Origin of the sequence: Nonomuraea diastatica, assembly GCF_004349015.1 — a bacterium.
Taxonomy (GTDB): Bacteria; Actinomycetota; Actinomycetes; order Streptosporangiales; family Streptosporangiaceae; genus Nonomuraea; species Nonomuraea diastatica.
In genome coordinates, this window is sequence record NZ_SMKP01000006.1 from 54957 (window position 1) to 111219 (window position 56263).

Below are 56263 nucleotides of genomic sequence, written 5' to 3' on the forward strand. Positions count from 1 at the left end.
CGGCGACCGCATCGCCGGCATCACGGTCCTGGCCGACCAGGCGCGGCTGGCGACGATGAGCCTGCCTGATCCGGCGTGAGTCGCTGCCGGGGGCTTAAATGGCGCATCTTCCGAGCGCACCGGGCGAGGCGGTCGTAGTGATCAGCATCATCGTCACATAGAGTAACGATCAATCACATTCAGCGACTGCCCGTGGAGGCATTGTGAAGTCCACCGCCCGTATGACCGCCATCCTGGCCACCGGCGCCATGCTGACCCTCGTGCTCGCCGCTCCCGCCGCTGCCGCCGCTGCCCCGTCAGAAGACCTGCTCGGCTCACTGCTCGCCACCGTGAGCAAGATCCTCGAAGGAATCCTGGGCGGAGGGGCGCTCGGCGCCGTCCTTCCCGGTCTCCTCGGCGGCTGAGCAACCCTTCCAGCCCGGTCCGTGGGGTGGCGTCAGGCCGCAGGCGGCTCCCCGTCGTCCATCACGTGTCTTCGGCCGGACCGGCTCCGGGCCTCAGGTGGGCGGCGAGAAGTTCGGCCAGGTGCAGCGGGCGGCGTTCAGGCGCGGTGTGGTTGATCTGGGTACGACAGCTGAAGCCGTCGGCCAGGATCACCGTGTCCGCTCCCGCGGCGCGGATGGCGGGCAGCAGCTCGTGCTCGGCGCAGGCCAGTGACACCTCCATGTGCCCGGCGGTGAAACCGAAGTCGCCCGCCAGGCCGCAGCAGCCTCCCACGGTGCTCAGCCGGGCCCCGGCGCGGGCCAGCAGGTCCTGGTCGGCCTGGTGGCCGAGGACGGCGTGCTGGTGGCAGTGCGGCTGGCCGAGGACGTCACGGTCGATGGCGGGCGGCTGCCAGCCGTCGGTGCGCGTGAGCAGTTCGGCCAGCGTCGTGGTCTGCTCGGCCAATCGTGCGGCGTCGCGATCGTGCGCCAGCAGGGCAGGGGCGTCGTCGCGGAAGACCGCCGTGCAGCTGGGCTCAAGGCCGACGACGGGGATGCCCTGCCGCAGCAGCGGCGCGAGCGTGCGCAGTGTGCGGCGCAACATCCGTTCGGCGATGCCCAGCTGGCCGGTGGAGATCCAGGTGATCCCGCAGCACAGGGTGCGCGGCGGGATGAGCACCCGGTAGCCGGCGGCTTCGAGCACCGTGACCGCGGCGGCGGCGATGCGCGGCGCGAGGTTGTCGGTGAAGGTGTCGGGCCACAACAACACGCTGCCGCGTTCACCGGTGCCGCGCGGGCCGCGCCGCCGGTAGGCGTCGCTGAAGCGGGTACGCGCGAAGGTCGGCAGCGATCGGCGGGGTTCGATGCCGCCCAGCCGTTTGACCAGCCCGGCCAGGCCGGGAGCGTGGGTCAGCGCGTTGACCGCGCCCGGCGCGAAGGCGGCCAGGCGGGCCCACAGCGGCAGCCAGCCCATGCTGTAGTGGGCCACGGGGCGCAGCCGGTGCGCGTAGTGGTGGGCGAGGAACTCGGCCTTGTAGGTCGCCATGTCCACGTTCATCGGGCAGTCGTGCTTGCACCCTTTGCAGGCCAGGCAGAGGTCGAGCGCGTCACGTACCGCATCGGAGCGCCAGCCGCCGGCGACGGGGGTGTCGGCGTGGCCGTTGAGCATCTCGAACAGCAGCCGGGCCCGGCCGCGGGTGGAGTGCTCCTCCTCGCCGGTGGCGCGGTAGGAGGGGCACATGACACCGCCGGTGTGGCTGCGGCACTGGCCGACGCCGACGCAGCGCATCACGGCCCACTGGAAGCTGCCCTCGTCGTGGGGGTAACCGAATTCCACGGCGGGTTCAGCGGGCGTCCACGCGCTGCCGAGGCGCAGGTCGTCCGTCGCCGCGTTCGGGGGCCCGTGCGGGGCGACGATCTTGCCGGGGTTCATCTGGTTCTCGGGGTCGAAGAGGGCCTTGACCTCGCCGAAGGCGGTCATGACGTCAGGGCCGAACATGACGGGGAGCAGCTCGGCCTTGGACTGGCCGTCGCCGTGCTCGCCGGACAGGGAGCCGCCGTAGGAGACGACCAGGTCGGCGGCGCGGCGCAGGAAGGCGTGGAAGGCGGTGACGCCGTCGGCGGTCACCAGGTCGAAGGGAATGCGGGTGTGCACGCAGCCCTGCCCGAAGTGCCCGTAGAGCGCGGCGTCGCCGTAGCCGAACTCGGCGAACAGGCGGCGCAGGTCACGCAGGTAGTCGCCGAGCCGCTCCGGCGGTACGGCGGAGTCCTCCCATCCTTCCCAGGTCACCCGCATGTCCGGGACGCGGGCGGTGGCGCCGAGCCCGCCTTCGCGCAGGGCCCACAGCTGCTGTTCAACCTCTTCGTCGTCGAAGGAGGACACGTGCGGCTGGTGCGGGCTGCAGCGCAGGTCGTCGATGAGGGCCTGGGCGCGCCGGTCGGCCTCCTGCCGGGTGCGTCCGGCGAAGGACACCATGAGCCAGCCGCCGCCTTCGGGCAGCCTGGCCAGCGCCTCCGCGTTCATGTGCCGGCGGCGTTCGTCGCTGATGAGCTTGTCGTCCAGCCCTTCCAGCTGCAGCGGATGGTGGTCGGCGACGCGCGGCACGGCCTCTGCGGCGGCGACGACGTCGGGATAGCCGAGCAGGACCAGCGTCTCGTTCCCCGGCACCGGCACGAGCTTCAGCTCCGCCCGCAGCACGGTCACCAGCGTGCCCTCCGAGCCGACCAGCGCCCGGGCGAGGTCGAAGGGCCCGCCGGGCAGCAGCTGGTCGAGGTTGTAGCCGGACACGCGGCGCGGGATGTCGGGGAAGCGGGCCACGATCTCGCCGGCGTGCGCGCCGGCGATCTCGCGCAGCCGCCGGTAGAGGTCGGCGCGGCGGCCGCCTGCCGCGAGGATTCGTGCGTACTCCTGCTCGCTGGTGGGACCGACCCACATGCGCGTCCCGTCGTAGGTGAGGACTTCCAGGCGGATGACGTTCTCGGAGGTCTTGCCGTAGGCCTGGGCGGTCGAGCCGCATGAGTTGTTGCCGATCATGCCGCCGATCGTGCAGTGGGAGTGGGTGGACGGGCGCGGCCCGAACATCAGGCGCGTGTCCGCGAGCCGCCGGTTGAGCTCGTCGAGCACGATGCCGGGCTCGACCACGCACGTCGCGGCCTGCTCGTCGACGGAGACCAGGCGGTCGCAGTACTTGGACCAGTCGATGATCACGGCGACGTTGCAGGCCTGCCCCGCCAGGCTGGTGCCGCCGCCGCGTGAGGTGATCGGCGCGCGGTGCTCGCGGCAGACGGCCACGGCCTCGGCGGCCGCCTCCACGGTGCGGGGCACGACCACGCCGAGCGGGACCATCCGGTAGTTGGAGGCGTCGGTCGAGTAGGCGCCGCGGCTGCCGGGATCGAAGCGTACCTCTCCGTCCACGCGGGACCTCAGGTCCCGCTCGAGGTCCCGCACGCGCACGTACGGCCGGCCGTCGCGGCGGCGTACGGGGGTGGGAAGGTGCTCGGTCCTGGCCATGGCCATCACTTCCCCCAGGTGGTACGACGTGTCATCGGAGTGCCGTCTGCCCGCTTGCGCAGGCCTGAATCCCGACCTCTCGGAAGATCACTTCTTTACGCCGGACGATGTCCGCCGGCCCGCCGCGGGGGCGTCATCCAGCGGTTCGACGTGCTGCGCGCCTGCCCGGCTCGCCTATCCTGCGTCAGCAGGGAGGACGACATCGCGGCCCGGGGATGCGACGGCGAGAAGAGTCGTGCGAGAAGTTCCGGCGGGGATGTCAAGGCGACGGCGGCGGCTCCGACCAACCGGTCGAAAGGCCCAGCCGGGGCCCGCGCGACACGAGGAGTACGACATGAAGTTCCTGATCAGCATGCACATCAACCCGGCCGTGCTGGACGCGCTGACCGACGAGGAGAAGGCGGCGATCGGCGACGGCCACGCCAGGTTCATCGAGGCGCTGAAGGAGTCCGGCGAGCTGATCAACACGCAGGCGCTGGTCGACCCTTCCCAGGCGGCGGTGGTGTCCGTGCGCCACGGCCAGCCCGTGGTGACCGACGGGCCTTTCCTGGAGTCGAAGGAATACCTGGGCGGCTTCTACCTGATCGACTGCGAGGACAAGGAGCGGGCGATCGAGCTGGCGGCGCAGATCCCTGACGCCGCGATCGAGGGGCTGGGGATCGAGGTGCGGCAGGTCATGTTCGCTGACGGGCCGTCGGAGGCATGACGGCGCCGGCCGTCGAGGACCTGCTGCGTGAGCTCACGCCGCAGGTCCTCGGCACGCTGGTGCGCCGGCACGGCCAGTTCGAGGGGTGCGAGGACGCCGTGCAGGAGGCCGTGCTCGCCGCGACCGTGCAGTGGCCGGCCGAGGGGGTGCCGGGCAACCCGCGCGGCTGGCTGGTGACCGTCGCGTCCCGGCGGCTCATCGACCAGATGCGCAGCGACCACGCACGCCGCGAGCGGGAGTCGGCGACGGCCGCCGAGGTGGCGCCGGAGGACGTGCCGGACACCGACGACACGCTCCTCCTGCTGTTCCTGTGCTGCCATCCGGCGCTGACCGCAGCCTCCCAGACCGCCCTGACGCTGCGGGCGGTCGGGGGCCTCACCACTGCCGAGATCGCCCGCGCGTTCCTGGTGCCGGAGGCCACGATGGCGGCCAGGATCAGCCGGGCCAAGCAGCGCATCAAGGCCGCGGGAAGCTCGTTCAGCCTGCCGGAGGGCGCGGAGCGGGAGGAGCGGCTGCGGGTCGTCCTGCACGTGCTCTACCTGATCTTCAACGAGGGGTACACCGCCTCGTCGGGCGGCGAGCTGCACCGCGTCGACCTCGCGCACGAGGCGATCCGGCTGGCCAGGATGGTCCACGCGCAGCTGCCCGACGACGGCGAGGTGACCGGGCTGCTCGCGCTGATGGTGCTGACCGACGCCCGCAGGGAGGCGCGTACGACGGCGGCGGGCGACCTGGTGCCGCTGGCCGAGCAGGACCGCACGACGTGGGACCGCGCCCTGATCGACGAGGGCATCGAGCTGGTCAAGGCGTCGCTGGCCACCCCGGCGCTGGGGCCGTACCAGGTGCAGGCCGCCATCGCCGCGACGCACGCCGATGCGGCGACGGCCGAGGAGACCAACTGGCCGCAGGTGCACGCGCTCTACCTGATCCTGGAACGGATCGCGCCCAACCCGATGGTCACGCTGAACCGGGCGATCGCGCTGGCCGAGACCGAGGGCCCGGCCGCCGGACTGGCCCTGCTGTCCACCTTGGACGGTGACGAGCGGATGGCCGGGCATCACCGGCTGCTGTCCGTACGGGCCCACCTGCTGGAGCAGACCGGCGACACGGCCGGCGCGTACGAGCATTACCGGCGCGCCGCGAAGGCCACCGCGAGCATCGCCGAGCAACGCTATCTGGAGTCCCGGGCCGGCCGGGTGCGACCCTAGCCCCGGTTGACCGTCCGGAACCACGCGTTGCTGTCCGGCGGCACCGATCCACGCCATCAGGACTAACGCACCGCAGCTCGTGCGTCTTGTGGGCGGGCTGCTCTGGCGGCTCGGACGGCTCGGGCCGCGGCGTGGCGCGGTCGTCGGGTGGAGGCGGTTCGTGGCCGGACGGCGTGGGCTCGTGCTCGCTCGTCATGGTCGCGCAGTCTTCCACAGGGCTCTCGGGACCGGTACCGAACTGCGGTCCGCGCCGTTTCAGAGCGCTTTCAGCGACGCTTCACAACGTTTCCTGACGATGGTCGCCAGGTGTTGTGCGATCGAGTGAACGGGGGATTCGCATGCCCCATGAGAGAGCCGCCGTCCCGGCGGGCGTGGCGCCCGGCGGAGCAGCCAGGGCGGCGACCCCGTGATCGGGGCCCTGGCTTCCCCCTCGGCCGGGACGTGCCCTGAGCACCTGCAGCTCGGCGGGCTGCGCCTGGTGAACGGATCAGAGGTCCTGGCCCCGGAGCCCTGCGCGGACGAGGACGCGTACCTGCTGGTCGTCTCGTTGTGGCGGGAGGGCGGCGCGTTGTTCCTGTACGGCCCCGCGCGCGGGATCCGTCCATGGGCGTCCGGGGGCGCCTGCGTGCTCATTCCGAAGTCCCTCGTGCAGCCGCAGGCCGAGCTCCTGGACGAGCTGCCGTGCCGGGCGGTTCCCGCCATGAGCGGAATCGCCCGGCTGCTGGCCGATTTCGTCACCGACGTGTGGAACGACCGGGAGAGTTTGCGGCCCGCCGACGGCCCGCGGGTGGGGATGGCGCTCCTGGGGCTGATCTCCGCGCTGCTCCACAACCTGATGGAGGACGGCCACGGCGGCATGCGGCAACGATCCGGCCGGGACGCGCTCGACCAGCGCATCCGGACCTTCATCCAGCGGCATCTTCGCGATCCCGCTCTGACGCCCGGCAGGGTGGCCGCCGCCCATCGCATCTCGCTCAGCCACCTGCACGAGATCTTCGCCGAGCAGGGCCTCACGGTCAGCGCCTGGATCAGGCGGCAACGGCTGGAACGCGCGCGCCGTGACCTGGCCGATCCCGCGCTGCGGGAAGTCCCCATCCAGGACGTCTCCGCGACCTGGGTCTTCTCCCATCCGGCTGACTTCAGCCGGGCTTTCCGCCGCGCGTTCGGCGTCTCGCCCAGCGGCTTCAGGCGCCGGGCGCTGGCGGAGCCGGAGTGAGGTCCGGCGTCCGGACGCCCTCGGGGTGGAGCGGCCCCTTCTGACCGGCAGGGCGTGGGTTCACGCGGTGAGGTGCGGCGACCCGATGCTAACGCGGCTTGCTGGCAATTGCGGCATATGTGCAAAATGAGGTCGTTCGTCGCATCACCATCGCTCGACCTCTCACCTCCGGAGACTCATCACATGAGCCGCACCCCAGCCATGCCGATCACTCGCGCCAGCGCGCCGCTGAAGGTGGTCGCCGGGTCATGAGAAGGTTGCTCGTCCTGGTGGCGGCCCTCACGCTCACCGCCTGCGGGCAGGCGCCCGCCACGCAGGAGACCGATTCCGCCGAGGCGCCGCAGCCCGGGTTCCCCGTCACGGTCGAGAACTGCGGGCGTACCCTCACCTTCGACCGGCCGCCCGCCAAGGTCGTGACCGGCTATCACCCGTCCCTGGAGACGCTGCTCGCCCTCGGCCTGGGCGACCGGATCGCCGGTCGTACGAACTTCTCCGAGAGCGCGTTCCTGCCCGGCCAGAAGGAGCCGTACGACAAGATCCCCGAGATCTCACCGACGATCATGCTCCCCCAGAAGGAGGTCATGCTCGCCCAGGGCGCCGACTTCGTCCTGGACAACGCGATGAACAGCTTCGACGCGGGCGGCGGCTACGCCACCGTGGAGGAGCTGGACGCCGCGGGCTCCCCGGTGTACATCCTGGGCGGCTGGTGCAGCCCGCAGGAGATGCTCGAGTTCACCCTCGAGGACACGTTCACCGATTTGCACAACCTCGGCAAGATCTTCGGCGTCCCCGACCGCGCCGGCAAACTGGTCGCCGAGCTGCGCGGCCGGCTCGACGACGTGCGCAAGCGCGTCGCCGGCCGGACGCCGGTCAAGGTGCTGGCCACCGACGGCGGCAGGGGCCCCGTCAACGCCTACGGCGGCGCCGGCATCACCCACCAGATGATCGCCGCCGCAGGCGGGGTGAACGTGCTGGCCGACGTCAAGGGCGACTACACCGAGGTCAGCGTGGAGCAGATCAGCGCCGCGCAGCCCGACGCCATCCTGGTCAGCGAGTACGCCACCCTGCGGGGCGAGACGACGCCGACCGTGCAGGCCAAGACCGCCGACGCCCTCGCCATCGCCAGGAACAGCCCGGCGGCCAAGGCCAAGCGGGTGCTCCCTGTGCCGGTCTCGGCCCAGCATCCGGGTTACCGCAACCTCCTGGCCATCACCGACATCGCCCGCTTCCTGCACCCCGACGCGTTCACCTCATGACCAGCGAAACAAGGCAGGAGCAGGCCCCGGCCGGGGTTGCGAGCGCCGGAAGTCCTCGCCGGCGCGGCCGCCGGTTCGCGGCGCTCGTCGTCGCGCTGGCCGTGGCCGTGGTCGCCGCGACGTGGCTGGCGGTGAGCATCGGCGCCGTGCACGTCGCACTGCCGCAGGCGTGGGGCATCGTCGCCGACCGGCTGGTGCCCGGCCTCGTCCCGCGTACGTGGACGCCGGTGCAGGCGCAGATCGTGTGGGAGTTCCGGCTGCCGCGCGCGCTGCTGGCGCTCCTGGTCGGGGCGGGGCTGGCGGTGGTCGGAGCGGTGCTGCAGGCGCTGGTGCGCAACCCGCTGGCCGACCCCTTCCTGCTCGGCGTCTCGTCCGGCGCGTCCTTCGGCGCGGTGCTCGTGCTCATTCTGGGCGCCTCCACGCTGGGCGGGCTGACGCTGTCGGGCGCCGCCTTCGCAGGCTCGCTCCTCGCCCTGGGCCTGGTGTACACGCTGGCCCAGCGCTCGGGCCGGCTCACCCCGTCGCGGCTGGTGCTGGCCGGGGTCGCGCTGGCGTACCTCTTCCAGGCCCTCTACAGCTTCGTGCTGCAGCAGGCGCAGAGCGGACGGGCGGCGCAGCAGGTGCTGTTCTGGCTCATGGGCAGCCTGGGCGGGGCCCGCTGGCACATGCTGCCGCTGCCGGCCGTCGTCCTGGTCGGGGGCCTGGTCTACCTGCTGCTGCAGCACCGCCGGCTCAACGCGCTCGCCGCCGGCGAGGAGACGGCCGTCTCCCTCGGCGTGAACGTGCACGGCCTGCGGATCACGCTCTTCGTCCTCACCTCCCTGCTGGTCGGCGTCCTGGTGGCCACCAGCGGCGCGATCGCGTTCGTCGGGCTGATCGTGCCGCACGCGGCCCGCCTGCTCGTCGGCGCCGACCACCGCAGGGTGCTCCCGGTCACGGCGCTGCTCGGCGCGGCGTTCCTGCAGCTCGTGGACGTCGCCGCGCGGACCGTCAACGCGCCGCAGGAGCTGGCGCTCAGCATCGTCACCGCGCTGTTCGGGGTGCCGTTCTTCCTGTGGTTGCTGCGCCGGCGCTCGGTCGACCGGGCGGTGACCGTCGCATGATGCTCGACCTGCGCGGCGTCTCCGTACGCCTCGACAGCCGCCCGATCGTGCACGAGGCCGACCTCCTGGTCGACGCCGGCGAGTTCGTCGCCCTCGTCGGTCCGAACGGATGCGGCAAGTCCACCCTGCTGCGGACGATCTACCGGGCTCTGCGTCCCTCGGCCGGGCTCATCAGCGTGGACGGCGACGACGTGCACGGCCTGTCCTGGCCCGAGTCCGCCCGGCGAACCGCCGTGGTGGCCCAGGAGACGCCCTCCGAGCTGGACTTCACCGTCGGCGAGGTCGTGCTGATGGGGCGCACGCCGTACGAACGTGTCCCCGCCGCCGACGAGGAGCGGTGCGCGCGGGCCCTCGACCGTGTCGGGCTCGCGGGCGCGGAGGAACGTGTCTACGCCACCCTGTCCGGCGGCGAGAAACAGCGCGCGCTCATCGCCCGCGCCCTGGTCCAGGAGACCCGCCTGTTCCTGCTCGACGAACCCACCTCCCACCTGGACATCCGCCACCAGCTGGAGATCCTGCACCTGGTGCGTGAGCTGGGCGTCGCCACGCTGGCCGTGCTGCACGACCTCAACCAGGCCGCCGCGTTCTGCGACCGCCTGTACGTCATGAGCGCCGGCCGCATCCTCGCCGGCGGCCCGCCCGGCCAGGTACTCACCCCCGGCCTGATCTCCGAGGTGTACGGCGTGCGCGCCGTCCAGCGCACCCAGCTCGTCTTCGAACGGCTCAAGGGGGAACCGTGATGCCACCGCCTACGGAAGATTTTTCGCGGGGGCTGTCACAAGCCCGAGGGTCCGCATTGTCTTAGCTGGCGACCGGTCGGCACAGACGCCCCGGCGAACCAGAAAGGACTGCGCCATGAAGATCGTTGTCATCGGCGGAACCGGCCTGATCGGCTCGAAGCTCGTGACGAAGCTGGGCGAGCACGGTCACGAAGCCGTGGCGGCCTCGCCGAACACCGGCGTCAACACCCTCACCGGCGAAGGGCTGGCCGAGGTGCTGGAGGGCGCGCAGGTGGTGATCGACGTGTCGAACTCGCCGTCGTTCGAGCCCGCCGCCGTGCTGAACTTCTTCGAGACCTCCACCGGCAACCTGCTCGCCGCCGAGGTGGCGGCCGGCGTCGGTCACCACGTCGCGCTGTCGATCGTGGGAACGGAGCGGATGCCCGAAAACGGCTATTTCCGGGCGAAGATCGCCCAGGAGCAGCTGATCGAGAAGTCGGGCATCCCGTTCTCCCTCGTGCACGCGACCCAGTTCTACGAGTTCGTCCGCGGCATCGCCGACGAGGCCACGGACGGCGACACGGTACGGATCGCTCCCGTGCTCTTCCAGCCCATGGCGGGCGACGACGTCGCGGCGGCGGTCGGCAGGGTCGCGACGGTGACGCCCCTGAACGGCAGGATCGAGGTCGCCGGGCCCGAGCAGTCCCGGATGGACGAGTTCTTCCGCCAGGCGCTGGCCGCCTGGGGCGATCCGCGCGAGGTGGTCACCGACCCGCACGCGCGCTATTTCGGCAGCGAGCTGGAAGAGCGCTCACTGGTCCCCCTCGACGGCGCGACCCTCGGCGAGATCCGCTACCGCGACTGGGCTGCCCAGCACGCTTCCGGTAGGTAGCCGGGCCGGCACGGCGTGCTCGCGGCGTCAGGTTGTGCCGCCGAGCAGCGTGACGCGGATCCGCCTGCGGAATGAACGTCCTTTTGGGACTTCGGTCCCAAGGATCAGGCGTTCTCGTGGAAAAGTCTCCACAGGAGGTTCAGCGATACCGTTGACGGCATGGCTACTGGCATCCAGGACATCGCCCATGCCGTCGAGGCCGCCGCCATCATGAGGCTGCTCCCGGCCCGCCCGCGGCTGCTCGCCCTGGGTGAGCCCACCCACGGCGAGGACATCCTGCTCCACCAGCGGAACGACCTCTTCCGGCAGTTCGTCGAGCAGGAGGGCCACCGCTCGATCGCGATCGAGAGCGACTGCGTGAGGGGCCTGGTGGTGGACGACTACGTCACCTCGGGCAGGGGCACCCTCGACGAGGTCATGGAGCGCGGGTTCAGCCACGGGTTCGGCGCGTCCGCGGCCAACCGCGAGCTCGTACGCTGGATGCGCGCGTACAACGACGGCCGGCCCGCGTCCGAGCGGCTGCGCTTCGCCGGTTTCGACGGCCCGCTGGAGATGACCGGCGCCGCGAGCCCCCGGCAGGCCCTCACCGCGCTCCACGGCTACCTCGCGGCCCGGGTGGAGGCGGATCTGCTGCCCTGCTCCGCGGAAACGCTCGACCGCCTGCTCGGGGCCGACGACCGGTGGACCGACCCCGCCGCGATCATGGACCCGTCCCGGTCCGCAGGGCGGTCGGCCGAGGCCAGGGAGCTGCGGCTGCTCGCCGACGACCTGGTGGCGTTGCTCGACGCGGAGACGCCGCACCTGATCGCGGCGTCCTCGCGCGACGACTGGGACCGGGCGCGCCTGTACGGGCGCACCGCCACCGGCCTGCTGCGTTACCACTTCTGGATGGCCGGCACGTCACCGGGCCGCGTGGTGCGGCTGCTGGGCGTGCGGGACTCGATGATGGCCGCCAACCTCCTCGCGGTCGCCGAGCGGGGCCCGGCGCTGGTCCACGCCCACAACGCCCATCTCCAGCGGGAGAAGAGCACGATGCGGCTGGGCGACCTGCAGCCGGAATGGTGGGGCGCCGGCGCGCTCGTGAGCGCCCGCCTGGGCGAGGGGTACGCCTTCCTGGCCACGGCCATCGGCACGATCCGGCACCAGGGAGTGCACACTCCTCCCCCGGACACTCTCGAAGGGCTCCTCTACACGATCCCGCACGACCACTACGTCGTCGACGCCCGCCGGCTGGCCGCCGCGCTCAGCGACACGCCGCCCGCTCCCCGCGTGTCCCCCTGGTACGGCTACTTCCCGCTGAACCCGGCCCACCTGGCCGCGAACGACGGGATCGTGTTCGTCAAGGACGTCCCGCGCATCCCCTGATCACGCCTTCGGCGCCTGCGCGATGCGCACCATGGTGCCCGAAGGGTCGCGGAACGCGCAGTCGCGCGTGCCCCAAGGCTGGTCGATGGGCTCCTGCAGCACCTCGGCGCCGGATTCGCGGATCTTGTCGAAGGTCGCGTCGAGATCGTCGGCGCGGAAGACGACCATCGGCAGCACGCCCTTGGTGAGCAGGTCCTGGAGGGCGTCGCCGTCGGCCTTCGACCGGCCGGAATGCGGTGTGGAGAGCACGTATTCGGGGGCCGGCAGGCCGGGGCCGCCGAGGGTGACCCAGCGGCCCTCACCGGAGGGGACGTCGTTGCGTACTTCAAGGCCGAGCGCGTCGCGGTAGAAGGCGAGCGCTTCGTCGACGTCGTGGACGGTGATGTGGCAGTTCTGGAGTGAGATGGTCATGCGGACAACGCTAGGTGACCGCCTCGCGGTCCGCTTCTTCGATCCTGCTCGGCGCGTCTTTGGTCGGCCGGGTGTGCACCTTCGCCACGCACGGGGGCATCGCCGTCACCGCGCGGTGCTCCCGGGCGCGGTAGGCGCTCGGTGTCTCCCCCAGAAGCTGGGTGAACCGGGAGCTGAACGAGCCGAGCGAGGTGCAGCCGACCGCCATGCACGCGTCGGTCACGCTGACCCCCGCGCGCAGCAGCGCCATCGCGCGTTCGATGCGGCGGGTCATGAGGTAGTTGTACGGCGTCTCACCGTAGGCCGCCCGGAACTGCCGTGCGAAGTGCGCCGGCGACATGAGCGCGTGGCGGGCCAGCGTCGGCACGTCGAGCGGGCGGGTGTATTCGCGGTCGATCAGATCCCGAGCCCGCCTCAGGTGCACGAGGGTGGCGAGGTCGTGCGGGGTCATGGGGGAAGGGTATACCCGCTCCACCGGGAGCACCACTGACCTGCGGGAATGGCACCGAATCCCGTCGTGACGCCGAGATCGTCATCGTCGGGGCTCCCAGCGGAAGATCCGGGACGCCAGCGCGACGGCGACGGTGACCCAGCTCAGCGTGGGCGCCAGGAGAAGCAGGGAGGTGGGGAGGGGAACGCCGCCGTTCCAGGCGTTGACCACGAGTTCGGTGGCCGAGCCACCGGGGAGCAGCCGCTTGAGCAGGGCGAGATCCTCGGTGCCGGTGATCCCCACCCAGCTGGCCACGACGATGGTGCCGATGCTGATGGGCAGCGTGGTCACCTGGGCGTGCTCGGCGGAGTTCGTCAGCCCCGCCGTGGCGAGTCCCAGGCCGAGCATCATGATCACCATCGAGAGCACGGCCGCCGCCAGCAGGAGAACGTTGTCGGGCGCGCCCGTGACCACGGCCAGCACGGTCATGATCACGGCCACCTGGAGCAGCGAGATGACGGTGATCGGGAGGAGCAGCCCGGTGAGGATGCCGGTGTCGCCCGCCCCGGTGGAGCGCAGGCGCTTGAGGAAGAGGTTCTGGCGGCGGGATGCCAGAGTGGTCACCGTGGTGGCGTAGAGCCCGAAAGCCCCCACGGTGAACATCACCACCGCCGCGATGTATCCGAGGCTGCCCAGAGCCGCGAAGACGTCGTGCCGGTAGATGAAGAACGAGCTGACCGCCGCGGGCATGACGAGACTGGTGACCAGAACCAGCCGGTTCCGGAAGATCTGGACCAGCTCGCTGAGAGCGATCGAGAGCATGGCGAAGGTCCTTTTCTCGATGAGGGGAGTGGTCTAGTCGCTGCCGAGGGCGCGGAAGACGTCGTCGAGCCTGGTCGGTCCGGCTTCGAGTCCCTCCAGTTCCACGGCGTGGTCCTGCGCCCAGCGGAGCAAGGTGAACAGGTCCTTCTGCAGGCCGAAGGTCTCGATGCGGAACGTCCCGTCGTTCTCGCGCGTGGCCTGCAGCGGCAGCGCGGGTGCGCGGGCGGGCAGGAAGAAGCGGATGGTGGCGGGCAGGGTCCGCGTCAGCTCGGAGACGGTCCCTTCCCTGTGGAAGGTGCCCCGGTGCATGAGCCCGATGCGGTCGGCGCGTTGCTGAGCCTCTTCCAGGTAGTGCGTGGTGAGGACGATGGTGGATCCGTCGTCGCGCAACCTGTCCACGGCGTCCCACAGGTCGTCCCGGGACTGGATGTCCAACCCGGTGGTGGGCTCGTCGAGGAAGATCAGCTCAGGCGTTCCGTAGACGGCGGTGGCGAAGTCCAGACGCCGCTTCTCGCCGCCGGAGAGCTGCGAGACCTTGGTGCCGGCCTTGCGGGTGAGGTCGACGACGCCGAGCACACGTTCAACCCTGTCGGTGCGCTGGGAGAGCTTGCCGAACAACCGTACGGACTCCCTCACCGTCAGGTCGGGAGAGAACCCGCTTTCCTGCAGCATGATGCCCATCCTGGGCCGCACCGCCCGCCGGTCGCGCGGGCTCTGCCCGAAGACCCGCACGGTGCCCGAGGTGGCCGTACGGTGGCCTTCGACGACCTCCAGGGTCGAGGTCTTCCCCGCACCGTTCGTGCCGAGCAGGGCGTAGAACTCCCCCGGCCGCACCTGGAAGGACAGATCCTTGACGGCGTGGAAGTCGCCGTACTTGAGGTTCAGACGTTCGACGTCGATGACGGGTGTGGAGGCCATGCACCTGATCTCAGCCGTCGCCACGCTCATCTGCCAGTGGGACCGCGTCATGACCGCACCATGACGTTTCTTCCGCGATCACATGACGCGGTGTCACTGGCGGGCCGGATGGAACCGGCAGAATACTGGCGAAGGACCCCTGCTGTTCGACCCTGGAGCCACACATGGTGAGCCCGTCCGTGCGAAAGGACGACCGATGACCACCGTGGTGCTCGCCGATGACGAGGCCCTCCTCCGCAAGGCGCTGGCGTCGCTGCTCCCCCTCGAAGGCGAGATCACCGTGCTCGCCGAAGCCGAAGGGGGCGAGCAGGCCGTACAGGCCACGCTGTGGCACCGGCCCGATGTGCTCGTCATCGACCTGGAGATGCCCGGCATGGACGGGCTCGACGCGGTCGCGGAGATCCGCAAGGAGCGTCCTGACCAGGTGATCCTCATGGTGACCCGCCATGCCAGGCCCGGCGTGCTGCGCAAGGCGCTGAAGCTCGGGGTGCAGGGCTTCGTCAGCAAGTCCGCGGAACCGGCGCACATCGCCTCGGTCATCACGACGCTGCACGAGGGCAGACGCTGGATCGATCCGGACGTCTCCGCACTCGCCGTCGTCGACGACTGCCCGCTCACCGACCGGGAGAGCGATGTGCTGCGGGTGACCGGCGAGGGCTACTCGGTCGCCGACATCGCCGCCCGGCTCCACCTGGCAGAGGGCACGGTGCGCAACTACCTCTCCAACGCGATGCAGAAGACCCAGACCAGGACCCGGCACGAAGCGGCGCGCTACGCGCGCGAACACGACTGGTTGTGAGCACGACGGCGCGAGCCCCTGCCTGAATGCGGGGGCCGCGGGGATCGCCCGGCCCCCGGGCGGCGGGCGGTTTCGCGGGACGATGATCCGCATGATCGTGCACGCCCTCATCGCCGGATCGGTCGTGACCGCGCTGACGCTCGCCCGGCGCAAGCCGGTGACGCGGGAACGGCACGGGAGCCGTCCGTCCTGGTGGCGCTCCCCCGAGGCCGCGCTGGCCGGGGTGACGGGCCTGAGTTCACGGTGTACGTCCTGAGCGTGCGGGGCGGCGACGTGTCGTTCATCGCCCGCCACCTGCCGGACGGGTGGTTCTCGCTCGCGAGCGGCCCCGCGACGCAGGCACTGGCGGCGAGCTTCCCGCTGCCCGGGTTGCTGGCTGCAGCTGTGCTCGGAGCGCTCGTCCTCGTCGTGTACGACACCGCGCTGCTCTACAACCTCGGGCACCTGGGCGCCCAGGTGATCCCCGGGGCGGTCGTGCTGATCGCCGTCCGCTACGGGGCCCGCTCGTTCCCCTGACTCCCGCCGGGGCGGCGCGTCCACGCGGTCGGCCGCTCCTTCGGCTGGTTCCTGGTGGTGTTCTTCGTTCCCGCGCTGCCGATCCGGTACGGCCTCTCGCTCGGCGCCCTGTACGCCGCCGCCGGTGGCGCCGTGCCCCTCGTGCTCGTCGCCCTGGTGTACGGCCTGCGCGACGTGCTCGCGCAGGCCCCGGGGCGGCCGGTGGTCTGGCTCTCGCAGCTCGCGGTGGCGTGCCGCCGCCGGAGTGGGCGGCGTGGCCGTCACAGCCACGCTGCCCGCCGAAGAGCGGACGTAGACCGGCCCCGAGGCCGCGGATGTCACGAGATGCTGCGTCCTTCCACCGCGTCGAGTCGCAGCGGGCCGGCCCCCGCGTCGCCGCGCACGCCGAATCCGTACCGGTATCCTGCCCGCACCTCCGGGTCCGACAGGGCGGGCAGGTGCTCCAGCGTGGCGGCGGTGACGAGGTCCCAGCCTGACCCGGTGTCGGCGTAGATGGCGGCGCGGTCGCCCACCAGCGACAGCGCGAACCGGCCGCCGTCGGGGATGCTCACGCCCTGCTTGACGCCGAAGACCGCGAGCCCTCCCGGCACCTGGGGTCCGCGCACCTCGAAGCCGACCGACTTCTGGGTGTTCACGTAGAACGCCACCACGTCCGTCCTGCCGTCCTTGACCAGGCCCGTGTAGACGGTGTCCATGTCGGTGGAGTCGCCCTGGAACTTCCTGATGGTGATCGCCGTGCTGAAGGCCGGGTTACGCGGGGACACGCTCGACGACATCAGCCCGAACCAGTCCTCCGACGGGTGGGCGGCCGACAGCGCGCCGTCCGCGTACGTCACTTGCGGCAGCTCCTTGTTCTCCGGCTCCGCCCGGTGCACCTGGTAGTCGCCGGCGTTGTCGAAGGTGTCGTCGAGCTCCAGGTTGGCGAAGGCGTCAGGGGCGGGCGGCACGGACCCGGCCCCCGGCGGCAACCGGAACGTCACCCGGTGCTCCTGGCCCGAGTAGGACGCGCACACGACCGGATACTCCCGGTCCGCCGGCTCGTACGCGGTCAGCTTCGTCTCGAACGTGCGGCTCGCGCCGGTGCGCAGGCCGGTCACGCCCATCGCGTCCGGGTCGACGGTCACGCCGTCGCAGGAGGTGAGCCGGACCTTGCCCGCCATAGGCAGCACGTCCCGGTTCGTCACGGTGAAGGTGACCGTGGAGCCGACCTGGCCGCGCTCGCCGGTGGCGGCCGTCACGTCGATGTTGCGCCGGTCCGGGCGAGGCAGCGCGGCGGCGGCCAGGCTGAGCCGGTCGATCTCGTACGAGCCCGCCCAGTCGGAGCCGACCGAGCCGCGCACCCACACCTTGACCCTGGAGATCGCCTCGCGCGGGGCCCAGCGGGACAGGTCGAGCGTGAGCCGGTTCCAGCCGAGCGCGGGGTCGATCGTGCCCACGCCCTCCGCCACCGCGCCGTCACGCCCGTACACGCGGATCTTGGCGGAGAAGACGTTGCCCGGCTTGAAGCCGTCGTCGGCGTTCTCCGGCACCCTGATCGAGACCGAGAGACGCGACGTGCGCGTGGCGTCGAGCGGCTCGCCGAACAGCACGTCGGCGCCCTTGTACGACTTGGCGTACTGCGACCAGCCGGGCAGGTCGCGGTCGAAGCGGACGCGCAGCGCGTGCCCGTCGCCGGCGGCCACCCGCTCCACGGCGGCGGCGTTGTCCGAGGGCCGCCAGCCGCCGGTGTCCGTCTCGAAGCCGGAGATCACCCGCTCGGCCACTGGCTTGGCGTCGAGCTGCACCCCGACCGTGGCGGGCGGCTTCCTGACGGCGAGCTTGGCCGGGTCGAAGCCGGGGATGACGTCCTTCCAGTCGGAGATCCCGATGATCTCCTTCGCGAACTCGGTCACCTCCAGCGACCGTTCGGTGTCGATCCCGGCGAACACCTCGTGCACCGGCTTGCGCTCGCCGGCGTTGGACGCGGCCGCGTGCTCCTCGTCCCACGTCCACAGGCCGAGCCGGAGCCCGCCCTCCTGCTTGTGGTCGACGTGCCGGTGCAGGATGAAGGAGTCGATGCCGTCGGCGAAGGCCACCTTGTAGTAGGCGTACGCGTAGGCCGCGGCCTGGAGCCTGAGCTCCTCGTCGGAGTAGTCCTGGGAGTTCAGCCCCTGCTCGGAGAGGATCACCCGCCGCCGCTCACCGCCGTACGTCAGGTGGTCCTGGGCGAGGTAGCGCGGCAGCAGCTCGATGTTCTTGAACGTGATCCGCATCGTGTCGAAGCCGTCCGTGGCGGTCTTGTCGTTCCAGAACGCGGGGTTGAACAGGTTCTCCGGGTACGGGTGGTAGGCGATGTCCCAGTCGAAGTCGCCCTGGCGTTTGGTGAGCGCGTTGAGCCCGTCGACCACGTCGCGGCCCTTGTAGGTGTATTTCGGATCGTCGTTGGCCGCGCCGGTCCAGAAGTGCGTCAGCGAGGTGTAGACGCGCGCGGCGGCGTCGGCCTTGCGCACGGCCTGCCAGGTCAGCCGCATCGCCCGGGTGTACTGCTCCAGGAAGACGTCCCGCTCCTGCGGGCCCATGTTGTACCAGAACTGCTGGGCGTCGATCTCGTTGCCGACGATCCAGCCCCATGCCCGGCCGTACCGGCCGTCGGCCCGGCTGTAGCGCTGGGCGAAGAACTCCATCGCGGCCGTGAAGTGCGCCTCGCCCTCGGCCGTCTTGGTGTTGAACGCGTAGACCGTGCCCTTGCCCAGCTCGGCCTCTGGGTGGATGAGGGTGCGGGCGGCGGAGTTGGGAGCGGTGCTGTTGTAGACGAGGACGATCAGGTTGACCAGCATCCCGTTGTCCGACAGCGGCTTGACCTGGGCGTCCAGCCCGGCGACGGCGCCGCGGTCGAAGTAGTAGGTCTTTCCCTGGGAGACGAACTCGATGGTGTTGCCGGGATCGCCGGGCCCGGCCATCATGACCGAGTCGAGGGCGAGGTTGATGCCGGCGTGCTGGACGCCGATCTCCTCGGCGTCGTCGGACATCTGCACTTGCAGACCTTTTTTGCCCGACATTTCGGGGTATGGCGCTTGGCTGGTGGACGCGAAGCTCAGCCGGTCGGCGTAGTGCACCTCGCCCAGCGGCCCCGCCGTGCCCACCGCGACGAACTTGTCGTAGAGCCGGTCCTGGTCCCCGTCCATGCGCGGCACCTCGACACGGAACTCGCCCGCCTCGACGGTCGCGACAGGCGTCTCCCCGGTGTGCGTGTCCTGCCACGTGTCCAGCGCGTACAGCTCGGCCGGGCCGGACGCGGCGCCGGTGACCGTCACCGTGCTCTCGCCGACCTCCACACCGGTCACCCCGCCGGTCATCTCGTCTGATGCCGCCGCGTGCGCGGGCAGGCTCACCAACATCGCCGGTACGGCCAGCGCCAGGGCGATCAATAACCTCATGGTCAACTACCTCCTACTTGGCCCAGTCCTCGTCGCCCCAGGCGTTCTTCCTGATGCCGGCCTCGATGCCGCGATCCCACCACTTCGCCAGGTCGGCCAGCTCCTCCTCCAGCGAGCGCTCGTCCAGCAGGTAGCCGTCGAACACATCGCGGAACGAGGTGCCCTCGGGGCCGCCGGGCAGCGCCGTCACCCGGAACGGCCTGCCCCACTCGCCCTCCATGAGCCCCGCGGTCTCGGCCGAGGGCTCGACGCCCTCGACGGCGGGCAGCCCGCCGGTCGCGTCCAGCCACGGCTTGATCGCCGGCGAGCTCATGTACTGCAGGAACTTGATCGCCGCCGCGTACTTCCCGTCCTTGACCGTCGACGGGATCATGTAGCTGGTGCCGCCGATCGACGCGCCGTAACGGGCAGGGGCGTCCGTCGACAACGACGTGGTGGCCTTGGTGATCGTCGGGAACGGCATCGTGCCGAGCGGGAACTTCGCGTCCGCCTTCAGCGCCTCGACGGCGAAGTCGGTGCCCCACGACATGGCGGCCTTGCCGGAGACGAAGTCGCGGTAGCCGACCGTCGCGCCGCCGTCGGCCACGCCCGTCCAGTTGGGGGTGCCGCAGTCGAAGAACTCCTTGTAGATCTTGAGCGACTCGGCCACCTCGGGCGTCCTGGTGGTGAGCGTGCCCTCCTTGATCACCTTGCTCATCGACTTCTCGGTCACGGTCGGCGCCCTGCCGGGCCTGCCGGTGGCGTCGAACTGGTTCCACTCGTCGTAGTACTTGTCGATGAGCTGGGTGCTGACCGCCTCCCAGGTCCAGCCCGCGGCCAGACCGCCCTTGTCGAGCGCGACCGGGTCGAAGCCGGCGTCCTTCAGCTTCGCGCAGGCGGACCTGAAGTCCTCCCAGGTGGCCGGCGGCTGCTCGATGCCCGCCTTGGCGAAGGCGTCCTTGTTGTAGAACAGGCCGATCGCGACCAGGTTGAACGGGATGTACTCCAGCTTGCCGCTCTCCTTGCTGAGCGCCTTGGAGACGCCGGGTCCGTAGTACTCCTTCTTGAACACGTCGATCCAGCGCTGGTTGCCCGGCACGTACGGGTTGGGCTTCTGCAGCTCGGCGTCGAGCGCGTGCACCTCGTGCGCCTTGTGCGGGGGCTGGTTGAAGACCAGCTCGGGCGCGGTGCCGGCGGCGAGCTGGGTGGTGATCGTCTGGGAGAAGCCGTCGAGGGGCAGCACCTGGGTCTTGACCTCGATGCCGGGCTCTCGCTTCTCGAAGGAGTCGACGAGCGCCTCCCAGGCCGGGCCGAAGCTGCTGCCGCTGGCGTTCCACTGGTTGGGGCCTGCCAGGGTGATCGTGACCTTGCCGTCGGCGCCGGTCGCCGACGTGTCGCCGGTGCCCAGCAGGCCGCAGCCGGTCAGCGCGAGCAGCAGGGCCGAGGCCGCCAGCCCGCTCTTGGGGGGTGTTCTCATGGGGAGCCGGTTCCTTTCTTGGTTGATACGTTTCAACGAACGGCGACCCTCACCTGCCGGAGACGATGCCGCCCTGGATGCCGGCCAGGAACCACTTGGACAGGAAGGTGAACAACACCACCAGCGGAAGGCTGGCCAGAACGTAGCCCGCGAACAGCGGGCCCCACTGCTGCGCGTTCTGGTTGGCGAAGAACGCCAGACCGGCGGGGATCGTCCGGTACGCATCGGTCTGCACCGTGAGCAGCGGCCAGAAATAGTCGTTCCACACCCCCAGCACCGTCATCAGCGCCACGGTGCCGATGACGGGCCGGGACAACGGCACCATGAAGGCCAGGAACAACCGGGTCCCGCCCGCGCCATCGACCCGGGCCGCCTCGAAGATCTCCTCAGGGATCTGCGCCATGTAGGTGCGCATGACGACGATCCCGAACACCGTGTTCGCGGTGACGTGCGGGACGATCAGCACCAGCCGGCTGTCCAGGATGCCCAGGTCCCGCATCAGCACGAAGAGCGGGACCAGGCTGGTGATCGAGGGCACCATGAGCAGCGCCGCGATCAGCCCGAACAACGCGCCGCGACCGGGGAAGCGGAAGCGGGCGAAGACGAACGCCGCGGCCGGGGCCAGCACCAGCGTGCCGGCGATGGCCAGCCCCGCCACCACGAACGAGGTCAACAGGTAAGGGCTGACCTGCTCCCAGGCCACCGCGTAGTTGCCCAGGTGGAACGGCCAGGCGGGCGACCAGTAGCCGGCGAAGAACTGCTCGTTGTCCTTGACCGAGGCCGCCAGCATGAACAGGTAGGGGAACAGCCCGGCGAACGCCAGCACCGCCAGCACGGCCCCCGCCACCAGGTCGGTCCTGCGCGTGCGGCTCATGCGTCCGCCTTCCTGCCCAGCGTCAGCGCGACCAGGCTCACCGCCAGGGTCAGCACGAACAGCACGGTGCCGAGCGCCGCCGCGTAACCCCAGCTCGTGTCCACGAAGGCCGCGTCGAGCATGCGCAGCACCGGCACCTGCGTGGCGTTGTCGGGACCGCCCCCGGTCATGATGTGCGCCTGCATGCCGTACTGCAGCACCGAGATCACCGCCAGCACGAACAGCAGCTTGACGTCGCGGAACATCATCGGCAGGTCGATGCTCCAGAAGCGGCGCAGCCGGCCCGCGCCGTCGACCTCGGCGGCCTGGTAGATCTCCGCCGGCACGTTCTGCAACGCCGACAGGAAGACGAGGAACGGCAGGCTCGCCACCCACGGGAAGCCGATCGTCATCAGCGCGACGAGCGCGGTGTCGGGGTCGCCGATCCAGTTGCCCGCCAGCCCGTCCAGCCCCATCGCGCGCAGCAGGCTGTTGATGACGCCGTCGCGCGGGTCGTACATGAACTGCCAGAGCAGCACGTTGACCACCGCGGGGAAGGCCAGCGGCAGGATGAGCAGCGTGCGGAACACGAAGCGCAGCCGCTCGCTCGACAGCGACATCACCAGCTCGGCCGCCAGCAGCGGGAACACCCACATGAGCGTGACCGCCCAGACGAAGATGATCCCGATGTTGCGGAACGAGGCCCACCACAGGCCGTCGCCGAGCATCGTCAGATAGTTCTCGAAGCCGACGAAGGGCGACTCGAAGCCCGGCCGCCACTCGAAGAGCGAGTGGACCATGCCGTTCAGCGCCGGGTAGTACGCGAACGCCGCGAGCAGGGCGAACGTGGGGAGGAGGACGAGGTAGACGCCCCACGGGGGCCGCCGGCGCACCTTTGTGCTGGTCACGATCGAACTGCCTCTCAGCTTGCCGTGTCCTGCGCCCTGAACGCGTACGAGCCCGAGCCGACCCGGTAGACCGCTCCCCCGCCGTCCAGCCGGTCGAAGGTCACGCACTCCGCCTGGCCGGCCGGCACGCCGCTCTCGGTCACCCGCTCGGGCGGTGCGGGCACGTACACCTCGGCGCGGGTGTTGGGCGGCACGACGACGTCCAGCGCGAAACGGTCGCCCTCCAGCCGCCAGGCGACCTCCACCCGGCCGTGCCGGGTGCGATGCGCGGTCGTCGCCCAGGTGATCCCGCCGCCGGGCCGCGGCCGCACCACGATGTCGGCGTAGCCGGGCGACCCCGGTGCGAGCCCGCCGACCGTCCGGTACATCCAGTCGCCGACGGCGCCGTACGCGTAGTGGTTGAAGGAGTTCATGCCCGGGTCCTGCAGTCCCCGGTGGTGGCTCCACGAATCCCAGCGCTCCCACATGGTCGTCGCCCCGCCGTGGACGACCGGATAGAGCCAGGACGGGAAGGTGTCCTGCGTCAGCAGCCGGTAGGCCACGTCCAGCCGGCCGGTCAACGTGAGCGCGTCCAGCAGGAACGGCGTGCCGAGGAAGCCCGTCGACAGGTGGCCCCCGCGGGCCTCGATGTCGCCGGCCAGCCGGGCGGCCGCCCTGGGGAGCTCGTGCTCCTCGAACAGCCCTGCCGTGACGGCCAGCACGTAGGCGGTCTGCGTGCCCTCCGCCAGCACGCCGGGGCCCTCGGCGAAGGCCGCGCGGAACGCCTGACGGACGCGGCCGTACAGCTCCAGGCAGGCCCGCTCGTCCGCGTCGCGGCCGAGCGCGGCGGCGAGCCCGGCGAGCTGCCGGGCGGACAGCGCGAAGATCGCGGTGCCGACGAGCCGCTTGGGCGTCTCGGCGCCGATCGACAACCAGTCGCCGAACCCCTCCTCCGGGAAGATCCCGCCGTCGGAGCGTTTGTCCAGGTACGCCAGCCAGCGCACCATCGGCTCGAAGCAGGCCGCCACCACACCCGCGTCGCCGCGCAGCCGGTGCAGCGCCCACGGCACCATCACCAGCGCGTCACCCCAGCCGGGCGAGCCCGCCTCCTTGGGCGACGGCCCGCGGCCGGACAGCACGTCGGGCACCACGTGCGTGACGGCGCCGTCGTCGCCCTGCGCGGCCACCACGTCGTCCAGCCAGCTGCGCAGGAACCGGGCGACGTCGAAGTTGAACAGCGCCGTGGGCGCGAACGCCCAGATGTCGCCCGTCCAGCCGAGCCGCTCGTCACGCTGCGGGCAGTCGGTGGGGACGGCCAGGAAGTTGCCCCGCTGCCCCCACACGATGTTGCGCTGCAGCCGGTCGATCCGCTCGTCGGAGCAGGTGAACTCGCCGGCCGGCTCCATCGCGGCATGGGCCACCCTGGCCGTGATCCGCTCCGGGGCCGCGCGCAACCCCGACACCTCGACGTAGCGGAAGCCGTGGAAGGTGAAGCGCGGCTCGAACGTCTCAGGCCCGTCGCCGCCCGGCAGGAACTCGTCCGTCGCGCGGGCCGAACGCAGGTTGGCCAGGTGCGGCCCGCCCTCGTGGTCGAGGACCTCGGCGTGGCGCAACACCACCGGGCGGTCCCGGCCGGCACACCCGGTGAGCCGGACCCAGCCGACCAGGTTCTGCCCGAAGTCGGCGATCCACACGCCGGGGCTCCGTTCCCACACCGCGACCGGCTCCAGCTCCTCGTGCACCCGGATCGGCGGCGCGACGGCGGCGGTCAACCGGCCGGCTGGCGGGCTCACGGGCACCGCGGGCGGCCAGCCGGAGTCGTCGAACCCGGCCGCCGTCCAGCCGAGCGGCTCCGCGGCGAGGTCCTGCCGCTCACCGTTCTGCAGGTCGGCGTAGCGGATCGCGCCCGTCCCCGCCCGCCACCCGGGGTCCGTGCGCAGCCGGGTCACGCTGCCGTCGTCGTGCAGGATCTCCAGCTCGGCGCGGAAGGCCGGCCTGCGGCCGTACTGGAAGGGGCCGAACCAGCTGATGTGGCCCGCGTACCAGCCGTCGGCGAGAATCGCGCCGATCGCGTTGCGCCCCTCCGACACCAGCTCTGTGACGTCGTAGGTGTGGTACGTGATCCGGTGGCGGTAGTCGGTCCAGCCGGGCGCCAGGTGGTCGGCCCCCACCCGGCTGCCGTTCACGTGCACCTCGTGGACGCCGAGCGCGGTGGCGTAGAGCCTGGCCCTGCGCACCGGCAACGGCACGTCGAACTCGCGCCGCAGGTAGGGGCTGGGCCGGTCGGCGATCGGCTCGCGGCCGTGGGGCGGGTCGCCGTGCAGGCCCACCTCCTCGGCCAGCGACCACGCCGAGTCGTCGAAGCCGGGCTGTTCGAACCCGTCGCCCGGTAGATCGCCGGCCCGCCAGCGGCCGCCGGACGTGACGGTCACCCCGCCCGCCGCGCCCACCGGCACGAGTTGTGCCAGCGCCGGCCGCCCCTCGACCGCGACCTCCAGCCGTACGCACAGCCCGGACCCGCCAGCCCTGATCGCCAGCACGTTCTCGCCCGAGGCCACCAGGTCGCCCGCGTCGGCCACGAACGCGCCGTCCCGCGTCTCGCCCGCGACCGGCACGCCGTTGACGTACGCCTCCACCTCGGAGCTCCCGCCTATCACCAGCCACGCCGACAGCGGCCGCGCCCCGCCCGGCACGTCGAACCGCGTACGGAACGCCCCGACCGGCGAAGGGGACGGCCCGAGCCGGCCGGCGACCCACATGCGCGGCACGTTCTCCAGCGACGGCAACCGCTCCGAGCCGGGCGCCACGGGCGTGCCGATCCAGCCCGCCGTCCAGCCGGCGGTGTCGCCGAGCCCGGTCTCGAACCAGCGCGCGGGGCTCCACTCCGACCACGTGCCGCTCTCGCCGGCCACCTTGACGCGCCACCCGTAGCGGGTCCGCGGCCGCAGCTCCACCCCACCGTACGGGATGTCGTACGTGGCGGCCGAGGTCACGGCGTCGCTGTCCCAGACGAGCTCGGCACCCTCGCCGGCCGGATCGCCCTCACGCGCCACGATCACCCGGTACGCGCTCTGCGCGCGCCCGCGCCCGGCCCCGGTGATCTGCCACGAGAACAGCGGAGCGCTCACGTCCAGGCCCAAGGGCTCGGCCAGTCCTTCGACCTGCGGATCGGTCACGGCCAGCTGCATGCGAGGGCTCCCAACTATTTGAAACATTTCAATCCTCGCGAACCGTAAGCAGATGGAGGTACTCGCGTCAATGCCTGCGTGGAAACCTGAGATGTCCACGCCACACGGATGAAACATTTCAATGGCTACACTGGGTGTTCCTGCCAGGTGACCAGAAGGGCTGTCCGCCGGTGACCGACATCCACAAGCCGGCCGAGCGCCGCCGGCTCAGCATGGTCGACGTCGCCGCCCACGCCGGCGTGTCCGTGGGAACGGTCTCCAACGTGCTCAACCGGCCTGAGCTGGTCGCCAAGCCGACGCTGCGCCGGGTGCGCGCCTCCATCAAGGCGCTGGGGTTCGTGCCCAACGCTCCCGCCCGGCAGTTGCGCGGCGGCGCGAGCCGGTCCGTGGGCGTCATGGTGCGCGACATCGGCAACCCGTTCTTCACCGAGGTGCTGCCCGGCATCGAGACCAGGCTGTCGCAGGAGGAGCTGCTGCTCGTGCTCTGCAGCTCCAGCGACTCGGTCGAGAAGGAGGCCTATTACCTGCAGATCCTGGAGCAGCACCGGGTGCCCGGCATCCTCATCACGCCCGCTGGCGACGACATCTCCCACCTGGTGGAGCTGCGCCGGCGCGGCATCGGCATGGTGCTGCTCGACCGGCCGGGCGCCGACTCCCAGCTCTGCGCGGTCGCGGTCGACAACGTCAGGGGCGGCGAGCTGGCCGGCGCCCATCTGCTGTCGCTCGGCCACCGGCGCATCGGGTTCCTCAACGGGCCGTCGATCGTGCGCCAGTGCGCCGACCGGCGCAAAGGGCTGGACAACGCGGTGCGCGCCGCCGGGCTCGACCCCGGCGAAGTGGTCACCGAGGTCACCCTGCCCGCGCTCACCCCGCGCGAGGGCGAGGCCGCGCTGGAGCGGCTGCCCCTGCGTGCCGGGCCGACGGCGCTGTTCTGCGTCAACGACACGGTGGCGCTGGGCGCGCTGCGCGGGCTGGAACAGCGAGGCATCGGTGTCCCGCACGACATGGCGGTCATGGGCTATGACGACGTGGAGTTCGCGGCCGCGCTGTCACCGTCGCTGACCTCGATCCGCCAGCCGAAGCACCAGCTCGGCCACGCCGCCGCGGAGCTGCTGCTCACCGACTCCCGGGGCGACGCGGGCCACTGGCATCAAGAGATCGTCTTCCAGCCGGAGCTCATCATCAGAGTGTCGACCGGCGCCTCCCCGTCCCGACCGGGTCGGTAACCGGTGCCCCGCATCATCGTGTGGCGCGTGCTCCACGCCGAAGGGCGGCCCCGAGCCGGTGCGCTCGGAGCCGCCCCGCCGTGCTATCGGAAGCGGCGCAGCCGCAGGCTGTTGCTCACCACGAACACGCTGGAGAAGGCCATCGCGGCTCCGGCGATCATGGGGTTGAGCAGGCCCAGCGCGGCCAGCGGGAGGGCGGCAACGTTGTAGGCGAAGGCCCAGAACAGGTTACCCTTGATCGTCTTCAGCGTCTTGCGGGACAACCTGATGGCCTCCGCCGCGACCCGCAGGTCGCCTCTGACCAGGGTGAGGTCGGAGGCCTCGATGGCGGCGTCGGTGCCCGTGCCCATCGCCAGCCCCAGATCGGCCTGGGCCAGCGCGGCGGCGTCGTTGACGCCGTCGCCCACCATGGCCACGACCCTGCCCTCAGCCTGCAGCCGCTTGACCACGTCGACCTTGTCGGCGGGCAGCACTTCGGCGATCACCTCGTCGATGCCCACCTCGGTCGCGACCGTCCTGGCCGCCGCCTCGTTGTCGCCGGTCAGCAGCACCGGGGCGAGCCCCAGCGCGGCGAGTTGCTGGACGGCCTCCTTGCTGGTCGGCTTGACCGCGTCGGCCACGACGAGCACCGCCCTGGCCTTGCCGTCCCAGCCGACCGCGACGGCCGTGCGGCCGGCGGCCTGCGCGGAGTGCAGCCGCCGCTCCAGGTCCGGAGGGAGGTGCTGCGACCACTCCGCCAGCAGCCTGGGCCGGCCGACCAGGACCGCGTGCCCGTCGACGACGCCCTGCACGCCGAGCCCTTCGACGTTCGCGAAGTCCTCGGGTGCGGGCAGCTCGCCGAAGCGGTCGGCGGCGCCCGCGGCGACGGCCTGCGCGATGGGGTGCTCGGAGGCGTGCTCCAGCGCCCCGGCCAGGCGCAGCACCTCGGCCTCGCTCTCCCCTTCCGCGACGTGCACCTCGCTGAGGGTCATCTTGCCCTCGGTGACCGTGCCCGTCTTGTCCAGCACGACGGTGTCGATCCTGCGCGTGGACTCCAGCACCTCGGGGCCCTTGATCAGGATGCCGAGCTGGGCGCCCCTGCCGGTGCCGACCAGCAGGGCCGTCGGCGTGGCCAGGCCGAGCGCGCACGGGCAGGCGATGATCAGCACCGCCACCGCCGCGGTGAAGGCCGCCCCCACGCCGTCGCCCGTGCCCAGCCAGAACCCGAGCGTCCCGACCGCCAGGGCGATCACGATCGGCACGAAGACGCCGGAGATGCGGTCGGCCAGCCGCTGCACCTGCGCCTTGCCGGTCTGCGCCTCCTCCACCAGCTTGGCCATCTGAGCCAGCCGCGTGTCGCCGCCCACCCGGGTGGCGCGGACGACGAGCCTCCCGCCCGCGTTCACGGTGGCGCCGGTGACGGCGTCGCCCGGGCGCACGTCGACGGGCACGGACTCGCCGGTCAGCATGGAGGCGTCGACCGCCGAGGCGCCCTCCACGACCAGGCCGTCGGTGGCGATCTTCTCGCCGGGCCGGACGACGAACGTGTCGCCGGTCTGCAGCTGATCGGCCGGGATGCGGGTCTCCACGCCGTCGCGCAACACCGCGACGTCCTTGGCGCCCAGGTCGAGCAGGGCCCGCAGCGCGGCGCCCGCCCGCCGCTTCGAGCGGGACTCGAAGTAGCGCCCGGCCAGGATGAACGCGGTTACCCCTGCCGCGGCCTCAAGATAGATGTTGCCGGAACCGTCGGTGCGCTCGATCGTGAACTCGAACGGATGGGTCATGCCGGACATGCCCGCCGTGCCGAAGAACAGCGCCCACAACGACCAGCCCAGCGCGGCCAGCGTGCCGATCGAGATCAGCGTGTCCATGGTGGCCGCGCCGTGACGCAGGTTGGTCCACGCGGCCTTGTGAAACGGCCACCCCGCGTAGACCACCACCGGCGCCGCCAGCGTCAGCGACAACCACTGCCAGTTCGTGAACTGCAGCGGCGGGACCATGGCCATCGCGATCACCGGCACGGCCAGCACCACGGCCGTGATCAGGCGGTTGCGCAGCGGCCTGAGCTCGTCCTGCGACTCCTGCCCGGCCGTCTCCGCCTGGGGCGGCGCGGGCAGCCCAGCGGTGTAGCCGGCCTTCTCCACCTCGGCGACGAGTCGCTGGGGGTCGACGTCCTTCGGGAACGTGACGTTCGCCTTCTCGGTGGCGTAGTTGACCGTCGCGGTCACGCCGTCGAGCTTGTTGAGCTTGCGCTCGATCCGGTTGGCGCAGGAGGCACAGGTCATGCCGCCGATCGAGAGCTCGACCGCCTGCTGCCGGTCATCGGTGATCGTGGACATCACCGTTCTCCTCTCTCGCGTTCAGTGGCCATGATCGTCGTCGTGCTCGCCTGACGTGGCGGCCGGAGTCTGCCGGGGCGTCGCCGCCCGCCGGCCGCCGCCGAGCGTGAAGTCGGCCGTACGGACCTCGCCGCCGTGCCGGAAGTCCAGGAACAGACGGTAGTCGCCGTCGCTCGGCACCTCAGCGTAGAAGACGATGTCCGGCCCCGCGTCGGTCCTGCCGTCACCGGGCTCGCCGTCGGGATGCACGTGCAGGTAGGCCAGGTCGTTGGCGCGCAGGGCGACCAGGTGGCCGTAGGCGCCGAGGTAGGGCTGCAGGTCGGTGACCGGTTCGCCGTCCTTGCTGACCTTCAGGGTGAGCTTGCTCGCCTGCCCGGGCTTCAGGTCTCCGTCAAGGGTGACGGTGTAGCCGTCCACGGTGGAGGTGCGGGTGACCGGCGGCAGCGCCCTGGGCTCGTAGCCGCCCGCCACGGACAGGTCGGTCCCCAGGGTCAGGGCGTCGCCGCCGGTGGGGGCGAAGTCGGCGAAGGCGCGGTAGGCGCCCGCCTTGGGAAAGGTGAGCCCGACCGACCAGGTGCCGTCGGCGGCCATTTCAGGATGCACGTGCTGGAAGGTCGTCAGGTCACGGGACACGACGATGAAGTGCATCTTCTTGTCGTGCTGGACCTCGTAGCCGGTGATCGGCCGGCCGTCGGGGCCCGTCACGGTGAACCGGAAGTCGGCGGGCTCGCCGGGCTTGAGCGTGGAGGTGAGCGGGGTGAGGGTGTAGCCGTTCTCGGACACTTGGAGCCCCCCGGGGGTATCTTCTGCCGCCTGCTGCGTGGTGTGCTCGTCATGCCCCGCGCTCGCGGTGGGCGCCGCCATGGCGCCGTGGTCCTCCGGGGCGGGCGTCGCGCCGGCCGCGCTCGTCGCGACCGGTCCGACAACCTTGCCCGCGCCCAGGGCGCCGCCGAAGACGACGGCGAGTCCCAGGACGTAGGCCCCGATCTTGGCAGGCGTGTTCATGACGGATCCGCCACGTCGTATCCGGCCTCCTCGACGGCGGCGACGATCTTCGCCGGGTCGACAGGACCGTCGCTCTCGACCGTCAGCAGCCCGGACGTCAGATCCACCTCGACAGCGGCGACGCCGGCAACCTCGCTGACCTCTTCCTTGACCGAGCTGACGCAGTGTCCGCAGGTCATCCCCTTGACGGTGTAAGTGGCGGTGCTCATAGCGATCTCTCCTTCAATCCGGTCAAGAACGGACAAGTCGGGCAACGGCATCTGCCGCCTCCTTGACCTTGGCGTCGGCCTCCGGGCCACCGTTCTTCGTGGCCTCGGCGACGCAGTGGGCCAGGTGCTCTTCGAGCAGCGACAGGGAGAACGACTTCAGCGCGCTGGTCGCCGCCGACACCTGGGTCAGGATGTCGATGCAGTATTTGTCGTCTTCGACCATGCGCTGCAGGCCACGGATCTGCCCCTCGACGCGGCGCAGCCGCAGCGCGTGCTCGTGCTTGTTACCGCTGTATCCGGCCATCTCCGGCCTCCCCTCGGTGGTGTCGCTGGGAAAACACTATACCCCCCTATGGTATTCCGTGAAGCGGGAGGTCTCTTCGCGAATTCGCGCCTCCGCTCCGCAGGACGGCTCAGTCCTCGCCCACCACGGTCAGGTCGTCGCCCAGCGCGGCGGCGATCGCGGCGGCCCTGGAATGATCGTCCAGCCGTCGCGTCAGGTAGGCGCAGCCGTGGTTGTGCTTGAGCGACCACCAGGCGGCCGAACCGCCGATCCCGCCCTTCGCGATCTTGCCGCGGTCTCGGACGAAACCGAGCGTCCAGGTGATCCGAGTGCCGAAGACCTCGTCGAAGTCCGTGACCTGGGAGGCGAGGAGGTCGGCGTGCAGTCGCGGCCCGAGCAGCGCGCGAACAGGGCCGTCCGCTCCCGTCAGCCGGGAGAAGAACTCCGCCATGGCGGTCGCGGTCGTGTGCAGGTTGACCGCGCCGAACACCGACTGCCGCCAGGGCGCGGTGTTCACCCGCTCGACGTCCAGGACGCCGTCAGGGATCCGCAGCCACGGGGCCGCATGCAGGCGACGCGGCCATTCAGGGTCGGCGTACTCCAGGTCGGCGACACGCTCCAGCGCGTGATCCGGCACCCCGAACCAGGCGTCCAGGCCCAGCGCGGGCCGCACGACCTCGTTGTACACCTCGCCCAGCGTGGTGCCGGCCGTCTCACGCAGGATGGCGTCCACCAGGTGTCCGTAGGTCAGCGCGTGCTCCCCGAGCGACGTTCCAGGAACGTACTCCGGCGCCGCCATCGCCAGGCTTTCGCGCAACCCGGCGTCGTCCAGCAGGTCCAGACCCGCGGCCTCTGACGGGAACCGCGGCTGCCCGGACCGGTGCGTGAGCACCTGGCGCAACGTGGTGCGCTCCTTGCCCCTGACGCCGTACGCGGGCCAGCGCTTCGCTATCGGCTCGTCCAGCGCCAGCGCGCCGTCGCGCACCGCCACGAGGGCGGCGAGCGTCACGAACGACTTCGACAAGGAATATGGCTGGACGAGGGTGTCGGAGCGCCAGGCGCGATGTCGCCCGGTGTCGGCCCATCCTCCGCTCAGCCGGACGACTTCGCGGCCGTCCCGCCAGACGGAGACGCCTGCCCCCGTCTCGCGGCCGTCGTCCATCAGCTCCTGGAAGACCTCGCGTACTTTGTCGTACCCGTCGGCGACGTACCCCTCGACCTTCGCCCCAGCAGACATCTCGAACGCCTCGCTCTCTTTGCCTACCCCTCAGACGGACAACTCCCCTTTGTATACCCTTATAGGGTATATACGGCAATACGTTCATGCCTACCGCCCGCAACCCATTTGCCAGGTGGGATCTGGCGTCGTACGATCAGGGCGTTCGTACAGGACAGTTGTTCAGGACGTTCGTCCGGCAGAGGAGGCGAGTTGATCTCTCAGGCGGCGGCACGCGGGCGTGAAGTCCGTCAGCGGCTGCTCAACGCCGCGACCGAGCTCATACCCGAGCGCGGCTGGACGGCGGTGAGCACCCGGACGCTGGCCGAGCGGGCCGGGGTGACGCCGAGCGTGGTCCACTACCACTTCCCGTCCCTGCCGGAGCTGCTGAACGAGGCGGCCGTCGGCGCGATGCGTCACCTGCTGGCCGAGGCGGCCACCGCACTGGAGAACGCGGACGGCCCCAGGAACGGGATCGACGCGATGCTGACGTCATTGGGGCGCTTCTCCGGGACCGACCCGACCTCGCTGCTGGCCACGGAGGCCTATTTGGCGGCCTCCCGCGACGATCGGCTTCGCGAGCAGATCGCAGGCGTCGTCGACGAGTTCCTGCGGCGGTTCGGCAGCTGGCTGGGCGAGCACGGCGTGCGTGCGCCGCATGAGACGGCCGCGGTCCTGACCGCCACCCTCGACGGCCTCCTCCTGCACCGCGGCCTGGGCGCCGGGCAGGACGCCGGGCTCCTGGCAGGTGTCCTGCACCGGCTCGTCGATTAGGGCCGCCCGAAGGAAGTGAGCCGAGCAGCGGCTCAGCTCACCAGAGGAAGGAGCATCCCGTGGAGATCGTCAAGAATGCACGGCCACCGGAGGGGCTGAGCCGGCTGCTGTTCCGGCTGCCGCTGCACCTCTATCGCATGGGCCTCGGCTGGATTTTCGGGCAGCGCATCATGGTGCTGCACCACGTCGGCCGCGTCACCGGAAAGCGACGACAGGTCGTCCTTGAGGTCATCGCCCATGACGCCCACGACTACGGCTATGTGGTCGCGTCAGGGTGGGGGCCGAAGGCGGCGTGGTACCGCAACCTGCTCGCCACCCCCGACGTCGCCATCCAGGTGGGAAGGCGCACCTTGCGGGTGACGGCCGTGCCGATCCCCGCGGAGAAGGGAGCGGACATCTTCGCGCGCTATGCGTCCCAGCACCGGGTGGCGGCCAAACTCCTGCTTCCCCGCCTGATGGGGTTCGCGGTCGACGGCTCGGAGGCCGACTTCCGGGCTGTCGGACAACACATCCCCTTCATTCGTTTCGTTCCCCGGCAACCGGAGTAGGCCCAGGGCACCGGTACGCTTCCCCGTCAAGGGCAACGGATGGCGGAGGACGTCGGTGAAGAGGCTGTTGGCCCGGCTCTGGCGCGCGCTTCGCGGGCCGGTGAAGTGGCGGCTGCTCTACCTGTCGCAGGACAAGTTCATGGTCGGGGTGACCGGCGTCGTCCGCGACCCGGACGGCAACGTGCTGCTGCTGCGGCACCGGTTCTGGGCCGAGGACCACCAGTGGGGGCTGCCGACGGGCGGCGCGCGGCGGGGCGAGACCTTCGAGCAGACGGTCGTCCGCGAGGTCAGGGAAGAGACCGGGCTGGAGGTGAGCGTCGGGGAGATGGTGCAGCTCAGGAGCGGGTTCCAGCTCAGGGTGGAGGTCGCCTACGCGGCCGGATACACCGGCGGCGGCACGATGCGGCTGAACCCGATGGAGATCCTGGAGGCCCGCTGGTGCGCCCCCGGCGACCTGCCGAAGGGCCTGCTGGAGTCGCACCGGCGGCTGATCGAGGCGTCACCTCAGTAGGAGAGGCGGGTGGCGGCGTTCCTCAGGCGGGGAGGGCGGCCGCGGTGGAGAAGGCCGCGGCAGGCTCCGCGCCCGGGATCACGTCCCAGCGTTCCTCGGCCGACATCCGCCGCGCGGCCCGCAGCGTGCTCACGTAGATCGCGTCGATGCGCTCGGGGCCGAGCCGCAGGCCCACCCGCTCGGCCTGCTCGCGGCCCTCGAGCGCGAGGCCGGGATCGCCCTGGCCGTCCACCAGGGGGAACAGCCGGTCGGGATGCGCGGGCTCGGATTCGCCGTGCCGGACCAGGAGGATCTCGGTCGCCCCAGGTGGCGTACGGAACCGGCTCTGCCGGTACTCGCCCGGCTTTCCACTCTCAGATCCCACAGTTACCGAACATTACTCTCCTAGTCCTGTACGCCGGCCTCCCTCTCACCGGGCGCGTGACGAAAGCCACGGCGCCGGGCGGCGAGCCTGATGCCGCTCACGGCCAGAATCCCGGCGGCCATGACGGGCACCCAGTCCCCCAGCCGGACGTACGGCGTGACGTCCCGGGACAGCGGCACGTCGATCACGAAGGCGCCCCGATACCCGGGGCCGTACCAGGCCAGCGGCCTGCCCCGGGCGTCGAACGCCGCCGAGGTCCCGTCGGCTTCCACGAGCACGGCCGGGCGGCCGGATTCGACCGCGCGGACGGCCTCGAGACCGGCCTGCTGCGCGTGCGCCCAGCTGCCGTGGAACGTCGTGAGCGAACCCTGCACGACGGTGAGGTCCGCGCCCATGACGGCCAGCCGGCGCCGCATGTCGGGAAAGGCGGACTCGTAGGAGATGAGCGGGCCGACCCGGTGACCTGCCACGTCCAGGGTGGCGAGCCGGCCGCCGGTGGTCCGGTCCTCCGCGGCCGCGTCGGTGTGATCGGCCAGCCAGCCGAGCAACGGCCGCAGCGGGATGTACTCGCCGAACGGCACCAGTCGCTGCTTGACATAGCTGTTCACGATCCCATCCGAGGTGTACTGGTACGTCGTCTTGGCGATCTGCCCGGATGAGCCCCTGGCGTCCACGTTCACCAGCAGATCGCTGCCCACTTCGGCAGCGGCCGCACGCAGCAGGCGATCCACGTCGGGCCGCCGCGCCGGGTCGAAAGCGACGCTGCTCTGCCCCCAGATGACCACGTCGTGATCGCGGCCGGCGAGCTCGCTGGTCAGGCGCAGGTTCGCGGCCAGGCGCCGGGCCGCGCCGGGCACGTCGCCGGTCTGCACACCGGCCACGCGCATGGTGCCCGTCACGGCGGGCTCCGGCCGTACGAGCCCGTACCCGACGGCGAGCACGGCCAGCGCGACGGCGGCGCCCGCGCCCACCAGGCGGGCTCGCTGCCCGGCGCCGGGCAGCACGGCGGCGGAGAGCCCGGCGTTGACGGCGACCAGCACGAAGCTCAGCAGCCACACGCCGCCGAGCGCGGCCGGCGCGAGCAGGGGCGGCACACGCCACTGACTCGAACCGAGCACCCCCCACGCACCGGCGAGAGGTGCCCATGACCGCAGGACCTCGATCACCAGCCAGGCAGAGGGCAACACCAGCAGGGCCGCGACGACCCGGGCCGCGGAGACCCGGCGGAGCAGGCCGTACGCGACAAGCCCGAACGGCACCCAGGACAGGCCCGCGATTCCCAGGGCGAGCGGCGCGAACACCCCCAGGGAGTGGAGCACCCAGTGGTTCAGGGTCGCGAAGAAGCCCACGGCCGCGAACCAGCCGCGCCATGCCGCTTCGGCGTACGACCCCGCCCTCGCGGCGAGGACCACGAGCGGAACCAGCCCGGCCCACGCCCACCACCAGGCGCCGACGGCGGGAAACGCCAGCGCCAGGCAGGCCCCCGTCGCCAGGGCGAGGACACGCCCGCGCAGACGGACCGCCCGGGTGGCTCTCGCGAAAAGGGCGGACCTGGCCTGCACAGGCGCCCCCTACCCTCTGGCCGGATCGGCTCACCACCCGGCGGTGACCGGCGATCGCATCGTGTGGGGCGCCGGGGCGGTCGTCGGCGGCCGGCCGGGGTAACCCTTCTGCCGAGGTGTCGTATGGGCGTGCCTCCCGATCGTCTTGTTCCGTGAAGGGCGCACGCCTTCCACACCCCGGTCGAGGCCGCGGGAGCGCCCTGGCTCACGAAGGATCGAGGAGGACACACGTGAAGTACGTGCTGATGTTCGTGGAGACCGAGCAGTTCGCCAAGCAGTTGGACGAGATGGACGAGAAGGAGCGGCAGGCCGCCCATGAGGCGGTGGGCCGCTGGTTCGCCGAGCACGCCGGAAAGATCACCCACCACACCCACCTGGCGCCGGTGCACACCGCGACCACGGTGCGGCTCGGCTCAGGGGAGCCGGTGGTCACGGACGGCCCGTTCGTGGAGGGCAAGGAGGTGGTCAGCGGGTTCGCCGAGGTCGAGGTGGCCGACCTGGACGAGGCGCTGGAGCTGGTCCGCTCGTGGCCGGCCTGCCCGCTCGTGGAGATCCGCCCGATCTCGTGAGCGAGCCGTCGCCCGCGACCGCGCGGCCGGAGATCGGCCGCGCGGTCCTGTCTTCTTCACGCGGGTGCGGCGCACGTCACCGGGTCACTCGTGCCGCTCCATGTTGCGCAGGTACGCCGCCACGCGGTGCCTGCCGCCGTATTCGGCCCAGCCGAGCGGGGTCGAGTCGTGCTCGGTGTCCCTGATCGTGAGGTCGGCCCCGAGCTCGACGAGCGTCCTGGCGGTCTCCACGTCGTCGTTCCAGGCCGCCGCGTGCAGCGGGGCGGCTCGATGCAGGTGGTTCACGTCGAAGCCGAGGCCGGCCAGCAGGCGTACCGCCGCGGGCCTGCGCTGCTCGGCCGCCCTGTTGATCAGATCGGGAGTGCGGGCGAGCGCCCGGGCCAGTGGCGCCCGGCCGGACGCGGCCACCGCGCCGGCGTCGGCGCGCATGCAGGCGGCGGTGAACGTGTCCGTCTCGTCCAGCACGGTCGAGGCGCCCGCCGCGGCGAGGAGCTCCGCGACCTCGGTGTGCCCGTGCAGCACGGCCAGCTCGTACGGTGTGCGCCCGCCGAACGCCGGATGCCCGCCGAGACCGTCCACCTCCGCGCCGTGCGCGAGGAGCAGCCGGGTCCGCCGCGGGCCGCCCCGCAACGCGGCGGTGGCGAGTTCGTCGCGCACCAGCTGCCGCGGCGACCGCAACGTCGGGCCCAGCCGGCCCCGCCACGGCCCGCCCTCTCCGCGCCCGAGGCCGAACTCCAGCAGCAGCTCCAGGTGGACAGGGTCGTCGGAGAAGGAGCCGCCGAGCCCGCGGTTGTAGAGGGCCTGGCCGTCGTTGGGGTCGGCTCCCGCCTCCAGGAGCAGCCTGGCCAGCTCCGGACCCCGCGGGTGCGGCGGCTGGTCGCCCTCCCCGCCGCCGAACGCGCCGGTGAGCGCCGTGAACGGGGAGGTCAGCCCGTCCCACAGGAAGCCGGCGTTCGGGTCGGCGCCGTGGTCGAGGAGGAGCCGGGCCGCCTCCACGGGCCGGCCCGGCGGGTCGACGCGGGCGTAGGCCAGGTACAGCAGCGGCTCCCACCCGAAGGGGCCGCCCTGCGCGCGGGCCAGGCCGGGATCCGCGGCCAGCGCGTCGGCCATGGAGTCGGCCGAGCCGGTGGCCGCCATCGTGAAGACGTTCGCGGTGGACAATCCCGGCTGCCCGGCCGGCAGGAGGCCGGCCTCGCCGGTCCTGCCCCGATCGTCCTGACCGTAGGTGAGGCAGGCGAGCCGCAGGAACTCCTCCTGCGGGTCCTCGCGCGGCGCGATCCGGTGCGGCGAGCGGGTGTACCGCTCGACGGTGCCGATGTGCTCCTTCAGCTTGGGCCAGCTCGCGAAGCCGTACATGCGGGCGGTGACGAGCTGCGCGTCGGACAGCCTGGGCGCCCGCGGCGGCCGGGGATGGAACTCCGCGACGAGCCGGCGCGCCTCGGGCGCGCCCGCCCTCATCTGCTGGAGGAGGGTCTTGGCCTGCTTGCGGAGCCGTTGGATGCGGGGGTTGGCGGGCAGGCGGTGGATGGGCACGATGGCCTCCTTTCCGTCTGGCCTGGTGCCCGCATGATCAGGCCGGAAAAGAGGTCGGGCCGGGTAGGTCGGTGACCGTCAGGTGGGGCTGGGCCCTTTCCGCGGACCGGTGGCGTCCTGAGCGCGCACCGTCCAGCGTACGTCGCCTCAGGGACTCGTGCACAGGTAGCCGGAGGGCGTCTGGGTGTCGCCGCCGGGGCGCGTGGCCTGGAAACCGAACGTGGTGCTCTGCCCGGCGGCCAGCGTGCCGTTGTGCCCGGTGTTCCTGGCCGTGACGGTCCGGCCGCTGCTGGTCAGCGTGGCGTTCCATGAGCCTGTGACGGTGTGGCCGCTGGGCAGCGTGAACGTCACCGTCCACCCGGTGGTGGCGGACGTGCCGGTGTTGGCGACCGTGACCGGCTGGATCACGTAGCCGCCTCCCCACTGGGTCTGGGTGGCCGGCGTGACCGTGCATCCGCCGGTGGCGCCGCCTCCCGAGGTGGTGACCGTGACCGTGCCGGACACCGGGGACAGGTTGCCCGCCGCGTCGCGGGCACGCACCTGGTAGCGGTAGGCGGTGGTCGCGGTCAGCCCGGTGTCGGTGTACGAGGTCGTCGCCGAGGTGCCCACCTGGGTGAAGGCGCCGCCGGAGGTGCCCGGTGCGCGCAGGATGCCGTAGCCGGTCACGCCGGTGTCGTCGGCCGACGCGGTCCACGTCAGGGTGGTGCCGGTGGCGGTCGTTCCCGACGCGGCCAGGCCTCCGGGCGCGGTCGGCGGAGTGGTGTCGTCCTCGGCGCCCGTGGCCGGCGGGATGCGGATGATCCGGTCGTCCTGGGCCGCGGGGGTGCCGCGGCCGTCGCGGTTGCTGGTCGTCACCCAGAGCCAGCCGTCCGGCCCAGCGGCGACCGCGCGGAGCCGGCCGTACCCGGACTGGAGCTCGGCGAGCGGCGTGCCCGCCGTTCCGTCGTCGTTGAGCGGCACCGTCCAGAGCCGCTGGCCGCGCAGCGCCGCGGCGAAGAGCGTGCCATTGGCGTAGGCGAGCCCGCTCGGTGACGCCTGGGCGGTCGTCCAGGTGACGATCGGGCTGCGGAAGGAGGTGTTGCCGCACTGGCCCTCACAGGTGGGCCAGCCATAGTTTCCGCCCGCGACGATCCGGTTGACCTCGTCCCAGGTGTTCTGGCCGAACTCGGTGGCGTACATCCTGCCCTGGGAGTCCCAGGTCAGGCCCTGCACGTTGCGGTGGCCGTAGCTCCAGACTCGGGATCCGGGGAACGGGTTGTCCGACGGTATCCCGCCGGTGGGCGTCATGCGCAGGATCTTCCCCGCGGGGCTGTCGAGGTTCTGGGCGTTGCCGGTGACGCCGGCGTCGCCGGTGGCCACGTAGAGCATGCCGTCGGGGCCGAACGCGATGCGGCCGCCGTCGTGGATGGCGGCGCTCGGCACCCCGGAGAAGATCACGGTCTGCGTCGGGGGTGCGCTCAGCCGGAGCCTGACCAGGCGGTTGTCCCCGCTCGTGCTGGTGAAGTACGCATACACCCAGCCGTCTTCCGCGTACGCGGGCGACACGGCGATGCCGAGCAGGCCGCTCTCGCCGGAGGCGCTCACCCCGCTGACCGTGGCGACCTGAGCGGGCGGCTGGCCGGGGCGCACCTGGAGGATGCGTCCCGTGTTCCGCTCGGACACCAGCGCGCTGCCGTCCGGCAGGAACGCCAGCCCCCACGGGACCTGCAGGCCCGTGACGGAGACCTCGGCCCTGGAGAAGTCGAAGCCGCCCGTCACCTGGGCACGTGCCTCGGGTGCGTGGATGACGAGGGCGAGCAGAGCCATGATCAGAGCCGGGACGGCACGGGCGCGCATGACGGACTCCTTGCGGGGATCACCGTGTGCGGATTCCTGCACCGTAGGCGCCGGGACGCCCTCATCTCAATGACCGCCGCGGACGCCGCCGGGCCAACTGGGAGGACACGCGCCCGGTCGTGAAAATTTCACGAGGGATCGTGGAAGGTGACCTCCGGGTTGGCGGCGGACGGGCCGTCGAGCAGCGGCTGGTGTTTCCCGCGCAGATGCCGGTCGAAGAAGGCGCCCACGTACCCCGTGGTGATCTCGCCAGAACGTTTCCCCGGCAGCGGCGCGGAGGGGTCGGTCATCCCGGCCTGGCCGCCCAGGATGGGCAGGTCGATGAAGGTGAGGTGGCCCGAGCCGGCCACGGTCAGCCAGCGTTTCCAGCCGTCCAGGCGCCACCAGTCCCGGGGCCAGCTCGCGTCGTCGGTGCCGGGCGAGTGCTGGGCCTCGGTGCCGAGCATGAGGAACGGCCGTTTGCCGAGGCCGGCCTTCGGCACCGGCGCGAAGAACGTGCCGTCCATGTTCGCTCCGGCGCGGATGCGGCGGTCGCCGGCCATGACGCTCGCCGCGGCGTTGCCGCCGAGCGAGTGGCCTGCGGCGCCGATCCGCCGCAGGTCGATCATCGTCGAGCGTTTCCAGGCCGTGCGGGTCAGCCGGTCGATGACGAAGGAGAGGTCCGCCGCCCGGCCGGCCGCGGCCTTGGCGAGCAGCTTCTTGCCCGCCGCGTCGGAGGGGGCGCTCTCCACCTTCTCGCACGCGACGCAGGTGAGCAGGCGCCCGCCGGGGAAGGTGGTGCCGTACGACTCGTAGGCGTGGTCCACGAGCGCGACGACGTACCCCTTCGAGGCGAGCTCCTCGGCGAGCGTGGTCAGGGTGGCGCGGTTGAGGGTGAAGCCCGGGGAGAGCACCACCAGGGGGTGACGGCCGCCGGCGGGGGTGGCGCCGGCGCGGGCGTTCGTACGGACGCCGGCGAGTCGCTCCGCCTCGAAGCGGGTGTCGAGCCGCTGGCCCTTGAGGAGGAGGCGGGCCTCGCCGGTGGTCATGTACGGTGTGGCGCTCCCGCCGCCGCGGGCCGGGTAGTACACCGACACCATCAACTCCCGCGCGCCCGCCTCGGGCTCCCACGGGTCGCGGCGCTCGCGGTCGACGAGGTGCAGGACGTCGCGGCCGACCTTGTGGTGACCGGTGGGGACGGGGATCGCGATGCGCGTCTGGGAGCCGTCCGCAGAGGCCGCCGCGGCAGGTGGCGGGCCCGTCAACGGCCCCGTCAACGGCAGGGTCAGGGTGAGCACGGCGGCCGCGGAGACGCGGGTGACACTGATCATGCGGAGCAGCGTAGGAAGGACGCCGCCGTACCCGGCATGCCCGAAAGACCAGCGTGCCCCCTTACTTTCGTCAGGGTGACGCGGTCAGCGCCGGTAGCCGTACAGGAAGACGTGGACGCCGGAGGCGATCAGCTCGTCGGCCTCCTGACGGCTGGGGGCGGGGCCGTGGTGGGGCGGACCGGCGGCTGAGATGAGCAGCATGAGCTGGACGGCCGCACGCTCGGGGTCGTCCGTGTGGAGCAGGCCCCTGGCCGTCCACTGCCGCAGGTGCTCGGCGAGCCGGCGGAGGACGCGCCGGGGACCGATCTCCTGCCAGGCGTCGATGGCGGCCTGGGGGATGTGCCCGGCCTCGGCGTTGACCTGGCGGACGAGCGCGAAGTGCTCCGCGTGCTCGGTGGCCATCGGGGCGGTGAGGGCGCGGCCGAACTCCACGAGGTCGGCCTCCAGATCGATGATCTTGTGCAGGTGCCGGTCGACGATGGCGATCTGGGCGTCGGCCGCCCGGCCCGCGCTCTCCTTGATGACGGTCTGGAAGAGCTCGGCCTTGTCGGTGAAGTGGTTGTAGATCGTCCGCGTGGACACCCCGGCCGCCGCGGCGATCGCGTCGATGCCGGCACGGGTGAAGCCGTCGCGGGCGAACACGGTCAGAGCGCCCGTGAGGATGGCCCTGCGCTTGTCGGCCAGCCCTCCGTGGGGACGACGTTTCGCCCTGTGCTCGCTGGTCATCTCGCCTCGATTACATTCATCGTTTTACATGTTGCCATACACGTTGTACTTTACCCGAAGAAGGCACGACAGGAGAGACCCATGATCAACATTGGCATCATCGTCGGCAGCACCCGCCCGCACCGCAGGACGGCCGTCGCGGCCCAGTGGGTCGCCGAGGTCGCCGCGCGGCACGCCGCCGTCACGGCGGGAGAGGCCACCTTCGACCTCGTCGATCCGGCCGAGCACGGGCTGCCGCTGCTGGACGAGCCCGTGCCCGCGATGTTCGGCGACTATCGCCACCCGCACACCCAGCGCTGGGCGCGGGCCATCGCGGCCCTCGACGGATTCGTCTTCGTCACGCCGGAATACAACCGCGGCATGCCCGCCGCGCTGAAGAACGCGATCGACTACCTGTTCGCCGAATGGAACAACAAGGCGGCCGGGTTCGTCAGCCACGGTGTCCACGGCGGCACCCGCGCCGTGGAGCAACTGCGCCTGTCCATGACCGAGCTCCAGGTCGCCAACGTCCGCACCCAGGTCGCGTTGTCGGCGTTCACCGACTTCGAGCTCACCGGCCCCACCGACCCCGGCGTGATCACCCCCGGCCCGCACCAGGAGGAGACCCTCGTCGAGCTGCTCGACGAGGTCATCACCTGGTCCCGGGCGCTCAGGCCGCTGCGCGCGGACGCCCCGCAGGAGGCGCTCCGCTGACGCCGGGCGCTCAGGGTTGCGCGGCGAAGGGGTCGCCGGCCAGGCGGCGCAGCTCCTGGGCGACCTGCCAGGCCTGCCGCGCGTACGGCTCAGGGCGGCGGCCGGCCATGATGGCGTCGGCCAGGGCGTGCAGCCGTACCGCCGGGAGCGGGGTGCGGGTGGCCGGGTCCTGCAGGGCCAGGCCGACCAGGCGGCCCGTGCCCGGATCCTGGACACGGAGCCGAGGGATCAGCCGCCCGGTCGGCACGGAGCCGAGGTCCCCGACATAGGAGCGCTCGGCGACCGAGTCGATCGTGAACAGGTGAGCCGCGGCCAGATCGCACCGGTCGGTGGTGAAGGCGGAGCGCACGGCGAGGACCCTGCCGTCGAGCCAGGCGGCCGCACGCAGCAGGTCGGCCAGCACGATCCCCAGGGCGACGACGGAAAAGACCCCGACCAGGGCGGCGATAGCACCCATCACCACGGAGAGCCAGCCGGACAGAATGGTGGCGATCCAGGCCGTCACGAGGATCAGGAACAGCACCACGACGCTGGAACACCCGCTCAGGACCTTCACACCTGACGAACGCCCGGTGTGGAGCTGGACGCGGTGCGGATGGGCCATTGCCGCAACCTACCCGACGCCCGGCTCCCGGGTCACCGGGGCGGCAGGTTCGCCGCGTCCACCGGGACCCGTCCCCGCGCGGCAGGCGTCATGAGATGCCGGCCGAGCAGGGCCGCCGCGGTCAGGGCGACCACCACCAGCGCCACGTTCGGCCAGGCGAACTCGCCGCGCACCACGTAGCTGAAGACGGAGACCGTGAGGACCCCCGCCGACCAGCCGAAGCCGACGATCATGGCGATGGGCGCGGGGCGGCGCGGCAGCGCGCTCGCGACCGCGAGGAACACGGCCACGGCGGCGTCCGGCCACAGGAAGGGATTGTCCGGCCGGTGGGCTCCGTCGAGGGCCAGATACCCGGCCATGATCAGGCTCATGGCGGCGGCGGCGCCTCGGGCGACGGTGACGACGTTCATAGGGCGGCTCACTCTCCGTAGGCCCGCACCGCTGCGGGCGTCTCACCGGATGAGTGTGCTGCCGCGGACGTCGGGGGGTAAGCGAGCCGGCACCCGTCCCGGCCCGTGCCACCCGCCCCGCCGTGGTACGGCTGGCCGCACCACGGCGGTCAGGCGTTCAGGTAGCGGAGCACGGCCAGCACCCGCCGGTGGTCGTCCGGCCGCGCGGGCAGGGCGAGCTTGGCGAAGATGCTGGTGCAGTGCTTCTCCACGGTGCGTTCTGCGATGGTCAGGCGCTCGGCGATGGCCTGGTTGGTACGGCCCTCCGCCATGAGGGCGAGCACGGCGCGTTCGCGTCCGGTCAGTGTGTGCAGCGGGTCGTCACCGGCGGTGTGCCGCTCCACGAGCTGGTCGACCACGATCGGGTCGAACGCCGATCCGCCCCGGCCTACCTGGCGGACCGCCGCGGCGAACTCGCCCACATCGGACACCCGGTCCTTCAGCAGGTAGCCCAGCCCCCGCGCACCACCGTCCAGCAGCTCCACCGTGTAGCTGACCCGTACGTACTGTGACAGGACGAGAACCCCCGTGCCGGGATGCGCGCGGCGGATCCGCTGGGCCGCCCGCAGTCCCTCGTCAGTGCGCGTCGGCGGCAGGCGGATGTCCACGACCGCCACCTCCGGCCGGTGCCGCGCCACCTGCGCCAGCAGCCCGGGCGCGTCCTCGACCGTCGCCACGACGTCGAACCCGGCCTCGCCGAGCAGCCGTGCGACCCCTTCGCGCAAGAGCGTGTTGTCCTCGGCGATGACTACGCGCACGGCAACCTCGCCTCGATCCAGGTGCCCCGGCCGGGCGGGCTGTGCACACGCAGGCTGCCGCCGTTCGTCTCGACCCGGTCGGCCAGGCCGCGTAGCCCCGACCCCCGCTCCGGATCGGCTCCGCCGCGGCCGTCGTCCCTGACCTCCACCGTCAGCAGGCCGTCCGCCCGGCCGATCCTGACCTCGGCCCGGCCGGCGGCGGCGTGCTTGGCGAGGTTGGACAGCGCCTCGGCCACCACGTAGTAGGCGGTGGTCTCGATCTCCGCGGGCAGGTCGCCGGGGACGTCGGAGGAGATCGTCACCGGCACCGGGGCCACGGCGGCCAGCTCGTGCACCGCGCCCGCCAGGCCGCGTTCGGTCAGGATCGGCGGGTGGATGCCCTGGGCGAGTGCGCGCACCTCGCCGAGCGTGGTCAGCGCGATGTTCCTGGCCTCGGCGATCAGCGGGCGTGTCCGCTCGGCTCCCGAGCTCAGCGCGGCCTCGGCCAGGCTCAGCGTCAGCGGGATCGACAACAACCGCTGCTGCACGCCGTCGTGCAGGTCACGCTCCAGGCGGCGGCGTTCGGCCTCGGCGGCGCGCACGACCTGCGCGCGGGACTCGGCGAGCTGGCGCAGCCGCGCCCGCAGCTCCGCGGTCAGGCGCTCGTTCTCCAGGGCGAGCGACACGGCGGCACACGCCGCCTCGATCAGGTCCGGGTCCTCCAGCAGGGCCGGGTCATGCGTCAGAACGGCCAGCGGGCCGTCACCGTCGACCCTGGTCACCGCCTGGCCCGGCCCTTCGCGTACGAGCTCTCCACCGACATCGAGATATCCCCCTGACTCCGGCACCCAGTAACCGACGCGCAGCGTCGGATCGTGCAGGGTCTCGGCCAGCGCGGCCTGAAGCGTGGCGGACCGCGGTTCTTTGCTCAGCCGCACCACCAGGCCGGCGACCCCGCCCCGGTCGATGCGGCGGCGCAGCAGGCTCCAGAGGAACGCCAACGGGATCGCGGCGAGGGCGACCTGCACGGACAGCGCGAGCGCCGGCGCACCAGCATCCACGGCGGGCTGCCCGGCCGCGCCCACGAGGGATGTCCCGGCGGCCAGGGCGACCGCGACCGGTTTCCAGACGACGAACAGCGCCGTCGCCACGACCGCGGCCGCGAGCACCGGCAGGAGCGCGCGGCGCCGGGCGGTACTGCTCCTCCGCAACCGTGCCGCCTGCAGGGCGATCACGGCGCCGCCGACGACCACGAGCATGAGCGTGCCCGCCCCGGCGATCGCCTCGCGCACCGGCGGCCCGGCCAGGTGCCGCAGACCCATCGCGGCGACGCACAGATAGCCCAGGCCCGCCACCAGCCGGGACGCCCCGTCCGGCAGCCGGCCGGTCGGGAAGGCCATGACGAGGTGCGCCAGCAGCGCAGGCCAGGCCCCCGCCGTCAGGGCGAGGAGCTCGCGTGGCACGGGCGGCGGGAACTGGTGGAGCGTCCACAGCAGACCCTCGACGACCAGCAGCGGGCCGATCGGGCGGCGCGGGCTCGACCTCCACGCGACGACGCCCGACGCCACGAAGGCGACGCCGGCGACGATCGGCACCCACGCGGCCGGCCATGAGGACAACGGGTGCGGGTCGTCGATCAGGGACCTGCCTCCCTCACTGTCGGCGCCTCGCCCAAGAATACGCGCGGAGCGGCCCGTCAGGCGGGCGGCTCCGCGCGTCCGGCAGCGGTGATCACCGTGGGGCGCCGGAGGAGGAGCCGGTTTCCCGCCGGCGGCCGAACCGGGCGAGGGCCTTGCCGACATCGGGGTGATTGAGCTCGACGAGGATGTCGTGAGCCTCCCGCCAGGCGCGCAGGCTCTCGCCGGTCTCCCCGCCGGCCTGGTGGGCGTCGCCGAGGACGAGCAGCGTCTCGGCCTGACCGTACCGGTCGCCGAGGTATCTGAGCAGGTCGAGGGCGCGGGTGAAGCAGGCGACGGCCTGCTGGTGCGAGCCGAGATGGTGGTGGGCGAAGCCCAGGCTGTCCCAGGTGGCCGCCTGGCCGCGCCGATCGGCCGACGCCTCGTGCATCCACAACGCCCGGCCGCAGTGTTTGAGGGCCTTGTCGTAGTCGCCCAGCAGCCCGTGGAGCCAGCCGACGGCGTTGAGCGCCCGAGCCTGCCAGGCCGGCAGACCGGCCGCGGTGTAGAGCTCCAAGGCTCGCTCCGCGTGGACGAGCGCCTCCGCGTACCTGCCCTGCCGTTCGAGCACGCCGGACAGGTTGCCGTGGACGTGCGCCAGGCTCCGGTCGTCGTCGAGGCCTTCGTGCAGGTCAAGGGCCGACCGCAGGTGGACGTGGGCGTCGTCGTGGCGGTCGAGGCGGCGCAGGGCCCAGCCGAGCCGGCGGTGTGAATGCGCCTGCCCCGCCCGGTCGCCGAGGCGCCGGGCCGCCTCGAGGCCGGTCGTCTGCACGGCGATCTGGTCGTGCAGGTGCGAGTGCAGATCCAGGTAGTCGTAGAGTGCCATGGCGAGCCGCCACGCCTGCGCGTCGAGACCCGACCGCGCCGCGTCCTCGACGGCGGCGAGCAGCGCCGCGTGCTCCGCGGCGAACCACGCCAGCGCGTCCGGCTGGTCGCGGTGTTCCTCGGCGACGACACCGGCCGACGGCTCTTCCGGAGGGATGTCCTGGTGCGGGTCGAGCAGCCGGTCGGCCTGCTCCGCGGTGTGGATGTAGTGGTCGTGGAGGCGGCGCCGGGCGGCGTCCCGCTCCCCGGGAGGATCGTGGAGGTCGGCCAGCTCTCCGGCGTAGGCGCGCATCAGGTCGTGGAAGGCGTACCGGCCAGGGGCGTCCTCGGTGACGAGGTGCGCGCCCGCCAGCCTCTCCAGCAGCGAGCGGGCATCGCGTACGGGGACCCCGGCCAGGCTCGCCGCCGCGGCCACGCCGATGCGCGGCCCGGGGTGCGTCGCCAGCGCGCGGAACATGCGCGCCGTCTCGTCGCCGAGAATCCGGTACGACCACGAGAACACGGCCCTGACCCGGGTCGCCGGTTCCCCGGCGTCGAGCGCGTCCAGCACCCCGGGCGCCTCGCGCAGTTCCGCGGCGATGGCGGCCAGCGGAACGCCGGGCCGCACGGCCGCGCGGGCGGCGGCGATCGCCAGGGCCAGCGGCAGCCGGCCGCATCGCGCGATGAGCTCGTCCACGGTGTCCGGCTCGGCGGCGACCCGCCCGTCCCCCAGCTGGCGGGCGAGCAGCTCCCTGGCCTCGCCGCCCGTCGGCAGGTTCAGCGGCAGCGAGACGGCGCCCTCCTTGGCGACCAGGGCGGGCAGCCGGTTGCGGCTGGTCACCACCACGACGCAGCCGGGAGAGCCCGGCAGCAGCGGGCGCACCTGGCCGGCGTCGTGGGCGTTGTCCAGGACGATCAGCACCCTGCGGCCGGCCAGCAGGCTCCGGTAGAGCGCCGTCTGGGCGTCCATGTCGGGCGGCACGCCCTGCGGCGGCACCCCGAGCGCGAACAGGAACCCGCGCACCGCCTCCTCCGGCGCCACCATCGACCCGCCGGGATCGAATCCGCGCAGGTTCACGTACAGGTGCCCGCCGGGGAAACGGTCGCGGACGCGGTGCGCCCAGTGCGTCACCAGCGCGGTCTTGCCGACGCCCGCGCTGCCCGACACGACGGCCATCGCCACCGCCGTCGGCTGGAGCGCGACGTGGTCCAGCAGGGCGTCGAGCCGGGCGAGCTCGCCGCCCCTGCCGACGAAGCCGAAGGCGTCCATGGGCAGCTGGGACGCGGCGACGGGCGGGGGCGGCGGCTCCGGGAGCGGGCCGGGCTCGGCGGCCCGCAGGATGCGTTCGTACAGGCTCTGGAGCTCCTTACCCGGATCGAGGCCCAGCCCGTCCCGCAGCTTCTCGCGCGCCCGGTGGTAGACGTCGAGCGCGTCGGCCGCGCGGCCTGCGGCGGTCATGGCCCGCATCAGCGACGCCACCAGCGACTCGCGCAGCGGATGGCGCTCGACCAGGGCGGTCAGCTCGGCGGTGACCTCGTGGTGGCGGCCGGCGGCCAGCTCGAGCTTCGCCCACTCCTCCCAGACCGCCAGCTGTTTCTCCTGCAGGGTGCGCACGTCGCCGGCGAGCGCCGGGCAGTCCACGCCGCCCAGCGGCTCGCCCCGCCACAGGGCGAGCGCCTGCCTGAGCAGGCCGGCCGCATGCGCGGGCTCGGCGTCGCGCGCGGACGCGACGAGCTCCTCGAACTCCGTCACGTCCAGCCGGCCGACGCCGGGCCACAGCAGGTAGCCGCCGCGTACGGTGGTGATGACGTCACCGCCCGCGCCGGCGTCGGCCAGGGCCCGCCGCAGTTTCGACACCAGGTCCTGGATCTGGCGGCGCGCCGAGGCGGGCGGCTCCTCCCACACGACGTCGATGAGGCGGTCGACCGTCACCGCGTGGCCGGCGTCCAGCAGGAGGGCCGCGAGCGCCCTCTCCTGGCGAGGTCCGTGCAGGGGGATCCGCCGCCCGCCGGCCCGCACGTCCAGCGGGCCGAGGACACCGAACCAGAGATCAGCCACCGGTTGCCACCCCGCGAGAAGTTCACATCAAGAGAAGTTCTCATGTTACCGGCCGACAGCACACTCAGTCAGGACTTTGGTTCACACCGGTGACACGGCCGCTCGGGCACGGGGAGCGCGCCGGCTCCTGCGCCGTTCAGCAGTGCGCTACACCGGGGTACGGATCGACCGAGGTGTACACGTTGACCGCCGCCACGTATCCCCAGCTGCCGGTCTGGTCACCATACGTGTAGTACCAGACGTTGTTCCCGCCGCCGTGCTGCTGGCCGGTCCGGTAGCACTTGAAATAGCTGAACGTCGTGAGCAGACGGTCGACGACCCGCTCCGGGTTGCCGTTGGGCCGGGAATACTGCGGGGCCGCGTAGATCGGAGCGGGGGCGTTGTCGCAGTACAGATTGCCGCCGCTCGCGTAGCAGGTGGCCGCCGCCGCGGGGGCGGCCACCGCCGTCGACACGGCGGCGCACGCCGCGAGCGAGAGCACCACAGCCGGACCGATTCTCTTGTGCTTACCCATCGCTCGCCTCCACGTCGCGCAACGCCGCTATGAACAGGGCTCCTTGTGGGGCTCAGTCTCGCCGCGGGACGGAGGGCGAGCCAGGGCAACGATCGGACATTTGCCGGACATGTCGGACTCCCCGATGTGCGCGGCCGGAGAGCGCTGAGATCAGTGATCCCGGCGGTTGATCCCGTTCACCGGTGCGTCGTCGAGCCGGGCCACCATGCGGAACCACGTCTTGCGCACCTGTGCCGGGGTGTGCGGCCCAGGCCGTACTTCTCGTGCCTGGCCGCGGCCCACGCCGCGAAATCCGGGAATCGCAACTCCATGCCAAGCCCCCGCTGGCGGAACATGCCACGCCAGACCTTGTCCGGATCCACCACGCTGTCCAGCACGAACCGGTCCGTGCGCTGGGGGAAACTGGGCGTAGACCGCCCCGAGATAGGTGCCGTAGGAGACCCCGTGGTAGGAGACGCGCTCCTCCCCGAGCGCGGCGCGGATGCGGTCCATGTCCCGCGCCGTGTTCGCCGTGGAGATGTACGGAAGGATGCCGTCCTTGTCGGCGGTCGAACCCGCAGGTGATCGGTGTGCTCCTGCCGATGCCCCGCGGGTCGAAACCGATGAGATCGTACGCCTCCCGGACGCTTCCCGGCAGTCCCCTCATCGCCCCCTCCAGGGGCATGCCGAGACCCGCGGCGCCCGGCCCGCCCGGGTAGAGCAGCAGAACACCACGGTCGCCGTCCGCGTCCATCGTGAATTCACCGGTTCTCCCTCAACGTCATCAGCGGTTGATCTCAACGCTAGGGATCACGGGTGCTCCGCGACCATGACGGGAACCCCCAACGCCTGCTCCCGCCTCCGCTACCGGCGCCACGGGGGCGGGCGGTACCCGGGCCTGCCGGTCAGCCCGACGGCACGAAGCGGCGTTCGGCGCGCCGGCCGAGCAGGACCAGCAGCAGCGCCATGAGCACGGCGAAGCCGACCAGGCCCACGCGGTCGAAGGTGGTCGTGGCCATGACGGCGGCACCGAACAGGGTGTGGGACACCAGCGCGCCCCCGGCCAGCCAGACCCGGTGCGTGTCCGTCCAGCCCGCGGCGGACCAGCGGTGGAGCAGTACGCCGGCGACGACGGCGACCGCGGCGGCCAGGATCATCGGCACGAGCACCCACCAGCCCCTGCCGCCGGCGGGCGGCGGGACGATCGGGATGAGCAGGCCGAGGAAGGCGACGGTGGCGAGCGCGGCCAGCAGGCCCACGACGGCGGGCTTCGGCGCGCTCGTGCCGGCCGGGGGCGCCGGCGTACGTCCGGGAAGCACCTTCAGGGCGAGGACGGAGAGCACCACGCCCGCCAGGACGAACGCGGCCAGCACCGGCAGCGGCGCCTGGTAGCCCGGATCCATGACCGGCGGGATGAGCATCCGCAACATGGCCACGCCGAGGAGCGCGACGACGCCGACGCCGATGAGCCCGCCCCGCCGCAGGTAAGGGCGGTCGCGGTGGGCCGGGTGCAGGAGATCCGTGAGCATGATCGGGATCATCACGCTGAACACGGCGTGGTAGCCGATCTGCGACTCCCAGTAGGTCGTGTTGAGGCCGAACACGCGCGGCCCCCACTCGGCGGCCTGGTAGAGGGCGGGGCTGGTCAGCGCCTGCAGCCCGATGCCGTCCTCGGCGAGTTCGTACACCAGACCCAGGACGAGCAGGCTCGGCCAGCCGCCGCCGGTGCGGCGCACCGCCTCCCTGATCAGCAGCACGCCCGCGCCGTACATCGGCACCAGGAGCGGCAGCAGCCACATCACGCTCAGCGGGATCGCGCCGAACGTCATCTCCGCGCAGATCGGCGCCAGCGCGACCAGTGTCCACGCGGCTCTCTTGCGTCCCTTCATCGGCGATCCGGTCATGAGCTGGCTCCTGCCCGTTGATTACTTGGTTAGGTAAAAAATAACTCAGACAAGTAAATCCAGCAAGTCGCGGTGTGCCGGGGCAGGTCTCGCGCATCCGGCGGACCAGCGGGGCAAGGAAAGGCACAGGGCTGGACATATGCCGACAACGGCCAGTCCCGTACGATGATCAGTCCAGCCCCAGGTCGATGAAGGCGTGAGATTCCATGCGTGACGGCGATCAGGCCACTGGACGGGACGAGGCCGGAGACGGCGTGGTCCCTCCGGGGATCGACCCCACCCGGCCCAGCATCGCCCGCGTGTACGACTATTTCCTTGGCGGCAAGGACAACTTCGCCGTCGACCGCGCCGTCGCCGAGGAGGCGCTGCGGATCGCCCCCGACGCCCGCGAGGCGGGGCGGGCCAACCGGGCCTTCCTGCGCCGCGCCGTGGAGCACATGGTCACGGAGGCCGGCATCAGGCAGTTCCTCGACATCGGCTCAGGGCTGCCCACACGGGGCAACGTGCACGAGATCGCGCAGGGGAAGGCGCCGGAGGCCCGCGTGGCCTATGTCGACAACGACCCGATCGTGCTGACCCACGGCAGGGCGCTGCTGGCCACCGACGACGCCACCACGGTGGTGGCGGGCGACCTGCGCTGCCCGGCGGAGATCCTGGACAACCCCGAGGTCACCGAGCTGCTGGACTTCAGCCGGCCCGTGGGGTTGCTGCTCGTCTCCGTCCTGCACCACCTCAGCGACGACGAGGATCCCGGCGGCGTGATGGCCCGCCTGCACCGGGCGCTGGCCCCCGGCAGCCACCTGGCCATCGTGCACTTCCACAACCCGGGCGCCGAGCACCCGGAGGCGTCCGAGATCGCTGAGGCGGCCGAGCGGAACTTCAACCAGAATCTGGGCACCGGGCGCTGGCGCAGCCGGGAGGAGATCCTGTCGTACTTCGGCGACATGGAGCTCGTCGAGCCCGGGCTTGTCCCGCTGGCCGACTGGCGCACCGAGCCGGAGGACCTCATCCGCCAGGGCCTCACCCGCCACAACGTCCTGGCCGGGCTGGGCCGCACGCCATGACGGCGGGCCCGGTGACGCTGGAACGGCTGACCGGCGAGCAGACGCGGGCTCGCGCCGCCGAGCTGATGGAGATCTACGGCGCCGCCTTCAGTGAACCGCCGTGGAACGAGGACGGATCCGGCGTCGCGGACTTCGCCCGTCGTCTGGCCACCGACACCGGACGCCCGGGGTTCGTCGCGGTGCTGGCCGAACAGGACGGCAGGCCGATGGGCTTCGGCACGGCGTGGCCTACGCGGAGCCCTTTCCCCACCGGCCGCGCCTACGACAGGGTGCGTGCCGAGCTCGGCGACCAAGCCGAACGGCGCCTGGTCGGCGCCCTGGAGGTGGACGAGCTGGCGGTCGGCCCGCACGCACGCGGACGAGGACTGGCCGGCCGGATCCTCGACCTGCTGTGCGAGGGCGCGGAGCGCTGCTGGCTGTTGACCTCGCCCCAGGCCTTCGCCGCGATAGGGGTGTACGAACGACTCGGCTGGGAGCGCCTGACCGGACCTGAGGCGAAGGTGACGGTGTTTACCAGAGAGCGGCGACCCGAGGCGCTCGGCGACCGGTACAACCCTGCCCGCCGCCCGACGCGCCGAACGGGATCATGACCGAGCCGACGGAGACCTTCCAGCGGGAAGTCCTGCGCCGCCACGAGCTGCCGGACCAGGTCGACGACCAGCCCATCGACCAGGCCCGGCACCCTAGGGGCCCGACGCCGGGCATGGAGCGGGCCTGGCTAGCCCGGGTCGTGGCCGCTCAGAGAGCCGGTAGGGCCCGCCGGGCGAGGCTTAGCGCCGGATGATCATGAACAGCGTTCGTTTGTGTACACAAAGAGCGTCCATGGACTGCGCCGGGGCAGTCCGGCGGGAGCCCCAGGCGGCGTGCGGGTTCCTGTCCGGCCCGAGCCGGGTGCGTACACAATGCGGTTCGTTAAGATGATCGGGATGCGAGAGGCTCGCACCCGCCTGGCCGCACTGGTCGAACGGGCCGGCGGGGGCGAGCCGGTGACGCTGACCCGCCGGGCCGCAAGCAGGCCGTGCTGCTGCCGGTCGAGGCGGCCGCGGTGTGGCAGCGCCACCTCGCCGAGCAAGAAGCCGACCGGCAGCAGCGCGCGCAGGAGAAGGAGCTCGGCGAGCGGCTGCCGGCGACCAAGCGCGTGCCGGCCTGCCCCGGCTGCAAGTCCTCCTACCTGCAGGTCGCCTACACCGGGCCGGTGGTCCACGCCCTGGTCAACACCGCCGACCCCGACAGCGGCATCCAGGACGTGGTCGTCGACACCGACGTCGCCCAGCTCGATGAGGTGGCCTGGGTGAAGTGCGATCGTGCTGCAGCACGACCTGGCCCGCGGCAAGGTCCAGCGGGTCAGCACGTGGGAGTACCTCACCGGGATCACCGACGCCGAACGCGAGCAGCTGCGCGCCGAACGGATCGCCCGCGGCAAGCCCCACGACCATGACCTGACAGACGACACACAGCCGGTCCCGGGTGGCGCCGCCCGCAACCAGGACCCGGACGCCACGCCGCACCACGCCGGCCAAGGCGAGAGCGAAGCGCCCGACGTCGACGCCGATGGCCCCGAGGCCCTGCCCGCGACGGAGATCACAGCAGTCCTCGCCGAAACCGAACCAGACATCGACACCGAGCACGACGCCGATCGGCCCCACCTCACCCTGGCCAGCGACAGGCCCGAACCCGGGACGCGGGCGTGCCCACCGCCCCGCCAGCAGCTGAGACCGCCGTCGTGGCCGGCACCGTTCACCAGCTCAAGGTGGCCTTGCGGGACGTCCAGCCGCCGGTCTGGCGGCGCATCCAGGTGCCGTCGGCCGCCCGCCTGTGGGACCTGCACAACGTGATCCAGATCGCGATGGGCTGGCAAAACTTCCACCTGCACATGTTCGCCAAGGACTGGGTCGAGTACGGCGACCACCACAGCAGCGAGTACGACGTGACCCTGGCCAGCCTGCTGCCCGACCCCGGCGAGTGGCTGGCCTACCGCTACGACTCCGGCGACTGCTGGGATCACGACCTGGTGGTGGAGAAGATCCACCGGTCACCCCGAACGCGCCGCCGGACGCCTTCCTCGACGCCACCCCCGCCGACGCGCTGCAGCACCTGGCCGACCCCGAGCACACCTCGAAGGCGATCGCCCAGCTGCGCCACCAGCTGCAGGAGACCAGCCCAACCTGCCCAGCACCAGCGCCATCCCCGGCCCCCGACGAGCCCGGCCCGCGCGACGACGCCGAACAGGTCGCCGCCGACCGCGCGATGCTCGCCCAGACCATGGCCGTGGCCCGCCGCCGGCAGGACCGCCAGGAATGGACCGCCCGGCAGCGCGCCGGCGAACACGCCGCCGACGTGCCGCACGCGCTGGACGGCTTCACCATCGGCGAGCGAGTGGGACAGGAGTGGACGACAGTGTCACGCCCGACGACGAGTGGTGACACCGGCGAGCTCCACGAGCGGGCGGTGTTGCTGTTGGCGTGGCGACAGGTCGGCCCGAGGAGTGGGAGGGCCTGGTGGTGTGGCGGTGACGACCTGGACGGAGTCGGGCGCGATCCACACCAAGCACGTCAAGTGGGAGCCCTCCGACCAGCTCAGCCAGGTCCCGGCGGAGGCCCTGCGGAGCCGGTTTAGGAAGGCGCCACGCTTCAAATGATCATGAAATAGGTGAGGCGATGAGAGCAATTCTCAGCGCCTCACCTTGCGAGTGACACCGGCCATCAGGCCAGGTCAGTTAGGCCGCGAGCGGCCACCATGATGAGCATTCCACGTGTGCTGGCAGGTGTCGGAACCGGCGCGCGTGGCAGAGCGTCTCGCCTCTCGGCGAGGAGATACACGCTGATCACCGGCGGCCGAACAGGTGAGCCTTGAACTGGGTGACGAACGGTTGAACTACGTCTATCGGCAATGTACGGCGAATGTTCACCTCTATTCTCCGCCCGACCGTACTCCGCTTCTTATGATCACCAAGGCTCGTCCCCCCCGGCCAGGTCGCGAACCTCGCTGGGGGCAGCCTTCGTCATCTACCCAAAGGAAGCACATGCGTATTGGCAGCAGAGTCTCGGCCCTGGTGGCTGTGGCACTCGTCTCCCTCCTGCTCCCGGCCACTACCTCCTCGGCGAGCGCGGCAGGTCCGTGCGGGAGCAGCTACAGCCGGGTGGGTGTCTACCGCATCCCCGAGACCGGCACGCAGGATGGCACCCTTGAGATCTACTACAGCTCCAGCACCGGAAAGAACTGTGCTCTGGCCTACGGCGTCAGCGCCGAGCACAAGGGCAAGCGGACGTACAAGGGAGTGGCCATCCGGCGCGCAGGCGGAAGCGGTGGCTGGGTCGGCCAGCGTGACTACTTCAAGTACTACGCGGGCCCGGTGTACGTCTCAGCTCCTGGTACCTGCATCGACGCCATGGGGCTCATGGGGGGCGACGATCGTTACGTCTGGAACGTTCACTGCGGGTGAGGTGACCCTTAATTGGGCGGCTCCGCGTTGGCTGATCCGGCGTACCTGCCGAGCGTGGCAGCTCGGGCGTGGCGGTGGGCTCCAGAGATGGAGGAGGTAGCCGGGGCGCTGCGAGCGGCAGGTCTGCCCGATGACCTGGCGGTCGCGGCGCACGCCGTGCTGAGCCGATGGGAAGACGACAAAGACAGGTTCGATATCGGCCTAAGAGGGCATCTGATCTAGATCTTGAACTAGATGTCCGTTCTAGGCATATTTGATGCGCCAGGTTTGGGTTGATTCTCCAGTCAATGTCCGGCTCATTATGTTAGCCATCGCCCAATAGATCATAGAGCGGGATCGCTGCGGGAGGGTCTCGTAGTCGCGCACCAGCCGCCGGTGCTGCATGAGCCAGCCCAAAGTTCGCTCGACCACCCACCGGCGCGGAAGGACCTGAAACCCGCTGCCGGCGCCACGCTTGACCACCTGGACAGCGATCCCGCGCTTGGCGCCATGCCGGATCACCGTGTTGTTGTAGCCGCCATCGACCCAGGTGGCCGCCACGGTGGGGTGCTCGGTGGCGATGGCGTCCAAGAGCTTCTGACCCCCGGCTGAGTCCTGCACGGATGCCGCCGTCACCAGCACCGCCAGCAGCAGGCCCAGGGTGTCCGTGGCAATGTGCATCATCACAGTCCTGACCTCCTGGCCTGGCCGGTGACCACCACGTCCCGAGCCTTGAGGAGACCTGTGACTGCCTCCACCGACGACCACACCAACGC

54 protein-coding genes (1 of these 54 running past the window's edge) are annotated in these 56263 nt (G+C 71.6%); 25 read left to right on the forward strand and 29 right to left on the reverse strand.

All coding sequences use genetic code 11. From position 1 onward, the window contains the following. Together E1294_RS03305 and E1294_RS03310 are read left to right on the forward strand one after the other, a co-directional pair. Nucleotides 1-79 carry the 3' portion of a sigma-70 family RNA polymerase sigma factor gene (locus E1294_RS03305; protein WP_132504292.1) on the forward strand. Its footprint begins 800 nt before the window's first position, so 79 of the gene's 879 nt are visible here — the last part of the coding sequence; its start codon lies off the left edge, out of view; its stop codon occupies nucleotides 77-79. A gap of 124 nt (nucleotides 80-203) precedes the next feature. Beyond that, nucleotides 204-404: a hypothetical protein gene (locus E1294_RS03310; RefSeq protein WP_132504294.1), complete on the forward strand. Its 201-nt coding sequence runs from the start codon at nucleotides 204-206 to the stop codon at nucleotides 402-404. 61 nt (nucleotides 405-465) lie between these two features. Here E1294_RS03310 and E1294_RS03315 read toward each other — a convergent pair whose 3' ends face one another. Then, entirely contained in the window at nucleotides 466-3432 is a 2967-nt protein-coding gene (locus E1294_RS03315) for an FAD-binding and (Fe-S)-binding domain-containing protein (protein WP_132504296.1), read from the reverse strand. A 334-nt stretch (nucleotides 3433-3766) separates the two neighbouring features. On the opposite strand from E1294_RS03315, the gene E1294_RS03320 reads away from it, so the two are divergent. The 8 genes from E1294_RS03320 (at nucleotide 3767) to E1294_RS03355 (ending at nucleotide 11897) form a co-directional block, all read left to right on the forward strand. Next, nucleotides 3767-4138 (forward strand): YciI family protein, encoded by a 372-nt coding sequence (locus tag E1294_RS03320; RefSeq protein ID WP_132504298.1) that lies wholly within the window; start codon nucleotides 3767-3769, stop codon nucleotides 4136-4138. Next, entirely contained in the window at nucleotides 4135-5346 is a 1212-nt protein-coding gene (locus E1294_RS03325) for an RNA polymerase sigma factor (RefSeq protein ID WP_132504300.1), read from the forward strand. Before E1294_RS03320 ends, E1294_RS03325 begins: the two co-directional genes overlap by 4 nt. Nucleotides 5347-5752: 406 nt before the next feature. Continuing rightward, nucleotides 5753-6562: a helix-turn-helix domain-containing protein gene (locus E1294_RS03330; RefSeq protein ID WP_132504302.1), complete on the forward strand. Its 810-nt coding sequence runs from the start codon at nucleotides 5753-5755 to the stop codon at nucleotides 6560-6562. A 248-nt stretch (nucleotides 6563-6810) separates the two neighbouring features. Next, complete coding sequence (locus tag E1294_RS03335) at nucleotides 6811-7818, forward strand: ABC transporter substrate-binding protein (protein WP_132504304.1); 1008 nt, start codon at nucleotides 6811-6813, stop codon at nucleotides 7816-7818. Then, nucleotides 7815-8921: a FecCD family ABC transporter permease gene (locus E1294_RS03340; protein ID WP_132504306.1), complete on the forward strand. Its 1107-nt coding sequence runs from the start codon at nucleotides 7815-7817 to the stop codon at nucleotides 8919-8921. The genes E1294_RS03335 and E1294_RS03340 overlap by 4 nt, the downstream gene beginning before the upstream one ends. Then, entirely contained in the window at nucleotides 8918-9661 is a 744-nt protein-coding gene (locus E1294_RS03345) for an ABC transporter ATP-binding protein (RefSeq protein ID WP_132504308.1), read from the forward strand. The genes E1294_RS03340 and E1294_RS03345 overlap by 4 nt, the downstream gene beginning before the upstream one ends. A 115-nt stretch (nucleotides 9662-9776) precedes the next feature. Beyond that, entirely contained in the window at nucleotides 9777-10532 is a 756-nt protein-coding gene (locus tag E1294_RS03350) for an SDR family oxidoreductase (protein ID WP_132504310.1), read from the forward strand. A gap of 159 nt (nucleotides 10533-10691) precedes the next feature. Beyond that, the gene (locus E1294_RS03355; protein ID WP_132504312.1) at nucleotides 10692-11897 is read left to right on the forward strand and encodes an erythromycin esterase family protein; all 1206 of its coding nucleotides are present in this window, start codon (nucleotides 10692-10694) and stop codon (nucleotides 11895-11897) included. On the opposite strand, the gene E1294_RS03360 is transcribed toward E1294_RS03355, so the two are convergent. The 4 genes from E1294_RS03360 to E1294_RS03375 form a co-directional block, all read right to left on the reverse strand. Beyond that, nucleotides 11898-12308, reverse strand: a complete 411-nt coding sequence (locus tag E1294_RS03360) for a VOC family protein (RefSeq protein WP_132504314.1) — start codon at nucleotides 12306-12308, stop codon at nucleotides 11898-11900. A gap of 10 nt (nucleotides 12309-12318) precedes the next feature. Beyond that, the gene (locus E1294_RS03365; RefSeq protein ID WP_132504316.1) at nucleotides 12319-12759 is read right to left on the reverse strand and encodes a helix-turn-helix transcriptional regulator; all 441 of its coding nucleotides are present in this window, start codon (nucleotides 12757-12759) and stop codon (nucleotides 12319-12321) included. An 81-nt stretch (nucleotides 12760-12840) separates the two neighbouring features. Continuing rightward, nucleotides 12841-13560, reverse strand: a complete 720-nt coding sequence (locus E1294_RS03370; RefSeq protein WP_132504318.1) for an ABC transporter permease — start codon at nucleotides 13558-13560, stop codon at nucleotides 12841-12843. A 33-nt stretch (nucleotides 13561-13593) separates the two neighbouring features. After that, nucleotides 13594-14478 carry an ABC transporter ATP-binding protein gene (locus E1294_RS03375; protein WP_132504390.1) on the reverse strand — a complete coding sequence of 295 codons (885 nt, stop codon included), beginning with the start codon at nucleotides 14476-14478 and terminating at the stop codon, nucleotides 13594-13596. Nucleotides 14479-14674: 196 nt separating this feature from the next. Between E1294_RS03375 and E1294_RS03380 the strand changes: the two genes are divergently transcribed. The 3 genes from E1294_RS03380 to E1294_RS03385 all read left to right on the forward strand — a co-directional run bounded on the left by E1294_RS03380 (nucleotide 14675) and on the right by E1294_RS03385 (nucleotide 15793). Continuing rightward, nucleotides 14675-15277, forward strand: a complete 603-nt coding sequence (locus E1294_RS03380; RefSeq protein ID WP_132504320.1) for a response regulator transcription factor — start codon at nucleotides 14675-14677, stop codon at nucleotides 15275-15277. Nucleotides 15278-15368: 91 nt separating this feature from the next. After that, nucleotides 15369-15533 carry a hypothetical protein gene (locus E1294_RS52375; RefSeq protein WP_165977058.1) on the forward strand — a complete coding sequence of 55 codons (165 nt, stop codon included), beginning with the start codon at nucleotides 15369-15371 and terminating at the stop codon, nucleotides 15531-15533. Continuing rightward, a complete protein-coding gene (locus E1294_RS03385; protein WP_132504322.1) occupies nucleotides 15521-15793 on the forward strand; it encodes a hypothetical protein in 273 nt (90 codons plus the stop codon). Before E1294_RS52375 ends, E1294_RS03385 begins: the two co-directional genes overlap by 13 nt. A 317-nt stretch (nucleotides 15794-16110) precedes the next feature. Here E1294_RS03385 and E1294_RS03390 read toward each other — a convergent pair whose 3' ends face one another. From E1294_RS03390 to E1294_RS03410, 5 genes are read right to left on the reverse strand one after another with little or no spacing between them, the layout of a single operon-like run. Further along, nucleotides 16111-19209 (reverse strand): DUF5722 domain-containing protein, encoded by a 3099-nt coding sequence (locus tag E1294_RS03390; protein ID WP_132504324.1) that lies wholly within the window; start codon nucleotides 19207-19209, stop codon nucleotides 16111-16113. 13 nt (nucleotides 19210-19222) lie between these two features. Beyond that, nucleotides 19223-20665 carry an ABC transporter substrate-binding protein gene (locus tag E1294_RS03395; protein WP_132504326.1) on the reverse strand — a complete coding sequence of 481 codons (1443 nt, stop codon included), beginning with the start codon at nucleotides 20663-20665 and terminating at the stop codon, nucleotides 19223-19225. 49 nt (nucleotides 20666-20714) lie between these two features. Next, complete coding sequence (locus E1294_RS03400; protein WP_132504328.1) at nucleotides 20715-21539, reverse strand: carbohydrate ABC transporter permease; 825 nt, start codon at nucleotides 21537-21539, stop codon at nucleotides 20715-20717. Further along, nucleotides 21536-22426: a carbohydrate ABC transporter permease gene (locus E1294_RS03405; protein ID WP_246082778.1), complete on the reverse strand. Its 891-nt coding sequence runs from the start codon at nucleotides 22424-22426 to the stop codon at nucleotides 21536-21538. Before E1294_RS03405 ends, E1294_RS03400 begins: the two co-directional genes overlap by 4 nt. 14 nt (nucleotides 22427-22440) lie before the next feature. Further along, nucleotides 22441-25593: a glycoside hydrolase family 78 protein gene (locus E1294_RS03410; protein WP_132504330.1), complete on the reverse strand. Its 3153-nt coding sequence runs from the start codon at nucleotides 25591-25593 to the stop codon at nucleotides 22441-22443. 170 nt (nucleotides 25594-25763) lie between these two features. Here E1294_RS03410 and E1294_RS03415 point away from each other — a divergent pair, with 170 nt between their 5' ends. Further along, nucleotides 25764-26819, forward strand: a complete 1056-nt coding sequence (locus tag E1294_RS03415) for a LacI family DNA-binding transcriptional regulator (protein ID WP_246082779.1) — start codon at nucleotides 25764-25766, stop codon at nucleotides 26817-26819. Between the two features lie 83 nt (nucleotides 26820-26902). Here the strand turns inward: E1294_RS03415 and E1294_RS03420 are convergent, their stop codons facing one another. From E1294_RS03420 to E1294_RS03440, 5 genes are all read right to left on the reverse strand, one after another. Next, nucleotides 26903-29137, reverse strand: a complete 2235-nt coding sequence (locus E1294_RS03420) for a heavy metal translocating P-type ATPase (RefSeq protein WP_132504332.1) — start codon at nucleotides 29135-29137, stop codon at nucleotides 26903-26905. 21 nt (nucleotides 29138-29158) lie between these two features. Next, nucleotides 29159-30142 carry a hypothetical protein gene (locus E1294_RS03425; protein ID WP_132504334.1) on the reverse strand — a complete coding sequence of 328 codons (984 nt, stop codon included), beginning with the start codon at nucleotides 30140-30142 and terminating at the stop codon, nucleotides 29159-29161. Further along, nucleotides 30139-30351, reverse strand: coding sequence for a heavy-metal-associated domain-containing protein (locus tag E1294_RS03430; protein WP_132504336.1), 213 nt, complete (start codon nucleotides 30349-30351; stop codon nucleotides 30139-30141). Before E1294_RS03430 ends, E1294_RS03425 begins: the two co-directional genes overlap by 4 nt. A gap of 22 nt (nucleotides 30352-30373) precedes the next feature. Next, a complete protein-coding gene (locus E1294_RS03435) occupies nucleotides 30374-30655 on the reverse strand; it encodes a metal-sensitive transcriptional regulator (protein WP_132504338.1) in 282 nt (93 codons plus the stop codon). A gap of 109 nt (nucleotides 30656-30764) precedes the next feature. Next, nucleotides 30765-31871 carry a serine hydrolase domain-containing protein gene (locus E1294_RS03440; protein WP_132504340.1) on the reverse strand — a complete coding sequence of 369 codons (1107 nt, stop codon included), beginning with the start codon at nucleotides 31869-31871 and terminating at the stop codon, nucleotides 30765-30767. A gap of 192 nt (nucleotides 31872-32063) precedes the next feature. Here E1294_RS03440 and E1294_RS03445 point away from each other — a divergent pair, with 192 nt between their 5' ends. Genes E1294_RS03445 through E1294_RS03455 form a run of 3 tightly spaced genes read left to right on the forward strand, consistent with a single transcriptional unit; the run spans nucleotide 32064 to nucleotide 33683 of the window. Further along, nucleotides 32064-32624 carry a TetR/AcrR family transcriptional regulator gene (locus E1294_RS03445; protein ID WP_165977059.1) on the forward strand — a complete coding sequence of 187 codons (561 nt, stop codon included), beginning with the start codon at nucleotides 32064-32066 and terminating at the stop codon, nucleotides 32622-32624. A gap of 59 nt (nucleotides 32625-32683) precedes the next feature. Next, nucleotides 32684-33172 (forward strand): nitroreductase family deazaflavin-dependent oxidoreductase, encoded by a 489-nt coding sequence (locus E1294_RS03450; RefSeq protein ID WP_132504342.1) that lies wholly within the window; start codon nucleotides 32684-32686, stop codon nucleotides 33170-33172. A gap of 55 nt (nucleotides 33173-33227) precedes the next feature. Then, nucleotides 33228-33683, forward strand: coding sequence for an NUDIX domain-containing protein (locus E1294_RS03455; protein ID WP_220447532.1), 456 nt, complete (start codon nucleotides 33228-33230; stop codon nucleotides 33681-33683). A 22-nt stretch (nucleotides 33684-33705) separates the two neighbouring features. Here the strand turns inward: E1294_RS03455 and E1294_RS03460 are convergent, their stop codons facing one another. Together E1294_RS03460 and lnt are read right to left on the reverse strand one after the other, a co-directional pair. Beyond that, nucleotides 33706-34047: a histidine phosphatase family protein gene (locus E1294_RS03460; protein WP_132504344.1), complete on the reverse strand. Its 342-nt coding sequence runs from the start codon at nucleotides 34045-34047 to the stop codon at nucleotides 33706-33708. Nucleotides 34048-34067: 20 nt separating this feature from the next. Continuing rightward, on the reverse strand, nucleotides 34068-35609 hold the full coding sequence (gene lnt, locus E1294_RS03465) for an apolipoprotein N-acyltransferase (protein WP_220447533.1): 1542 nt from the start codon (nucleotides 35607-35609) through the stop codon (nucleotides 34068-34070). A 230-nt stretch (nucleotides 35610-35839) separates the two neighbouring features. On the opposite strand from lnt, the gene E1294_RS03470 reads away from it, so the two are divergent. Further along, nucleotides 35840-36178: a YciI family protein gene (locus E1294_RS03470; RefSeq protein WP_165977060.1), complete on the forward strand. Its 339-nt coding sequence runs from the start codon at nucleotides 35840-35842 to the stop codon at nucleotides 36176-36178. An 84-nt stretch (nucleotides 36179-36262) separates the two neighbouring features. On the opposite strand, the gene E1294_RS03475 is transcribed toward E1294_RS03470, so the two are convergent. The 4 genes from E1294_RS03475 to E1294_RS03490 form a co-directional block, all read right to left on the reverse strand. Beyond that, nucleotides 36263-37711: an ankyrin repeat domain-containing protein gene (locus E1294_RS03475; RefSeq protein ID WP_132504346.1), complete on the reverse strand. Its 1449-nt coding sequence runs from the start codon at nucleotides 37709-37711 to the stop codon at nucleotides 36263-36265. Between the two features lie 147 nt (nucleotides 37712-37858). Beyond that, nucleotides 37859-39547 (reverse strand): PQQ-dependent sugar dehydrogenase, encoded by a 1689-nt coding sequence (locus E1294_RS03480; protein WP_132504348.1) that lies wholly within the window; start codon nucleotides 39545-39547, stop codon nucleotides 37859-37861. Nucleotides 39548-39675: 128 nt separating this feature from the next. Next, nucleotides 39676-40857, reverse strand: coding sequence for an alpha/beta hydrolase family protein (locus E1294_RS03485; RefSeq protein WP_132504350.1), 1182 nt, complete (start codon nucleotides 40855-40857; stop codon nucleotides 39676-39678). An 84-nt stretch (nucleotides 40858-40941) separates the two neighbouring features. After that, nucleotides 40942-41583, reverse strand: coding sequence for a TetR/AcrR family transcriptional regulator C-terminal domain-containing protein (locus E1294_RS03490; protein WP_132504352.1), 642 nt, complete (start codon nucleotides 41581-41583; stop codon nucleotides 40942-40944). Nucleotides 41584-41664: 81 nt separating this feature from the next. On the opposite strand from E1294_RS03490, the gene E1294_RS03495 reads away from it, so the two are divergent. Beyond that, nucleotides 41665-42276, forward strand: coding sequence for an NADPH-dependent FMN reductase (locus tag E1294_RS03495; protein WP_132504354.1), 612 nt, complete (start codon nucleotides 41665-41667; stop codon nucleotides 42274-42276). A 10-nt stretch (nucleotides 42277-42286) separates the two neighbouring features. On the opposite strand, the gene E1294_RS03500 is transcribed toward E1294_RS03495, so the two are convergent. The 7 genes from E1294_RS03500 to E1294_RS03535 all read right to left on the reverse strand — a co-directional run bounded on the left by E1294_RS03500 (nucleotide 42287) and on the right by E1294_RS03535 (nucleotide 51002). Then, nucleotides 42287-42880, reverse strand: coding sequence for a hypothetical protein (locus E1294_RS03500; protein WP_132504356.1), 594 nt, complete (start codon nucleotides 42878-42880; stop codon nucleotides 42287-42289). A gap of 32 nt (nucleotides 42881-42912) precedes the next feature. Continuing rightward, the gene (locus E1294_RS03505) at nucleotides 42913-43290 is read right to left on the reverse strand and encodes a hypothetical protein (RefSeq protein ID WP_132504358.1); all 378 of its coding nucleotides are present in this window, start codon (nucleotides 43288-43290) and stop codon (nucleotides 42913-42915) included. A gap of 149 nt (nucleotides 43291-43439) precedes the next feature. Beyond that, nucleotides 43440-44087, reverse strand: coding sequence for a response regulator transcription factor (locus E1294_RS03510; RefSeq protein ID WP_132504360.1), 648 nt, complete (start codon nucleotides 44085-44087; stop codon nucleotides 43440-43442). Next, a complete protein-coding gene (locus E1294_RS03515; RefSeq protein ID WP_165977061.1) occupies nucleotides 44078-45685 on the reverse strand; it encodes a sensor histidine kinase in 1608 nt (535 codons plus the stop codon). Before E1294_RS03515 ends, E1294_RS03510 begins: the two co-directional genes overlap by 10 nt. Before the next feature lie 112 nt (nucleotides 45686-45797). After that, entirely contained in the window at nucleotides 45798-48605 is a 2808-nt protein-coding gene (locus tag E1294_RS03520) for an AfsR/SARP family transcriptional regulator (protein WP_132504364.1), read from the reverse strand. Nucleotides 48606-48741: 136 nt separating this feature from the next. After that, nucleotides 48742-49119 (reverse strand): hypothetical protein, encoded by a 378-nt coding sequence (locus E1294_RS03525; RefSeq protein WP_132504366.1) that lies wholly within the window; start codon nucleotides 49117-49119, stop codon nucleotides 48742-48744. Between the two features lie 884 nt (nucleotides 49120-50003). Next, on the reverse strand, nucleotides 50004-51002 hold the full coding sequence (locus E1294_RS03535; protein WP_132504368.1) for a hypothetical protein: 999 nt from the start codon (nucleotides 51000-51002) through the stop codon (nucleotides 50004-50006). 206 nt (nucleotides 51003-51208) lie between these two features. Between E1294_RS03535 and E1294_RS03540 the strand changes: the two genes are divergently transcribed. From E1294_RS03540 to E1294_RS55410, 6 genes are all read left to right on the forward strand, one after another. Continuing rightward, nucleotides 51209-52066, forward strand: coding sequence for an SAM-dependent methyltransferase (locus tag E1294_RS03540; protein WP_132504370.1), 858 nt, complete (start codon nucleotides 51209-51211; stop codon nucleotides 52064-52066). Then, on the forward strand, nucleotides 52063-52656 hold the full coding sequence (locus E1294_RS03545) for a GNAT family N-acetyltransferase (protein ID WP_132504372.1): 594 nt from the start codon (nucleotides 52063-52065) through the stop codon (nucleotides 52654-52656). Before E1294_RS03540 ends, E1294_RS03545 begins: the two co-directional genes overlap by 4 nt. A gap of 428 nt (nucleotides 52657-53084) precedes the next feature. Next, nucleotides 53085-53504, forward strand: a complete 420-nt coding sequence (locus E1294_RS03550) for a hypothetical protein (RefSeq protein WP_132504374.1) — start codon at nucleotides 53085-53087, stop codon at nucleotides 53502-53504. 357 nt (nucleotides 53505-53861) lie between these two features. Continuing rightward, the gene (locus E1294_RS03555; RefSeq protein WP_425465191.1) at nucleotides 53862-54704 is read left to right on the forward strand and encodes a plasmid pRiA4b ORF-3 family protein; all 843 of its coding nucleotides are present in this window, start codon (nucleotides 53862-53864) and stop codon (nucleotides 54702-54704) included. A 384-nt stretch (nucleotides 54705-55088) separates the two neighbouring features. Next, nucleotides 55089-55508, forward strand: a complete 420-nt coding sequence (locus E1294_RS03560; RefSeq protein ID WP_132504378.1) for a hypothetical protein — start codon at nucleotides 55089-55091, stop codon at nucleotides 55506-55508. A 27-nt stretch (nucleotides 55509-55535) separates the two neighbouring features. Beyond that, nucleotides 55536-55730, forward strand: a complete 195-nt coding sequence (locus tag E1294_RS55410; protein ID WP_281284357.1) for a DUF1932 domain-containing protein — start codon at nucleotides 55536-55538, stop codon at nucleotides 55728-55730. Nucleotides 55731-55751: 21 nt separating this feature from the next. Here E1294_RS55410 and E1294_RS03570 read toward each other — a convergent pair whose 3' ends face one another. Continuing rightward, nucleotides 55752-56255, reverse strand: coding sequence for a transposase (locus E1294_RS03570; protein ID WP_281284358.1), 504 nt, complete (start codon nucleotides 56253-56255; stop codon nucleotides 55752-55754). Nucleotides 56256-56263: the final 8 nt, after the last annotated feature.

What these genes read in the sequence shown, in the direction of transcription:
- E1294_RS03540 (WP_132504370.1), top strand. Translation starts at nt 51,209, where the DNA reads ATGCGTGACGGCGATCAGGCCACTGGACGGGACGAGGCCGGAGACGGC.
- E1294_RS03490 (WP_132504352.1), bottom strand. Translation starts at nt 41,583, where the DNA reads ATGACCAGCGAGCACAGGGCGAAACGTCGTCCCCACGGAGGGCTGGCC.
- E1294_RS03400 (WP_132504328.1), bottom strand. Translation starts at nt 21,539, where the DNA reads ATGAGCCGCACGCGCAGGACCGACCTGGTGGCGGGGGCCGTGCTGGCG.
- E1294_RS03485 (WP_132504350.1), bottom strand. Translation starts at nt 40,857, where the DNA reads ATGATCAGTGTCACCCGCGTCTCCGCGGCCGCCGTGCTCACCCTGACC.
- E1294_RS03355 (WP_132504312.1), top strand. Translation starts at nt 10,692, where the DNA reads ATGGCTACTGGCATCCAGGACATCGCCCATGCCGTCGAGGCCGCCGCC.
- E1294_RS03390 (WP_132504324.1), bottom strand. Translation starts at nt 19,209, where the DNA reads ATGAGGTTATTGATCGCCCTGGCGCTGGCCGTACCGGCGATGTTGGTG.
- E1294_RS03380 (WP_132504320.1), top strand. Translation starts at nt 14,675, where the DNA reads ATGACCACCGTGGTGCTCGCCGATGACGAGGCCCTCCTCCGCAAGGCG.
- E1294_RS03420 (WP_132504332.1), bottom strand. Translation starts at nt 29,137, where the DNA reads ATGTCCACGATCACCGATGACCGGCAGCAGGCGGTCGAGCTCTCGATC.
- E1294_RS03500 (WP_132504356.1), bottom strand. Translation starts at nt 42,880, where the DNA reads ATGGCCCATCCGCACCGCGTCCAGCTCCACACCGGGCGTTCGTCAGGT.
- E1294_RS03395 (WP_132504326.1), bottom strand. Translation starts at nt 20,665, where the DNA reads ATGAGAACACCCCCCAAGAGCGGGCTGGCGGCCTCGGCCCTGCTGCTC.
- E1294_RS52375 (WP_165977058.1), top strand. Translation starts at nt 15,369, where the DNA reads ATGATCGTGCACGCCCTCATCGCCGGATCGGTCGTGACCGCGCTGACG.
- E1294_RS03350 (WP_132504310.1), top strand. Translation starts at nt 9,777, where the DNA reads ATGAAGATCGTTGTCATCGGCGGAACCGGCCTGATCGGCTCGAAGCTC.
- E1294_RS03375 (WP_132504390.1), bottom strand. Translation starts at nt 14,478, where the DNA reads ATGGCCTCCACACCCGTCATCGACGTCGAACGTCTGAACCTCAAGTAC.
- E1294_RS03560 (WP_132504378.1), top strand. Translation starts at nt 55,089, where the DNA reads ATGCGTATTGGCAGCAGAGTCTCGGCCCTGGTGGCTGTGGCACTCGTC.
- E1294_RS03430 (WP_132504336.1), bottom strand. Translation starts at nt 30,351, where the DNA reads ATGAGCACCGCCACTTACACCGTCAAGGGGATGACCTGCGGACACTGC.
- E1294_RS03335 (WP_132504304.1), top strand. Translation starts at nt 6,811, where the DNA reads ATGAGAAGGTTGCTCGTCCTGGTGGCGGCCCTCACGCTCACCGCCTGC.
- E1294_RS03365 (WP_132504316.1), bottom strand. Translation starts at nt 12,759, where the DNA reads ATGACCCCGCACGACCTCGCCACCCTCGTGCACCTGAGGCGGGCTCGG.
- E1294_RS03315 (WP_132504296.1), bottom strand. Translation starts at nt 3,432, where the DNA reads ATGGCCAGGACCGAGCACCTTCCCACCCCCGTACGCCGCCGCGACGGC.
- E1294_RS03435 (WP_132504338.1), bottom strand. Translation starts at nt 30,655, where the DNA reads ATGGCCGGATACAGCGGTAACAAGCACGAGCACGCGCTGCGGCTGCGC.
- E1294_RS03360 (WP_132504314.1), bottom strand. Translation starts at nt 12,308, where the DNA reads ATGACCATCTCACTCCAGAACTGCCACATCACCGTCCACGACGTCGAC.
- E1294_RS03480 (WP_132504348.1), bottom strand. Translation starts at nt 39,547, where the DNA reads ATGCGCGCCCGTGCCGTCCCGGCTCTGATCATGGCTCTGCTCGCCCTC.
- E1294_RS03320 (WP_132504298.1), top strand. Translation starts at nt 3,767, where the DNA reads ATGAAGTTCCTGATCAGCATGCACATCAACCCGGCCGTGCTGGACGCG.
- E1294_RS03525 (WP_132504366.1), bottom strand. Translation starts at nt 49,119, where the DNA reads ATGGGTAAGCACAAGAGAATCGGTCCGGCTGTGGTGCTCTCGCTCGCG.
- E1294_RS03505 (WP_132504358.1), bottom strand. Translation starts at nt 43,290, where the DNA reads ATGAACGTCGTCACCGTCGCCCGAGGCGCCGCCGCCGCCATGAGCCTG.
- E1294_RS03425 (WP_132504334.1), bottom strand. Translation starts at nt 30,142, where the DNA reads ATGAACACGCCTGCCAAGATCGGGGCCTACGTCCTGGGACTCGCCGTC.
- E1294_RS03440 (WP_132504340.1), bottom strand. Translation starts at nt 31,871, where the DNA reads ATGTCTGCTGGGGCGAAGGTCGAGGGGTACGTCGCCGACGGGTACGAC.
- E1294_RS03340 (WP_132504306.1), top strand. Translation starts at nt 7,815, where the DNA reads ATGACCAGCGAAACAAGGCAGGAGCAGGCCCCGGCCGGGGTTGCGAGC.
- E1294_RS03495 (WP_132504354.1), top strand. Translation starts at nt 41,665, where the DNA reads ATGATCAACATTGGCATCATCGTCGGCAGCACCCGCCCGCACCGCAGG.
- E1294_RS03325 (WP_132504300.1), top strand. Translation starts at nt 4,135, where the DNA reads ATGACGGCGCCGGCCGTCGAGGACCTGCTGCGTGAGCTCACGCCGCAG.
- E1294_RS03535 (WP_132504368.1), bottom strand. Translation starts at nt 51,002, where the DNA reads ATGACCGGATCGCCGATGAAGGGACGCAAGAGAGCCGCGTGGACACTG.
- E1294_RS03545 (WP_132504372.1), top strand. Translation starts at nt 52,063, where the DNA reads ATGACGGCGGGCCCGGTGACGCTGGAACGGCTGACCGGCGAGCAGACG.
- E1294_RS03370 (WP_132504318.1), bottom strand. Translation starts at nt 13,560, where the DNA reads ATGCTCTCGATCGCTCTCAGCGAGCTGGTCCAGATCTTCCGGAACCGG.
- E1294_RS03410 (WP_132504330.1), bottom strand. Translation starts at nt 25,593, where the DNA reads ATGCAGCTGGCCGTGACCGATCCGCAGGTCGAAGGACTGGCCGAGCCC.
- E1294_RS03345 (WP_132504308.1), top strand. Translation starts at nt 8,918, where the DNA reads ATGATGCTCGACCTGCGCGGCGTCTCCGTACGCCTCGACAGCCGCCCG.